At 34.3% G+C, this 57,671-nt stretch carries 44 protein-coding genes and 1 tRNA gene (1 of these 45 running past the window's edge); 25 read left to right on the plus strand and 20 right to left on the minus strand.

Going from position 1 to position 57,671, the window contains the following annotated elements; translation table 11 throughout:
- Positions 1-270: 270 nt before the first annotated feature.
- From HOO91_05110 to HOO91_05125, 4 genes are all read left to right on the plus strand, one after another.
- Positions 271-1,437: a hypothetical protein gene (locus HOO91_05110; GenBank protein NOU16920.1), complete on the plus strand. Its 1,167-nt coding sequence runs from the start codon at positions 271-273 to the stop codon at positions 1,435-1,437.
- Positions 1,438-1,448: 11 nt separating this feature from the next.
- On the plus strand, positions 1,449-1,868 hold the full coding sequence (locus HOO91_05115; GenBank protein ID NOU16921.1) for a phosphate ABC transporter substrate-binding protein: 420 nt from the start codon (positions 1,449-1,451) through the stop codon (positions 1,866-1,868).
- Positions 1,869-2,075: 207 nt separating this feature from the next.
- Positions 2,076-3,572 carry a hypothetical protein gene (locus HOO91_05120; protein ID NOU16922.1) on the plus strand — a complete coding sequence of 499 codons (1,497 nt, stop codon included), beginning with the start codon at positions 2,076-2,078 and terminating at the stop codon, positions 3,570-3,572.
- A 129-nt stretch (positions 3,573-3,701) separates the two neighbouring features.
- Positions 3,702-4,280 carry a DUF2179 domain-containing protein gene (locus HOO91_05125; GenBank protein ID NOU16923.1) on the plus strand — a complete coding sequence of 193 codons (579 nt, stop codon included), beginning with the start codon at positions 3,702-3,704 and terminating at the stop codon, positions 4,278-4,280.
- On the opposite strand, the gene HOO91_05130 is transcribed toward HOO91_05125, so the two are convergent.
- Entirely contained in the window at positions 4,281-4,616 is a 336-nt protein-coding gene (locus HOO91_05130; protein ID NOU16924.1) for a PAS sensor protein, read from the minus strand. It lies immediately after the preceding gene.
- 1,012 nt (positions 4,617-5,628) lie between these two features.
- Entirely contained in the window at positions 5,629-6,825 is a 1,197-nt protein-coding gene (locus tag HOO91_05135; GenBank protein NOU16925.1) for a phosphatidylserine decarboxylase, read from the minus strand.
- Positions 6,826-7,321: 496 nt separating this feature from the next.
- Between HOO91_05135 and HOO91_05140 the strand changes: the two genes are divergently transcribed.
- Positions 7,322-7,561 (plus strand): hypothetical protein, encoded by a 240-nt coding sequence (locus HOO91_05140; GenBank protein ID NOU16926.1) that lies wholly within the window; start codon positions 7,322-7,324, stop codon positions 7,559-7,561.
- A 174-nt stretch (positions 7,562-7,735) separates the two neighbouring features.
- Here HOO91_05140 and rocD read toward each other — a convergent pair whose 3' ends face one another.
- The 3 genes from rocD to HOO91_05155 all read right to left on the minus strand — a co-directional run bounded on the left by rocD (position 7,736) and on the right by HOO91_05155 (position 11,159).
- A complete protein-coding gene (gene rocD / locus HOO91_05145; protein NOU16927.1) occupies positions 7,736-8,947 on the minus strand; it encodes an ornithine--oxo-acid transaminase in 1,212 nt (403 codons plus the stop codon).
- Positions 8,948-9,152: 205 nt separating this feature from the next.
- Entirely contained in the window at positions 9,153-10,232 is a 1,080-nt protein-coding gene (locus tag HOO91_05150; GenBank protein ID NOU16928.1) for a VOC family protein, read from the minus strand.
- A 129-nt stretch (positions 10,233-10,361) separates the two neighbouring features.
- Positions 10,362-11,159 carry an SDR family NAD(P)-dependent oxidoreductase gene (locus HOO91_05155; protein ID NOU16929.1) on the minus strand — a complete coding sequence of 266 codons (798 nt, stop codon included), beginning with the start codon at positions 11,157-11,159 and terminating at the stop codon, positions 10,362-10,364.
- Between the two features lie 491 nt (positions 11,160-11,650).
- Between HOO91_05155 and HOO91_05160 the strand changes: the two genes are divergently transcribed.
- Together HOO91_05160 and HOO91_05165 are read left to right on the plus strand one after the other, a co-directional pair.
- The gene (locus HOO91_05160) at positions 11,651-12,343 is read left to right on the plus strand and encodes a response regulator transcription factor (protein ID NOU16930.1); all 693 of its coding nucleotides are present in this window, start codon (positions 11,651-11,653) and stop codon (positions 12,341-12,343) included.
- A 36-nt stretch (positions 12,344-12,379) separates the two neighbouring features.
- Positions 12,380-12,787, plus strand: coding sequence for a hemerythrin family protein (locus HOO91_05165; protein NOU16931.1), 408 nt, complete (start codon positions 12,380-12,382; stop codon positions 12,785-12,787).
- 13 nt (positions 12,788-12,800) lie between these two features.
- Here HOO91_05165 and HOO91_05170 read toward each other — a convergent pair whose 3' ends face one another.
- From HOO91_05170 to HOO91_05190, 5 genes are all read right to left on the minus strand, one after another.
- Complete coding sequence (locus HOO91_05170; protein ID NOU16932.1) at positions 12,801-13,553, minus strand: response regulator transcription factor; 753 nt, start codon at positions 13,551-13,553, stop codon at positions 12,801-12,803.
- Positions 13,554-13,557: 4 nt separating this feature from the next.
- Positions 13,558-14,379 (minus strand): histidine kinase, encoded by an 822-nt coding sequence (locus HOO91_05175; protein NOU16933.1) that lies wholly within the window; start codon positions 14,377-14,379, stop codon positions 13,558-13,560.
- Positions 14,380-14,702: 323 nt separating this feature from the next.
- On the minus strand, positions 14,703-15,284 hold the full coding sequence (locus HOO91_05180) for an indolepyruvate oxidoreductase subunit beta (GenBank protein ID NOU16934.1): 582 nt from the start codon (positions 15,282-15,284) through the stop codon (positions 14,703-14,705).
- A 23-nt stretch (positions 15,285-15,307) separates the two neighbouring features.
- A complete protein-coding gene (locus HOO91_05185; GenBank protein ID NOU16935.1) occupies positions 15,308-16,915 on the minus strand; it encodes an indolepyruvate ferredoxin oxidoreductase in 1,608 nt (535 codons plus the stop codon).
- Between the two features lie 284 nt (positions 16,916-17,199).
- Positions 17,200-17,607: a YjbQ family protein gene (locus HOO91_05190; protein NOU16936.1), complete on the minus strand. Its 408-nt coding sequence runs from the start codon at positions 17,605-17,607 to the stop codon at positions 17,200-17,202.
- Between the two features lie 334 nt (positions 17,608-17,941).
- Here HOO91_05190 and HOO91_05195 point away from each other — a divergent pair, with 334 nt between their 5' ends.
- On the plus strand, positions 17,942-20,419 hold the full coding sequence (locus HOO91_05195) for a TonB-dependent receptor (protein ID NOU16937.1): 2,478 nt from the start codon (positions 17,942-17,944) through the stop codon (positions 20,417-20,419).
- A 12-nt stretch (positions 20,420-20,431) separates the two neighbouring features.
- Here HOO91_05195 and HOO91_05200 read toward each other — a convergent pair whose 3' ends face one another.
- Entirely contained in the window at positions 20,432-20,632 is a 201-nt protein-coding gene (locus HOO91_05200; protein NOU16938.1) for a hypothetical protein, read from the minus strand.
- Between the two features lie 434 nt (positions 20,633-21,066).
- Here HOO91_05200 and HOO91_05205 point away from each other — a divergent pair, with 434 nt between their 5' ends.
- The 11 genes from HOO91_05205 to HOO91_05255 all read left to right on the plus strand — a co-directional run bounded on the left by HOO91_05205 (position 21,067) and on the right by HOO91_05255 (position 38,432).
- Entirely contained in the window at positions 21,067-21,375 is a 309-nt protein-coding gene (locus tag HOO91_05205; protein ID NOU16939.1) for a glycoside hydrolase, read from the plus strand.
- 113 nt (positions 21,376-21,488) lie between these two features.
- A complete protein-coding gene (locus tag HOO91_05210; GenBank protein NOU16940.1) occupies positions 21,489-21,797 on the plus strand; it encodes a glycoside hydrolase in 309 nt (102 codons plus the stop codon).
- Positions 21,798-22,385: 588 nt separating this feature from the next.
- On the plus strand, positions 22,386-22,847 hold the full coding sequence (locus HOO91_05215; protein NOU16941.1) for a purine-binding chemotaxis protein CheW: 462 nt from the start codon (positions 22,386-22,388) through the stop codon (positions 22,845-22,847).
- Positions 22,844-24,337, plus strand: a complete 1,494-nt coding sequence (locus tag HOO91_05220) for a chemotaxis protein CheR (GenBank protein ID NOU16942.1) — start codon at positions 22,844-22,846, stop codon at positions 24,335-24,337. Before HOO91_05215 ends, HOO91_05220 begins: the two co-directional genes overlap by 4 nt.
- Before the next feature lie 134 nt (positions 24,338-24,471).
- On the plus strand, positions 24,472-25,077 hold the full coding sequence (locus HOO91_05225; protein ID NOU16943.1) for a purine-binding chemotaxis protein CheW: 606 nt from the start codon (positions 24,472-24,474) through the stop codon (positions 25,075-25,077).
- 173 nt (positions 25,078-25,250) lie between these two features.
- Positions 25,251-26,999 (plus strand): methyl-accepting chemotaxis protein, encoded by a 1,749-nt coding sequence (locus tag HOO91_05230; GenBank protein NOU16944.1) that lies wholly within the window; start codon positions 25,251-25,253, stop codon positions 26,997-26,999.
- Positions 27,000-27,229: 230 nt separating this feature from the next.
- The gene (locus tag HOO91_05235; protein ID NOU16945.1) at positions 27,230-29,506 is read left to right on the plus strand and encodes a response regulator; all 2,277 of its coding nucleotides are present in this window, start codon (positions 27,230-27,232) and stop codon (positions 29,504-29,506) included.
- Between the two features lie 181 nt (positions 29,507-29,687).
- Positions 29,688-30,731: a chemotaxis-specific protein-glutamate methyltransferase CheB gene (gene cheB, locus HOO91_05240; protein NOU16946.1), complete on the plus strand. Its 1,044-nt coding sequence runs from the start codon at positions 29,688-29,690 to the stop codon at positions 30,729-30,731.
- Between the two features lie 10 nt (positions 30,732-30,741).
- The gene (locus tag HOO91_05245) at positions 30,742-33,135 is read left to right on the plus strand and encodes a response regulator (GenBank protein NOU16947.1); all 2,394 of its coding nucleotides are present in this window, start codon (positions 30,742-30,744) and stop codon (positions 33,133-33,135) included.
- 908 nt (positions 33,136-34,043) lie between these two features.
- Complete coding sequence (locus tag HOO91_05250; GenBank protein ID NOU16948.1) at positions 34,044-35,183, plus strand: cysteine desulfurase; 1,140 nt, start codon at positions 34,044-34,046, stop codon at positions 35,181-35,183.
- A gap of 354 nt (positions 35,184-35,537) precedes the next feature.
- Positions 35,538-38,432 (plus strand): PAS domain-containing protein, encoded by a 2,895-nt coding sequence (locus HOO91_05255; GenBank protein NOU16949.1) that lies wholly within the window; start codon positions 35,538-35,540, stop codon positions 38,430-38,432.
- Positions 38,433-38,550: 118 nt separating this feature from the next.
- Here HOO91_05255 and HOO91_05260 read toward each other — a convergent pair whose 3' ends face one another.
- A complete protein-coding gene (locus HOO91_05260; GenBank protein NOU16950.1) occupies positions 38,551-40,635 on the minus strand; it encodes a GAF domain-containing protein in 2,085 nt (694 codons plus the stop codon).
- Positions 40,636-40,777: 142 nt separating this feature from the next.
- Here HOO91_05260 and HOO91_05265 point away from each other — a divergent pair, with 142 nt between their 5' ends.
- The 5 genes from HOO91_05265 (at position 40,778) to HOO91_05285 (ending at position 49,484) form a co-directional block, all read left to right on the plus strand.
- Positions 40,778-41,914, plus strand: coding sequence for an NAD(P)H-binding protein (locus tag HOO91_05265; GenBank protein ID NOU16951.1), 1,137 nt, complete (start codon positions 40,778-40,780; stop codon positions 41,912-41,914).
- 434 nt (positions 41,915-42,348) lie between these two features.
- Positions 42,349-44,313, plus strand: a complete 1,965-nt coding sequence (locus HOO91_05270; GenBank protein NOU16952.1) for a DUF4154 domain-containing protein — start codon at positions 42,349-42,351, stop codon at positions 44,311-44,313.
- 324 nt (positions 44,314-44,637) lie between these two features.
- The gene (locus HOO91_05275) at positions 44,638-47,046 is read left to right on the plus strand and encodes a TonB-dependent receptor (protein ID NOU16953.1); all 2,409 of its coding nucleotides are present in this window, start codon (positions 44,638-44,640) and stop codon (positions 47,044-47,046) included.
- Positions 47,047-47,414: 368 nt separating this feature from the next.
- Positions 47,415-47,924, plus strand: a complete 510-nt coding sequence (locus HOO91_05280; protein NOU16954.1) for a YfiR family protein — start codon at positions 47,415-47,417, stop codon at positions 47,922-47,924.
- 27 nt (positions 47,925-47,951) lie between these two features.
- Entirely contained in the window at positions 47,952-49,484 is a 1,533-nt protein-coding gene (locus HOO91_05285; GenBank protein ID NOU16955.1) for a methyl-accepting chemotaxis protein, read from the plus strand.
- A 164-nt stretch (positions 49,485-49,648) separates the two neighbouring features.
- Here the strand turns inward: HOO91_05285 and HOO91_05290 are convergent.
- Positions 49,649-49,725: transfer RNA gene (locus HOO91_05290), tRNA-Arg, on the minus strand.
- A 335-nt stretch (positions 49,726-50,060) separates the two neighbouring features.
- Between HOO91_05290 and HOO91_05295 the strand changes: the two genes are divergently transcribed.
- Positions 50,061-52,448 carry an FtsX-like permease family protein gene (locus tag HOO91_05295; protein NOU16956.1) on the plus strand — a complete coding sequence of 796 codons (2,388 nt, stop codon included), beginning with the start codon at positions 50,061-50,063 and terminating at the stop codon, positions 52,446-52,448.
- A gap of 68 nt (positions 52,449-52,516) precedes the next feature.
- Here HOO91_05295 and HOO91_05300 read toward each other — a convergent pair whose 3' ends face one another.
- The 7 genes from HOO91_05300 to HOO91_05330 form a co-directional block, all read right to left on the minus strand.
- The gene (locus HOO91_05300; GenBank protein NOU16957.1) at positions 52,517-54,001 is read right to left on the minus strand and encodes a cobyric acid synthase; all 1,485 of its coding nucleotides are present in this window, start codon (positions 53,999-54,001) and stop codon (positions 52,517-52,519) included.
- Positions 53,998-54,549, minus strand: a complete 552-nt coding sequence (gene cobC, locus HOO91_05305; GenBank protein NOU16958.1) for an alpha-ribazole phosphatase — start codon at positions 54,547-54,549, stop codon at positions 53,998-54,000. The genes HOO91_05300 and cobC overlap by 4 nt, the downstream gene beginning before the upstream one ends.
- Entirely contained in the window at positions 54,546-55,307 is a 762-nt protein-coding gene (locus tag HOO91_05310; protein NOU16959.1) for an adenosylcobinamide-GDP ribazoletransferase, read from the minus strand. Before HOO91_05310 ends, cobC begins: the two co-directional genes overlap by 4 nt.
- 4 nt (positions 55,308-55,311) lie before the next feature.
- Positions 55,312-56,316: a nicotinate-nucleotide--dimethylbenzimidazole phosphoribosyltransferase gene (gene cobT / locus HOO91_05315; protein NOU16960.1), complete on the minus strand. Its 1,005-nt coding sequence runs from the start codon at positions 56,314-56,316 to the stop codon at positions 55,312-55,314.
- Between the two features lies 1 nt (position 56,317).
- On the minus strand, positions 56,318-56,827 hold the full coding sequence (gene cobU / locus HOO91_05320; protein NOU16961.1) for a bifunctional adenosylcobinamide kinase/adenosylcobinamide-phosphate guanylyltransferase: 510 nt from the start codon (positions 56,825-56,827) through the stop codon (positions 56,318-56,320).
- Between the two features lie 63 nt (positions 56,828-56,890).
- Positions 56,891-57,283 carry a DUF4430 domain-containing protein gene (locus HOO91_05325; protein NOU16962.1) on the minus strand — a complete coding sequence of 131 codons (393 nt, stop codon included), beginning with the start codon at positions 57,281-57,283 and terminating at the stop codon, positions 56,891-56,893.
- A 5-nt stretch (positions 57,284-57,288) separates the two neighbouring features.
- Positions 57,289-57,671 carry the 3' portion of a hypothetical protein gene (locus tag HOO91_05330; protein ID NOU16963.1) on the minus strand. Its footprint extends 709 nt past the window's final position, so the window shows 383 of its 1,092 coding nt (coding positions 710-1,092); the start codon falls outside the window, past its right edge — the gene reads right to left on this strand; its stop codon occupies positions 57,289-57,291.

The raw sequence follows: 57,671 nt of genomic DNA on the forward strand, positions 1-57,671 counted from the left end.
CTGTCCGACAAATTTTATTTCCTTATTTTTGTCCATGTTGTTGTTTATTTCGCAAAAACAAACTTACAACATGGGGTGAAACCTTTGGGGAGTAACCCCTTAATTATTTTTTAGTCGTTCAGTAGTGAATCTATATAATTAAAAACAGAAATCTTTAAACAGAACCCTGATGATTTTTAAAATAAAATACTAAATTTGAAACAAACTAAAAACTAGGTTTTCATAAACAATCTAGTAAAATTTGATATCTTAACTAAACAAACAATGATTATGAAAAAGAAAATTGGCTTTTTTTTATTGTTTTTGATGTTGCATTATGTGAACTCTTTTGCACAGGATGAATGGAAACCTCAAACCCATTTTACAGGGTATATAAATTCAATTGTTGAATATTCAGACCATTCTAGTGTAAGTGTAATAGGTGTGCCAACAGTAAAACATAGAGGTATTGGATTAGCACAAGCGGGTTTTTTGGCTACTTATAAGCCTTTGGAAAAACTCGAGATTAAATCAACTCTAGTATATAGCCCATGGGTGAGAAGTATGCACGATGTTGTAGTAGAAACATTTGGACAATATGCTTTTAATCAGGGTTTTAAACTTGGTGCAGGAAAATTTCTTACCCCATTAAGCCCTTCAAACTTATATTATTATGCCCCACTAAACCCAAGTGGTGTACTTCCTATGGTTGTTTCTCACCATATGTTTTTTCCCCAAAGCATTAGTGGAATTCAAATTGCAGGTTCCTTTGGTGAAAATCTAAGGATGAACTACAATGCCACTTATGGTAATTATTATATTACGGATCATCTCGAGGGTGGAATTATTGGCATTCAGGGTCAAGAAGAAATTGCTCAGTATGCAGGGCATTATGAAGTGTATGAAGGAAATATACCTAAATCATACTTAGGTGGATCTGGAAGATTATCTTTCGATTTTAAAGAGATAGGAACCTTGGGATTAAACATATTTGAAGGTACAGAATCGAACTTGGTGATATTAGATGCAGCCACAGGTAACGTATCAAGCCTTGAAGAGGCTAAACAAAGATCACTAGGGGTTGATTTGCATCTTAATATCCAAAAATTCAAGTTAAATGCTGAATATTGGAATGCCGATTTAAAAACCACAGAAAGTACTCCAATTTATTCTCTAACATACAAAGGATACTATGCTGAGTTAACCTATGATGGTGGAGCTTTTAAGCCTTGGGTGAGATATGAATATATTGAGGATGCAAAAGCACTTTTTACGGATGGTTCTCTAGTTGATTTGCCAATGACTACATATTCGGGTGGTATAGCCTATCGTCCTTTCTACGAAACTATTTTTAAGTTGGAATATAGAAGAATTTTGGTTGAGGATCACCAAAAAACCCCTTTACCCAATTTTAAAGACTACAATTATTACTTGTTTTCATTTGTATTTTCATTTTAAAAAAAAAGACTATGCGAAAATATATTTTTTTATTAATGATATTGGCTATAGGAATTACAGCTAATGCCCAAGGCTATAAAGTAATTGTAAACCAATCCAATTCAACTAGTACCCTAAGTGAGGATGAGATTTCAAAGCTCTTCTTAAAAAAGAATACAAAATGGGCTGATGGAAAAACTGTTGATCCGATTGATCAGGTAGCTAGTTCGGGGGTAAGAAAAATATTTACTGATGGAGTGCATAAAAAATCGGTAAGTGCTATTAAGAGTTATTGGCAGCAAGCCATTTTTGCAGGAATCGGCACACCACCCTTAGAAAAATCAGATGACGAGGAGGTTATAAAATATGTCAGCCAAAATGCAGGAGCTATAGGGTATGTTTCTGCCGGTGCTAATATATCTGGCGTAAAAGAACTTAAAGTATCAAGATAATGTTAATTTTATCTAACAATAAACTAATAGGCTGTTTGTCAGTATGATTATAGTATTGCTATGTCTTTTAAACATGGTATTTTCTTTTGGTTTTCAGTATTGTTGAACATTGTTGCTATGTTACTTAAAGTCCCACAATATTTAACTAGCATTATATTGAAATTCTTAATATTTAACGTATATCTAATTAATCTTAAATAGATAAAAATGATTGAAAATTTAAAAATTAGGCAGAAATTGATGCTGTTCCCAGTGTTATTTATTTTGCTAATAATAGCTGTTTTTTTCATTTTTCAAACTTCAAATTCCAACTCAAAATTATTGCTGAATAACATTCAAAATGGCTACATGCCGTATTTGGAAACAGCAAATAAACTAAATTATGAGCTAATTAATTTGCAACGTGAATTTCAAGATGCTGTATCATCAACTGATAATGAAAAATTATTGGCTACCAAAGAAAAATATAATGCAATATTAAACATGCTTACCAGCGCAAAAAGCAATATAATAGGACGCGATGGAGCGATTAGCAAAATTGAAATTCAGATTAAAGATTATTACAATCTTGCGTATAATACTTCTAGTTCTATGATTCGAGGTGAAATCACCGAAGAGCTTAGTAAAAGTATTAGCAAAATGGTTGAGGATTTTAATGCAGTTAAAAATGCATTAAATGAACTCGAATTGTCTAGTAAAAAGGAGAATGATAATGCATTTACTTCAACAGGTGAGAATTTTAAAAGTTCTTTCAGGAATATTATTTCCTTGCTAGTAATCAGCTTAACTATTTTTTTGATAATATCATTTCTAATCACTAAGTCACTAAGTCAATCTATTCAATATATTAGTAAGCGACTTATTCATCTTTCCGAAGGAAAATTATATTTTGACGAAGAATCAACTTTTAAAATAAGACGTGATGAGATTGGAGAAATGGTTTTGGTCACAAATCAATTAATTGATAAGCTAAGATCTGTTTTGGCTGATGTGCAGGTTGGTATTGAGGCCATGAATAATTCCAGTATTGAAACAAGCGAAACATCTGAAAAGTTGTCCGAAAGTGCAAACGAACAAGCGTCATCTGTTGAAGAAATAGCTTCAACGGTAGAGCAAATTTCTGCTAATATTTCACAGAATAGTGAAAATGCGCAAATTACTGGAAAAATATCCGAAGAGGCCAGTAAGGGAATAAAATTAGTGTCAAATCAATCGCTAAAGGTAGTAGACGCAAATAAGGCAATTCTAGACAAAATTGGAATTATCAACGATATCGCATTTCAAACTAATATACTTGCTTTAAATGCAGCAGTTGAAGCCGCTAGAGCGGGTGAGCATGGCAGAGGGTTTGCCGTAGTTGCTAGTGAAGTTCGAAAATTGGCTGAAAAAAGCAGAACTGCAGCTGAGGAAATTGTAAATCTAAGTAAAGAAAGCTTTAGATTATCATCCGAAGCGGGGAGAATTATGATGGAAACGATTCCTGTTGTTGAGAAAACAACCTCGCTTGTTCAAGAGATTGTTGCGGCAAGTATTGAACAAAACAATGGAACAAATCAGGTCAATAATGCTATACAGCAACTTAATAGTTTGACGCAACAAAATGCCGCAGCATCCGAAGAGTTATCTTCAAATGCATCACAGTTGGATTTACAGGCGAAAAGTTTAAAAGAGTTAATCTTATTTTTTAAATTTCGCAGGGAATGAAATAATAATGTTCGTTCTTAGAGTTGAGATTATTATTCGAGTAAATTTCTTTTAAAAAGTTCTAGCTTTGCTAGAACTTTTTAAATTAGAATTAACCCTAATTGAATACACATTTCACATTTTAAAATTATGGGAAATATCCTGCTAGATTCTAACGTTTACGCCTATCTTATACTTCCTTTGCTAATTTTCTTTGCTCGAATATGCGATGTGACAATTGGTACAATAAGAATAGTATTTGTATCGAAGGGACATAAGCGAGTAGCTCCCATTTTGGGATTTTTTGAGGTGTTTATTTGGATTATAGCCATAAGCCAGATTATGAGTAATTTGAATAATTTCATTTGCTATTTTGCCTATGCTGCTGGGTTTGCCACAGGCAATTACGTTGGTTTGCTTGTTGAAGAGAGAATAGCAGTTGGAAATCTGATGATTAGAGTTATAACAAGTAAAGATGGTGACGTACTTGCTAAAATTCTTAATTCACATGGCTTTGGAGCTACAATTGTTGATGCAGAGGGTAGTAGCGGGAAGGTGAATATTATCTACTCTTTGGTTCATCGAACTAATATTACTTCGGCATTAAAACTAATAAAAGATTTTAATTCCGAAATATTCTACTCAATAGAGGATATAAGAGATGTAAATTCTGGAATTTTCCCAGAGAAAATGCCTTTAAATTTCAGATTTTGGCGGGTGGGGAAGTAATTAATCTCTTATAAAATTAGGTAGATTAAAAGGAATTTCAATTGAGAGTTCAACTAATCCAGCTACTTTACCTTCTTTAAACCAAGGTGCTTGGTATATTATCTTCTTAATTCCTGCTTTTTCAATTGTGTAAACATTTGTTTCCCCTTTATCCATTAACTTTGTAATAGTTTCTTGTGATTTAGGAGAATGACAGTTATTCAGGCTTTTACCAACCAAATCAAGCCCACCCCATTTTTCAAAGGTTTTACCTGATTTTTCGTTCATGTAGATAATGGTACCATTAATATTGCTAACCGTTATTGCACAGTTAATAGTTTTAGCCCAAGCCAGTATATCATCCATTGGAGTCATTTTTAAAGTACAAAAGTAGTATAATAATGATATTGATAATTTTTAAAAGTCAATGAAAATCGAATATTTAGAATCTTTTTAGGGGGAAAAAAAGGATGTTTCGAATTTTTGAGACACTCCTTTGTGTGCTAGGCATGGCACTGAACTAAGGCGAGTAAGTCTCCGATACATCGTATTTGACCGGAAATATTAAAGATGGACAAGGGTGTTTCCCGTGAGGAGAAATCAGAAGGAAGTCCTTAGCAAAATCGAAGTTCTGACGTACAAAAACCAGATACAAAGCCTTAAGTTATTTGGTCAACCGAGCGATAGCTTGAGAAAAACCTATAGTTAAACGGTAAAACAAGGCAGATCAGGCAGGATGCGAAGAAAGTACAGCGTCTTACCTCAGGAGATCTTACAGTCTGTTGCAAGAGCGACTATCTGTTTGGCGACAAACAGAGAATAAACAGTAAGAAGTCAGTAGAGGTCATAGTATCCGACAAGCCGTTGGAGAAGGACTGAATCGTTAAACGTAAGGGACAGACAAGAGGTTCTCTTGTATCAACAGAATGACAGCTGGACAAACTGATTATAATGAGCCTTAACAATGGAATTTTCTTCATTGTTAAAACCGTTTAAGGAAACCGCGGTGTGTTAGAGTACGCAGGATGGTGTGAGAGGACGAGGGAGTAATCCTCATACTTATTCGATTTTGTACTCTACCTGAGAAGTTTTCCAAATATTCAATTCTCAGAGGCTTAAAAAAACTTTTGAGACAGCTTCCGAACTTCTGTTAGTTTTTAGTAATAACTACTTTTCAAGGAGTACTAATCTTCGTTTGTTATCTTCTCAATTTATTCTGAACTATTCTCACAAATATATCATTATTTAGGAGTAACCTTGAATAAAAGGAATAGATATGAAATCAATAAAACGTTTGCTCTAGGAGTAAAGAGGTTCGTTTATTATAGTGGGTTCTGCCCCACTTTTTTCTTTTTGTCACAATAAAAGGTCAGTTCATATTATTGACTATAACAGGATTCAATTTTGCAACTTTCTTCCCCTGAAGTATATCTATACTAATTTTAGTGTCAATGGGTAATACATTTCTTTGAAACAAAAGGATAATCATTGATCCACCATAAGCAAAATGTCCCATTAATTCTCCTTTTTTTACGACACTACCATTGTCTTCCGAAATGTCTTTAAATTTTGGTTCGAAATTAATGGAGCTGACATCATCTAAACCTACTGTAATCATTGCAACATACCCGTAGCTTATTGTTTTGAAAATATAATATCCACGTCGGTAAACCTCGAAAACAGAAAAGTCAGAATTGTATCCCAAGTTTTTATTTTTAAAAAAATCAGGAAAATTTGGATTGCCAAAATAGTTACCCAATACATTTTCTCTTGATTCTACAACAATTCCGCTTAAAGGAGCATGCCAGTGATGATAATTGTTAGGCATCAAGACAAAAGACAAAGCGGAACCATCAATAAACATTGAATGAAATATGGAATTATCTAGAAGTTGTTTAATGGATAGTTTTTGTCGTACCTTAGTAGTTATACAGTCGTATTCTGACAATTTGTTTTCAACTTTATTGAGACGAGAGTCGCTCGGCGAAACCAGAATGGAAAGATCATGCGGTTCATCAATAGGCCTTAATCCTGATTTAATTTTTCTAGTAAAAAGTTCATTGAAAGATTTAAAACCACCTTCAGGAATAATATAATCATTCCAACTGGGGTCTATTTTCCAATCATCTATTGTCCACAAAGATTGAGGACTGTCCATGAATTTTTTTCGCCAATCTAAAAAGTACTTTGTCCATTCGTATCCAGGGGATTGTGTAACAATTCGAATGGCTGGTTCATTATTATAGTAAAACTCATAAAAAGGCTCAATAAATGCGAATAACCCGTCCTCTGTAGTGGGGGCAAACAAACTCCATTTATAAAAGAACATAAATAAAGAATCAAAATTCGCTCGATTACTTAGTTTCCAATAGTTGTTATTTGGCCTATGGGTATAATCGGCAGGCATATTTTGTAGATTCTTAAATGCTTCATCAATATCATTTCTAAATTGTAGGTTAGACTTGTAAAGTTCTTTCAGTTTGATTACTGGTGAAGTACTTAATTTCTCCAGAGTTACCGGCGAAGAGTTTAATATTTCCTGAGTTTCCTGTGCTAAAAGTGTCATAACTTGTTAATATTTAATATATTATTTGTTAAAATCTAGTTCATTAGTATGTTTCAAACATAGAGTTTTATTTTTAAAATCATCGGGACTTTTTTTAAAGTTTTCTAGTTTTAAATCAAATCACTTTTCAATTGCTTTAAAAGATGTTTTTTAACATGTAGTTCTTTTCTTAGTCCGCTGTGGTTTTTTATGACATATATGCATCGGAAAAATGGTAAATTCATATCTATTTCTTCTATATTATAGTATATTTCTTTCAAGATAGGCCCATTTTTGTTGGCAACTCCTTGGGTTTATCTTCTCAACCATATAGCTTGTTTTTGGCGTGTTGGGTTTTGTGAGCCTATGTTGTTTTCTTTGCAAAGGTCATCAAGCTTTGAAGGCTTCCGACGAAATTCCTCTTTTGTGTGCTGGTCGTAGCACAATATTGAGGGGAGTGAATCCCCGATACACCTAATTTAACTGGAAATACTAGTGACGGACAAGAATACTCCCTATGAGGAGGAATCAAAAGGAAGCCCTACGCAAAATCACAGTTCTGTCGTACAGAAACCAGATACAAGGCCTAGCAGGATACGAAGAAAGTACTGCGTATTACCTCGAGAGATCTTACAGACCGATTGCTAGAGCGATTATCTGTTTGGTGACAGAGAATAGGCAAGAGAAGTCAACTGAGGTTATAGTATCCAATAAGCCCGTTGGAGCAGCCAAGAAAAGTATTCCTATCACCTATTGATAAGGTGGCATGGAACTAAATTAGATAGGTGTCTCCTGATTATAACGAACCTTAACATGTAATTTTATCATTGTTTAAACCGTTTAAGGAAATCGCTGTATAAGAGAGTAGGTACGATGGTGTAAAAGGTAGGGGGGTAATCCCCCTACCTGCTCTATTTTATTTATAAAATGATTATTCGAATAATTTAAATGCTTCTTTTATTTTGCTGATAGCATCCTTAAGTTGAGCCTCATTAATTACAAGAGGGGGAGCAAAGCGAATAATATTACCATGAGTAGGTTTTGCAAGAAGACCTTTCTCTGCCATTGCTAAGCAAACATCCCAAGCAGTTTTACCATTTTTGTTGCGAATAACAACAGCATTAAGCAAACCTTTTCCACGTACTAATTCAATCATATCGCTTTTAATATTCCTGATTTCATCGCGGAAAATTTTGCCCATCTTCTCAGCATTTTCAACTAACTTTTCATTTTTAATAACATCTAACGCCGCAATGGCTACACGACAAGCAATTGGATTTCCACCAAAAGTTGAACCATGCTCACCAGGTTTAATGCAAAGCATAATATCATTATCTGCAAGTACTGCAGAAACGGGAAATACTCCACCTGAAATAGCTTTACCTAGTATAATAATATCAGGGCGAACACCTTCGTGATCGCATGCAAGCATTTTACCTGTACGAGCAATACCAGTTTGAACCTCATCAGCAATGAAGAGAACATTATTCTTTTTACAAAGGTCAAATGCTTTTTTAAGATATCCTTCATCTGGAACAAATACCCCAGCCTCACCTTGAATAGGTTCAACTAGAAAACCAGCAACGTTAGGATCTTTAAGCTCTTTTTCGAGAGCAGCTAAATCGTTATATGGAATTTTTATAAAACCTGGAGTGAAAGGGCCAAAACCACCATAAGAATCTGGATCGGTTGACATTGAAACCACTGTAATTGTGCGGCCATGGAAGTTGTTTTCACAAACAATAATTTTCGCTTGATCTTCTTTAACACCTTTTTTCATATAGGCCCATTTACGGCAAAGTTTTAAAGCAGTTTCATCTGCTTCAGCACCAGTATTCATTGGTAAAACCTTATCGTAACCAAAGTATTTCGTAATATACTCTTCGTATTCACCTAAAACATCATTATAAAAAGCTCTTGAAGTTAAGGTAAGCGTTTGAGCCTGATCGCAAAGAGCCTTAACAATCTTTGGATGGCAATGCCCTTGGTTAACAGCCGAATATGCGGATAAAAAATCGTAGTAACGTTTCCCATCTACACCATATAGAAATATACCTTCACCTTTTTCAAGAACTACAGGAAGTGGATGATAGTTGTGTGCACCGAATTTATCTTCCCTATCCATGTACTCTTTTGATGTCATTTTGCTCATAATATTTAAGTTTTAAATTGATATTCAATGTTTAAGTGAATCCTAAATTTGTATTTATAGCCCTACAAGGTTAAGGCTAGTTTTCCAAATTTCAAATATTTGCGTAATCACTAGCGGTATGTTAAGAAACATGTTTTTTAAACTTAACCAGTATTCATGAGTATTGTGAAGGGTGTATATCAAAAAAAAGGGACTCTTAAAGTCCCTTTACTTTTTTAAGTCCCATCAAATTTATAATCCAGTGTGGTAAAGATCGTTCTGGATCACGTTTATTTAAATTCAAACAAATACCCAATGATTTCAATAGCGGAAGTCTATGTGCTTCAACGAATTCTATTAAAGTTCCATCTGGATCCTCAATATAAGTAAAATGACCTGCTGCTTCACCCATATCAAAGCTTCCCTTGTCGTTATGCTTAATATTTGAATTTACAGTAAATGGGAAACCAAGGTCATTGCATTCTTTTTCAAGGCCATCCATGTTTTTGATATCAAAACAAAGATGAATAAACCCTAAATCACCCCAAAGACGATCTTTAAAGATTTTATTCGGAGTCCTATCCAATGCTTGAACTAACTCAATTTGTGTATCACCGAAAAGAGCGCTAAATGCTCCTTTACGTGGTTTTGAATGGGCTAGAAGAATTCTGCGAAATGTACCAGTTCCTCCAGGAAGTCCATTTAAATCATTAAAATTTCCAGTTAAATCGGATAAAACCTTATCGTAGCCTAAGAGTTTTGTGTAAATCTTTAATGAATTATCAATGTTACTAACACCAACTATTGCACCAGAAACTCCTCCTGTAGGTTTACCATTATTTTTAAACCATGATGTGCTTTCGTATATTTCAAATGTATTGTTAAAGGGATCTTTTACAAAAAAATGATTAATCCCAGCAGGATTTTTTTGAGGTCTAGTAAGTGGTTCAACACCCTTACTTGTGAAGGAGTTGTATGCAACATTTATATCACGGCACTTGAATTTAATGGCATAAATTCCATAATCTCCTATTTGAACATTAAAAGAAGGAGCTAGTGGAGTTCTACCTTTGTATTGCCAAATCTCTAATCCACCTCCTCCTTGAAGGTTTACAGTCAAAACTGCATGTCTTTCACGTGGTTGCCCTCCTGTATAAGGAAGCATAAGTTCTGCCACAGTACTATCTTCAAAAATTCTAATGTCAGTACCAAGAAATTCCTTATACCATTTCCATACTTCGTAAACATTGGTAACTCCAATGCCAATTTGTTGTATTCCGCAAATAATTTTCTCCATGTGTGCTTTTTTATATTAAATAGATTAATAACAAGTTAGAACTTAAAGTGAGCTAAAGTATAGAGTGCTTAAAGTAAAGGAGAGACCAAAACTCTAGGCATTTTAGGCACTCCAAATTCAAGGCAATATCTATGTTGATTTAATTTTTCCAATGATTTTAAAAAACAGCCTTGGAAAGAAACGTCTTAAGTGAAACATAATAATCTCTTTTCCCCCTATAAGAACTTCTGCGCGACCTTTTTTAATTGCTTTTATATAGTGTTTTGCACATTCTTCGGTAGACATTCCATTACTTTGTGCAGGATCCATTATTCCATGAGGCCTTCCATCCTTTTCGATTGCATTAACTGAAATGCTTGTGTTAATTGAACCGGGGTAGGCAACCGTTACAGAAATACCATGCACCTTAAGTTCCATTCGTAGAGTTTCAAAGTATCCTTGAATAGCGTGTTTTGCTGCTGAGTAGGATGAGCGAAGATGAAAACCAAATTTTCCGGATAAGCTACTTGTTGCGGCAATATAACCTTCTTTTTGCTCAATCATTGAAGGAATAAAAGCCTTGGTTAGAATTATATAAGAGAAAAAATCAATTTCCATGATTTTTCTATCAATCTCAATTGGGGTTTCAATGGCTAATGATCTCTGGCTAATACCTCCATTATTAATTAGTAGGTGGATAGGACCATATTTAGAAAGTATTTCAGTAGCGGCTGCACTAACTTCTGAGGGGTTTAGTAAATCAAAACAGATTGATTCGCAAAAGGGAGTATGCTTTAAGCACTCATTTTTTACAATATCTAGATTTTCTAAATTTTTATCGGCAATAAGAAGTTTAGCACCTTCCTTAGCAAGTTGTAATGATATTGCTTTACCAATTCCAGAAGAAGCTCCTGTAATTAAAACTAATTTATTTTTAAAAGTAATCATAGATTTTTTTTAGGTTAGCAAATATCATAAAAAAATATTAGTCGCCATAATTAGGAGTAATTGATTATTAATTATTATTGATCATAAAACACTTTTTATTTTAGGATGCTTTTTTACAGATAGTATATTAGTCAAGAGAACTTGAATCAAATTCTATAGTTTTGGGCAAACAGGACTAATTCATGTTTGGTATTATTTTTACTTTGACAGATTAGATTTTTATTTGATTTTTGACTTTGTCGAGCTCGTTTCACTTCGATTCTGCTTTTTTACCCCTTGCCCTAAAGGGAGAAAGCAGAAAAATCAACCTACACCCTTTAGAGGCAGGGGTAAATTAGGTTGATTTTTTGTGTATTTTTCGAATCTGTCAAAGTAGAATTATTAACAATTTAATAATGGGATCTTAATATTAACTTAATTATCAAATCATTGTTTAATGTGTAATTTTGTATATTAGACGAATGTTTCTTTCTTAAATCAAATAATGCACCATGGATGCCAAAAAGTATGATTTACTGTTAGTGGATGATGAACTAGATGTCCTAGAGTTTATAGGCTATAATTTACGAAAGGAAGGCTTCAATGTTCACACGGCAAATAATGGTAAGGATGCTATTAAAATCGCTCAGGATGTTCACCCTCAATTAATTTTACTTGATGTTATGATGCCTGAGATGGATGGAATTGAAACATGCGAGGAGATTAGAAAGATACCTGCCTTAAAAAACACATTAGTGGCTTTTCTTACCGCTAGGGGAGAGGATTACAGCCAAATTGCTGGTTTTGAAGCTGGTGGTGATGATTATGTTACAAAACCAATAAAACCTAAAGTATTAGTAAGTAGAATTAAAGCATTGCTTAAAAGGATTAATACGAACGAAATAGAGATAACCCCTCCAATTGAAAATGCAAAAAAGAATTTAGTAATAGATAAAGAGCGATTTATAATTATCAATAATGGCACTGAAATAGTGTTACCCAAAAAAGAATTTGAACTCTTAACTTTGCTCCATAGCCGCCCTCAAAAAGTATTTACACGAGATGAAATTTTTTCAATAATATGGGGAGATGATATTATTGTTGGGGATAGAACAATTGATGTTCATATCCGAAAACTTCGCGAAAAGATAGGAGATAGTCACATAGTTACTATTAAAGGTGTAGGATATAAGTATATTGAATAATAGCGAATTTGAAAACCAAAAACTAATACTTGAGCCATGGTACTTTACGAATGGAAAGAGGTATATAATATTGGTATTGATAGTATTGATGCGGAGCATCAAGGAATGTTAAATCTTATTAATAAACTTTTCGATGCGATGAGCCATGGTAAAGCAAAGGAGATTATGACAGAAACTTTATCTGAATTAATAAACTATATAAAGTTACATTTTCAACGTGAAGAGACCTATTTTGCGGATACAAATTTTCCAGAATACCTAGAGCATAAACTTCAGCATGATCTTTTTATAGAAAAAATTAACGCTTTAAAAGTTCAGTTTGATGATGGTAAGCAGAATATAACAGTTGAACTTATAAATTTTCTTACGGATTGGTTAATAAACCATATTTTTATACTGGATAGAAAGTATTTAACCCATTTTAAAGAGCATGGAGTGAACTAAAAAATTCTAGTTATCAATACTTTTTCTTAAAAAGATCTTCAATTACCTCTTTTTTTCTAACTGAAACAGGAACGATTATCCCATCAGACATTAATAGAGAAGTATTTGGATGTTTCATGTATCTCACAATATGCGATGAGTTTACCAAATGCGTTTGATGGCATCGAATAAATGATAAAGGGGAAAGCATTTCATCGAATTCTTTAAGAGTTTTAGAAACAACAATATTTGACCTATCTGCTAAATAAAAAAGGGTATAATTATTGTGAGATTCACACCTAATAATATTACCAATATCTACTACAAAAACACTATCGTTAGTTTTAAGAACAATCTTTTTAATATCGTAATTATTGTCGTTAATATTTGATAATAACGATTCAAACTTCAAATAGGATTCATCGCTATTAATAACTTTTGTAATTTTACCAACCGCATTCACTATATCTGATGGATCTATTGGTTTAAGGATGTAATCAAGAGCACTAAATTTAAATGCTTGAATAGCAAATTCTTCATGTGCTGTAATAATAATAAAGTAAAAATTGTGTCTCTTAAATTTCTTTAATAGGTCAAATCCTGTACCATCAGGCATTTTAATATCAAGAAAAACAATTTCAGGTTTAAGCTGATCTATTAGAGTATAGCCCTTTTCAACACAATCGGCTTGTCCTATTACATTAACATTTGGACAATAAACAGATAATACATGTTGAATTGTTTCTCTAACCCTTGCTTCATCATCAATAATGACTGCTGAAAACATAATTCTAATCTTTAAAAGGTATGGTGAATATTACAATTGTTCCTTGTGTAGATGTGTTATCACTTTTTAAATCAACAATTTCTATCTTTATATCTATATTTCTAAGTTGCTTAATTTTTTTAAGTCTCTGAGATGTAATTTCTGCTGCTAATGCTTGATGACTTTTACCTGATCTTAAATGAACGAATTTTGATTCTTCAACACCAATTCCGTTGTCTTCCACTTCAATTACAATTGACTTTTCTCTCTTTTTAAATCTAACTGTAATTACCCCTTTCTCTGAAAGTTGAATAAAACCATGTTCTATTGAATTTTCGATAAAAGGTTGGGGCAGCATTGGAGGAATGGTCATTTCATCAATGTCTAATGTTTCATCGATTTCAATTTTGTAATCGAACCTTCCCTCAAACCTTAACGTTTGTAAATCAAAATAAAGCCCAAGAATTTTTGTTTCCCTTTCTATTGTTGTTGTTTCTAGCTTTGAACTTTCTAAAATAAATCGAATAAGTTTTGCAAAGTTTGAAAGGTATTTCCCTGCTTGATGCGATTCATTACGAAATATAAAACTTTGAATTGCAGTTAATGAATTGAATATAAAATGAGGATTTATTTGCGTAAGCAAAAGTTGTTGTTCAATCCTATTAAAACTCATTTTAAGATCTCTCTTTGATTTTAAGAGGTAAATTACAAATCCTATAAGGATTATTATTACTACGCATAGTAATAGAACGATAAAATTGGTATTAATGATATTTAAAAGGAAAGCGTTAATAGTTGTTAGGGTAAAATCAATTTTAAAACCAAGTAATTCGGAGTGTAGACTCATTAAATTGATAATTAAAGGATCAGAAAATTGATAAACCATTTTACTAATTAATTTAAGTTGCTAGTTATGGCTAATATAGAAGATTTAAGAACAAGGGTTACCTTCGGTGAACTCGCAAAAACCACTCGGTTAACGAATTTTGATTTTAGAAGTAAAATTAGATCAAGTATCATTATTCTAAATATCAATGATTTGTGTATTTTGATTTCATAAATCTTAAATCGTTAATCAGTATTCGTTATTCAATTCTTTAAAAGGTTATTATAGTAACAAATAAAAAACCCCTCAATAATAAGGGGTTTTTTTAATATATAAGAGTATTTCTACCTGTTTTTTTCAGTAAAATCTCTACCAGCCTTTAATGCCTTAAGGTTTGTGTTTACAAGTTCCTCTCCCTTTTTGCCGAAAAGTTGACGAATACCATCTTCTAAGCGTTCAAAAGGAATATCAATAAAGGGTGAAGCGGCACCTAGCATAACAATATTTGATGATCGTGAAGAACCTGCTTGTTTTGCGATAGCATCTGCATCAATGGCAATGTGGTTTGGTAACAATTTAATCTGTTTTAGAATATCATCTAACCCCGGATAATCAGGTATGTTATTAAAAGGCGTGATGTTGGTTACCAACCAACCATCCTTAGAAAGGAATGGTAAATATCGTAAACCTTCCATAGGCTCAACGGAGAGAATTAAATCTGTTTTGCCCTTAGGAATAAGATCCGAAGCAATAGGTTTATCAGATATGCGTAAGTGCGATTGAACATCTCCACCACGTTGGCTCATTCCATGAACTTCAGATTGCTTAATATGTAAGTTGTTTTTAACTGCGGCTAGGCCAATGGCTGCGGCAATTGATAGAATGCCTTGTCCACCAACTCCTGCAAGAATTATGTCATTTTTCATTTTAGTTCGATTTGATTGATTTACTAATTTGATTCATTCTTATCAGCCTTTTTACGGCGTGCAAAAGTTTGAATACACTCCCTTTGTGGAATTAAAACGGATAATCCTTTGTATTCTAATTCCTCTCTAATAATCCTTACATTCTCTTCATGGTTTTTCTTTAAAGGAGTAATTATTTTTAAATGGTCAGGATGTACCCCAATACCTTGGCAAATTTCAAAAAGTCTTCCTGTAGCTGCTGATGTTTGACCGCCAGTCATTCCAGTTGTTGAGTTATCGGATATAATTACTGTAATTGGAGAATTTTTATTAACGGCATCAAGCAGACCTGTCATTCCGCTATGGGTGAACGTTGAATCACCAATTACAGAAACGGCGGGAATTAAACCTGCATCAGCTGCTCCAATTGCCATTGTAATGGAAGCACCCATATCAACGCAAGAGTTAACTGAATTGAAAGGTGGAAGTGCCGCTAAAGTGTAGCAGCCTATATCGGAGAATACTCGGCCTGTTCCATACGCTTTAAGAACTTCATTCAAATCTTCGAATACATCGCGATGCCCGCATCCCTGACATAATGAAGGTGGACGATTTTTAACAATATCAGGAATATCTTGGCCTTCCTGAATGGTCATTCCTAGAGCTTTTGCAACAATGTTAGGATTTAACTCACCATCACGAGGCAGTGTGCCATCGAGTCTTCCATGGATTGGCTTACCTAGATTTAGGAAACCTTTTAGCATTTCTTCTATAACTGGTGCACCATCCTCAAGGATGAGTAGTGAGTCGCATAGGTTGTAAAGGTCTGCTACTTGCTTATGAGGAAGCGGGTATTGGCATAGTTTCAGGGTTGGATGAGGATTCTTGCCATTTACATAGTTTTCCATTAAATAGTTATAAGCCAATCCTGCAGCAATTACTCCTAATTTCTTGTCAGTTCCATCGACAAAGGTATTGAATGTTGATTTTTCAGATTCAACATCCATAGCGGGTTGCATACCCAACAGTTTCTTATAGTTTTTTCTAGCAATAGAAGGTAGTAGAACGAATTGGCGTGGATCCGATGGTAGATGCAATTGATTTTGCTTTTTTACCTGTGAGCGTTGAACACCGGCACGAGAGTGCGCCAAACGGGTTGTGATACGAAGCATCACAGGAACATTTAATTTCTCGGATAATTCGAATCCGTAATATGCCATTTCATAGGCCTCTTGTTGATTGGATGGCTCAAGGATTGGTATTAATGAGAATTTAGCGTAAAATCTTGAGTCCTGCTCATTCTGCGATGAGTGCATCGATGGATCATCTGCTGAAACAACTATCAAACCTCCATTTACACCAGTAATTGAGGCATTTACAAAGGCATCGGCAGCAACATTTAAACCAACATGCTTAAAGCATACCATTGAACGCTTTCCTGCGTATGACATGCCAAGTGCCGCTTCCATTGCTGTTTTTTCATTTGCCGACCATGTTCTGTGAATATTTAGCTCTTCGGCTTGCTTCGATCCTTGTACAAACTCCATAATCTCGGTTGAAGGAGTGCCAGGGTAAGCGTATATCCCCGATAAACCGCCATCAATTGCACCTTGGGCAATTGCTTCATCACCAAGTAAAAGTAATTTTTCCATATTATGTATGCTTTTATTATCTGAGTTAATAATTGAGTAAAAAATAAATGAGGGAAGGAAAGGCGATCTTACAGACCACCAAAACGTTTCAGGAATCCAACGTTTAAGGCAACATTGTGCAGATAGTAAATGAAAAGTGTTCTCATTTTTTAATCACTTATAGTAGCAACCTTGAAACTATCAATTTGTTACCAAAATTGAGATTTTTCATTAATTTTGATAGCAAAAGTATCAAACTTTTTTAATCTCTTATAATTTCTTGTGTATCTAAAGGCTGTTTTTTATTAATTTATAATTGTTATAACAATCTTCCTGCTTCCCCCATAATTCCTGAACTCACATAGATAAATACCCTGCCATGTTCCAAGATTTAGCTTATGGTTGGTAATTGGGATTGATATTGATTGACCAATTATTGATGCTTTAAGGTGTGCTGGCATATCATCTGAACCTTCGGAATTATGGGCATAGTTGAAATTTTCAGGAATTAATTTTGATAAAAAACTCTCAAAATCCATACGAACGGTATAGTCGGCATTTTCATTAATTGTAATTGCAGCCGAGGTATGTTTGATAAAAAGATTTAATATGCCCTTGTCAGGTAGATTCGAAAAATTTTTAGAAATTTCTTCTGTTATTAAGTGAAACCCTCTACTGTAGGGGCGTAGCTGTATTTCAAATTGATCAACCATATTTTATGATTTTTTGATTATTAAAAAAACGTGAACTCGATGTAAGCATAACATATTGATCCTAAATATAGTGTTAGATTGTTGCTTTGTCATGCTGAACGAAGTGAAGTATCTAGTCTTTATATAATTAGATCCTTCGCTTCGCTCAGGATGACACCTTACATCGAGCTGACGTTAAAATAAAGTACAATAATTGCAATGATGCTAAAAAACTATTTCTAAATTAAACACAATTTTTTTACCATTAATATGTTAAAATAAATTGTTTTCTTCGCCAATAAATTATCTATTTAAAATTTTTTACAAAAATTGTAATAAATAATTAAGTAAACTAATGAAACACAGCTACTACAATAGAGTTAAATTATGTTTAGTTCTTACCCTTTCAATTATAGGAATTTCTATATATGGGCAAGGAAAAGGCTTTGTAGTAGGTGTTATTACTGATACGCTTAATCGGCCTATAGAGTTTGCAAATATTGCTATACAAAATACAAATATGGGTTCATCGAGCGATGAAAATGGGAGATATAGGCTAAAAGTAGTTTCAAATCAAAGATTAGCTTTTATAGTTTCATGTGTTGGATACATACCAAATAGTTTTGAGCTAAAAATTGAGAACGATGAAAGAAGGGAAGTAAATATTAAACTTATACCAATATATAATAGAATCGAAGAGGTTTCAGTTATTAGCACTAGGCGTAAGTTTGGAAATATTGAGAAGATAAATACAAAAAGTCTTGAATTTATTCCTGATGCATCGGGTAATTTCGAATCGATTTTAAAATCGCTACCCGGCGTTAGCTCCTCAAACGAATTAAGCTCGCAGTATTCCGTTAGGGGCGGTAATTTTGATGAAAATCTTGTGTATGTAAATGGTGTTGAAATTTACAGACCTTCCTTGGTTCGTTCGGGTCAGCAAGAGGGATTAAGTTTTGTTAACTCTGATATGGTATCGGGAGTTGAATTCTCCTCTGGTGGATTTAATGCTGAATACGGGGATAAAATGTCATCTGTTCTGAATATAAAATACCGTAAACCCGAGAAAAATGCTGCGAATGTTAACATTAGTATGCTTGGGACAAATTTTACTTTAGAGGGCTTATCCAAAAACAAAAAGTTTACTCACATCACTGGTTTTCGGTACAAAACATCAAAATACCTACTTAATACATTAGATACTAAAGGTGATTATCGTCCAGTATATCTTGATATTCAATCGTATTTGAACTACGATATTTCTCCAAGATTTAGCATGAGTTTTTTAGGAAGTTATTCAACAAATAAATATCAATTTGTACCTGGCGATAGAGAAACCCGGTTTGGTACATTCAATAATGCACTACAGCTAAAGGTATACTACGAAGGACAGGAGATTAATACCTTTGAAACTGCTCTTGGAGCATTCAGCACTGAGCTAAAGCCCAATGATAATCTTCTATTTAGACTTACCACTAGCGGTTTCATCACCTACGAGCGCGAAACCTATGATCTTCTTGGTGAATATCTATTAAATGAGTTAGATAACTCTTTGGGTTCATCAACGTATGGCGATAGCTTAATAAATGTAGGTATTGGCGGTTCATTGGATCATGCTAGAAATTTTTTAAATACAAGAGTGCTTTCCGTTGATAATTCAAATATTTGGGTATCAGGAGTCAATAAACTCAAATGGGGGGTAAAATATCAGCATGAAATAGTGGACGATCAAATTAGTGAATGGAAGTTGATAGATTCATCGGGCTATTCAATACCCATTTCAACAGATCAACTTAAACTATCCTATGCGTTGAAAGCTTCGAATAAACTTAACTCGAATCGAATCAATGGTTATGTGCAGGATGAATTAAATATCTCAGGTGGTATCTTCAATTATATAATTACAGCAGGAGCAAGAATATCGTACTGGGACTATAACGATGAGTATATTATCAGCCCAAGGGCATCAATTACCGCTGAACCTTCGTGGCGAAAGGATATTTCGTTTCATCTATCGGGAGGATACTACTATCAACCACCCTTTTATAAAGAGTTACGGTTTACCAATGGGATTCTAAACCCTAGCATTAAATCTCAAAAATCCATTCAATTTGTTTTAGGTTCTGAGTATAGATTTATGGCGTGGGATAGGCCATTTAGGTTTACATCGGAGCTATACTATAAAAATCTATCAAATTTAATTCCCTATAAGGTAGATAATGTAAGCATTCGCTATTCTGGCGTAAATATGGCGAAGGGCTATGCCTATGGGTTGGATTTAAAGATTAATGGTGAACTTGTTTCTGGTGCCGAATCGTGGGCAAGTTTATCGATAATGCGAACCTATGAGAGTATAACAAACGATACTTATATAGATCAGAATATATCCATTTTACGTACAGGGTATTATCCACGACCTACAGATCAGCGAGTTAACTTTGGAGTCTTTTTTCAGGATTATCTTCCCGGAAATCCAACATTTAGGGTGCATTTAAGCGCTCACTTTAGCACAGGTCTGCCAGTAAGTGCTCCGCAGAATGTAGTCATGTACAATCCAATTACCCGAATGCCATCCTACAAACGCATTGATATTGGATTCTCCAAGATTTTTAAAGATGATGTTGGAAAAGGCGGAGCTAAGTTGAATGGAGTAAAATGGTTAAAGGGATTGTGGGTTAGCGCAGAGGTATTTAATCTCCTTAATATCAACAATACTGTTTCGTACCTTTGGGTTCAAACCGTAAATAATCAGGAAAATGAATCGGGAACGTATGCAGTTCCTAACTACCTAACATCACGTAGGCTCAACATAAAACTTACTGCCAAGTTTTAGTTGAGAGATTAGCTAGAAAAGTTTAGGATGATCGGTTTCAAAAGTATGCAGAACACGTGAAATTATGGCTTCGCGTAAGAATTTGGATTGATTCCTTACCTTATACCGCTTACAGTAAACCTTAATAACCTCCATTTCGGACGTGTTAAAGAGTAATTCCTTACGATGAACACGTTTTAACTTATCAGCATTGAACCCTGGGCGCTTATTCATCTTATATTAAATTCAGTATTTTATGACAAATAAACTAAATACAAACCTATTGCTGAAAGCCTATTTAATAAAATACTTAACAATTTCACGAAAGTTTTTAACAATTCGTTAAAAAACACACCTCGAATGGGTATCATAAATGAGTTTTTTTGTTCGCTACCCTTTGAATAAGAAACTGTTTAAGTTTTAATCTCCTTGAAATGTTGCTATTCTCTTTCAAACCATTAGAAAGTTCTCTGATTTAAGGTTAATCTTTAAGTGATAGGCAAGTTCCTATTAACGATGATTTAAATCATTATCAGGTATTTAACAATGCATTGACTTGACATTGCCCCCCAATATTCATAAATTTGTTCTCCCTTTGATTTTGCATGAAAGAAAAGAATAATTAAGACACTTTTATATAATTAGTATTAACCTTTAAATATATTGTTATGAGCATTCAGAAACGTTTTTTAACCGACAAGGGTGTTTGCCAGGTTACCTTTGTTTTGCCAGAATCGATTACTAATGCTTCAAAAAAGGTTGCTGTGGTCGGCGATTTTAATGCTTGGAATTCCGAAAAACATCCTATGAAAAAAACCAAAGATGGAAAATACAAGTGTACCGTTGATCTTCCACTAGGGAAAGAGTATCAGTTCCGTTATTTGCTCGATGAAAATCGCTGGGAAAACGATTGGGAAGATGATGGATTGGTTGCAACGCCTTACAAGGAAACATTCAATTCGTTAATAAAACTGTAACCGAATCTGTTTATTTAGATCCGTTGAGCCCGAATATTTTTACTGCCTTCGGATCTATTTTTCGCTAATACTAATTTATCATTGCCCTTATATTAAACACTAAACTAAGTGCTATGTGCATTCGAAAAAAATTTTTACCCAACAAGGGAATCTGCCAAATAACCTTCATTTTACCTGCTTCTGTTGCAAACAACTCAAAAAAAATTGCTTTAGCAGGTGATTTTAATGCTTGGAGTACTGAAAAGAATCCCATGAAAAAACAGAAAGACGGAAAGTTTACCTGTACGCTTAAACTTCCGATGTGGAAAAAATATCAGTTTCGGTATTTGCTCGATGATACCCGTTGGGAAAACGACTGGGATGGAGATGGATTGATCGAAACACCCTACAAGAACAGGTTTAATTCGTTGTTGAAATTGTGACTATTCTGATCTTCAAAAGCAGGGTTTGTCAGTGCATCTTCGCAACCCTTCCCGTTGCAATACACTGCTTTTATTTTCACTACACCCAATATCCTTGAAAATGTTGTTATTCCTTCTTAAAATCATTAGAAGATACTCTGGTTTTGTATTAGCCCAAAAGTGACTGGCAAACTCTTATTTAATGAAGAACTTAAAGATTCAATTTTTAACTCACTAGAATATTATTTTCAGCTAGTTCTATTTTAACCGATTCGAAAAACACGCAAAAAAGCAGAACCGACGTGAAACGAGCTTGACAAAGTCAAAAATCGGATACAAACCTAATCTGCCAAAGTAGAATTAGTTGAAAATAATTTGCATTGCAAATAAATATATGTTGATATGTAGGAAATGATGATATAAATCAATGCATTTATTACTGAATTATCTCATTAAATACTTTAATTTTATTAAAATATAAATTTTTGGTCAATCTCTTTACTAGTATTCTACCATTTTGGTAATAGTATTGATTTTTGGGCATTAAAAAATTAATAATACGACTTGCGCAGAGATGAGCAAGAGAAAACCATGAGTGATACAAATGGTATCGAAAACCAAATAATTGTTCTCTTCAGGCTTGATGAGCAATTGTATGCGTTGTATTTATCAGCCGTTGAGCGTGTTATACCAACTGTTGAAATAACTCAATTGCCCAAAGCCCCTGACATTGTAATGGGTGTTGTAAATTTTCATGGTGCGATAATACCCGTTATTAATATCCGAAAGCGTTTTAATCTGCCTGTTCGTGAAATTGGATTGGATGATCATCTCATTATTGCACATATTCCGAATCGACTTGTTGCACTTGTAGTAGATTCGGTAACAAGCGTGCATGAACTTAAACATGGTCAATTAGTAGATACTAAAGAAGTGTTTTCTTACACGGATTACCTGTCAGGTATTGCCAAGGTTGAAAATAGCATTGTTTTGATACATGACCTTGAGAAGTTTCTTTCTCTTGACGAACAGCAAATTATAGATGAAGCTCTTTTAACAAATGAAAAATGAAACATACTCTTCCAGATAATGTTTTATCGCAACTAAGTAAGTTTATTGATTCTAACCTTGCATTGTATTTCCCCAAAGAAAGGTGGGGTGATTTAGAACGTAATATTATAAATGCCTCCAAAGAGTTCGGATATAAGGACATTGAAAAATTTATACATCACATTACTTCTTCCTCCTTAACCCGCGAGCATTTGGAAATTCTTGCTGCTAATCTTACAATTAACGAAACCTATTTTTGGCGAGAACCTCACACTTTTGAAGCACTAGAGCAAATAATTATTCCCGAGTTGACCAGTCATCGCCAAAAAGAAGGAAAGAGGATAAGAATTTGGAGCGCAGGATGTTCAACAGGTGAAGAACCGTATTCTATTGCAATCGCACTAAACAGAACAATCCCCAATATTGAAGATTGGAATATTTCTATTCTTGCTACCGATATTAATCCTCAGGTTTTACGAAAAGCTACAACAGGTGAATTTGGTCAATGGTCATTTCGTAGTACTCCCCAATGGCTAAAAGAAAGATATTTTTTTCAAAAATCAAATAATAGATTTGAGATTATTCCAGAGATTAAGCGTATGGTGAAATATGAATATCTGAATTTGGCTGAAGATATTTATCCGTCATCTCTTAGTAATACGAATGCAATGGATATAATCTATTGCCGTAACGTTCTTATGTATTTTACTCAGGATCGTTTTAGGCAAGTTGCGCAAGGACTGTATAACTCTCTAGTACAAGGAGGTTATCTTGTAGTTTCTGCAAGTGAACTCTCCTTGCAGAATTTTCCCCAGTTTACCCCAATTAATATTCCGGGTATGGTGCTATATCAAAAGAGTTATAAGAAGATTAAAAATCAGCACAAACTTACTATAGAGGAAACTCCTTATGAACAGGCCTTATTTCAAATACAACCGAAAACTGATTATAATACAGAAAGCATAAAATCTCAACCCCAAGAAATCGAAAAGGAGATTCTTACAATAGAAGAAACCCCTAAACAGATCGGTTCGATTTATGAAGAATCCTTAAAATCATATTCGCAAGGTAACTATTCGGAGGTAATTGATAAACTTGAAAAAAATATTCAAACATCAGAGGAACAGCTGCTTTTAATTCGAGCTTTTGCTAACCAGGGAAAACTAATCGAAGCAATAAAAACATGTGAAAAAGCTATTGCAGCCAATAAACTCGATCCTCGCCTACACTATTTATACGCAACAATTCAGCAGGAAAATAATCAGCTGGGAGAAGCAGTAATATCACTTAAACGTGCTATATACTTGGATTCTGACTTTGTGCTCTCCTATTATTCTTTAGGGAATATTTATCGGCAGCTTGGTAATACTAAATATGCAAAAAAGTATTATGAGATTGTTGTGTCGATTTTAAATAAATGTAACCAGGAAGATAATCTTTTTGAATCGGAAGGATTAACCACTGGTAGATTCAGAGAAATTATCAATGCCTTTTTACAAACTAGTGCATGAAAAGAATGCTCAGCACGACCCCTAACCCCTAAAGGGGCAATCCTGCCGTACAGACTGAGGGTGAGTGAAGAGAGGAAATATTGACACAACACCAATGAATAGGGGTGAAGAAAATTCAAATTAATCTTGAACAGATGCAAAAGGCAAAAATTGATTGGGATGAAATTAGAAGCAAAGTAAATTCTCTGCAAGAATTGAAAAATCAGAAGATTTTTATTACGATGGAAGAAAAGCATTCCATATTAAAAGCAAGAGCGCAAGTTTTATCTGTTGAAACGAAAGGTAGAACTGATCACAACGAATTTATCGAAATTGTTGTGTTCAGGTTAGCCTCAGAGATTTATGGGATCGAGAGTACATTTATTCGCGAGGTTTATCCGCTGAAAGATTTTACAATTCTACCTAGTATCCCATCCTTTGTACTTGGCATTATAAACGTGCGTGGACAAATTGTTTCAGTGATTGACCTAAAAAAATTCTTCAATCTACCCGAAAAGGGTTTAGGAGAGTTGAACAAAGTAATTATCGTCCGTAATGAAAGGATGGAGTTTGGTATTCTGGCAGACACTATACACGACACGCGCTCAATATCAATTGAGGAGATCCAATCACCACCCGATTCAACAAGCGGAATCGGTGTAGGGTATTTAAGAGGAATTTCTAACGATCGTATTATCATCCTTGATGTAGAAAAGATTTTAGAGGATGAAAAAATTGTGGTACATCAAGAATCAGAATAAAAAAGTACTTAAAGTGCCTAAAGTTTACCTTCGGTGAACTCGCAAAAAGCACTCGGTTGGAGTACTTAAAGTAAAAAGAAAGTACGGATTGTTTTAAGCAAAAACTTTAGACCCCTTTAACTCTAGGCACTTCTTAAAACTCTAGGCACTAATTAAACAAAGGAGGCATAAACATGAAATATTTTATTAACCTTTCTACTCGTGCTAAGCTACTGTTTAGCTTTGGCTTAATCTGGTTGATGTTTTTAGTGGTGATTGTTATTGCTTACATTGGTTTACAGAATATCACACAATCAGAAAAAAATCTGTACGAGGTAAATTTCCAAATAGCACTTGAGTTGAGAGAATTAAGATCTCATCAGAATTTCAATAGAGCAGCTATTCTGGATATGATGTTGACCCAGAATAAATCAGAACAATTGGCCCTAGAAGGGATCATCAATGAAAGGGGGCAAGCAATTAATGATATTATCGAAGCGCTATTCAAACTCGATGCAGATCTCCAGTTCCAAAGCCATTTAAAAGAATTAAAAACTGAAATCGATGTGTATCGTCAAGCAAGAAAGGAAGAGATTTCATTAATTCAAAATGGGAAATTAGAGGAAGCCAAAAAATTGGGAACAACCACTCAAAAGGATCGATTTGAAAAAATCCGATCAATTTCAACCGAAATGGGTAATAAGGCAGCGAAAGACGCAGATGACCAGTTGACACTTGATCAGCAACAGGCAGATTCAAGAATATTTCTCTTTGTGATAATTGGAGTTGTTGCACTTTTTTTCAGCATAGCTATGGTGATGTTGATGAACAGGGCAATAGCCCAACCGCTCATTGAGATTACAAAAATAGCTGCACGTATAGGCGAAGGAGATTTAAATGTTGAACTGTTGGTGGCTGAGCGAAAAGATGAGGTTGGAATCCTTTTACAAAATTTTAGCAGAATGGTAAATACCCTTAAGGATATGGCTGCTGTTGCTAAAAGAATTGCTTCTGGAGATCTTACTGGTTCCGTTGTTCCGCAATCAGAGAAAGATCTTCTGGGAAATGCTTTTTTGCAGATGTTAAACAATCTGCGTAGTATCATGAAGGATATCTCTGAAAGTGTTAACCTTCTTGCCTCATCATCGAGTGAAATATTAGCCGCAACCACTCAGGTAGCATCGGGTTCGTCGGAGACAGCCTCTGCAATCAGTGAAACAACAACAACAGTTGAAGAAGTCCGTCAGGCAGCTCAGCTGTCCAGTCAAAAAGCAAGTCGGGTTTCAGAGAGTGCTCAACAAGTGGTTCAGGTAACACAAGTTGGTCAAAAAGCAGTTGATGAAACTGTAAGCGGGATGCACGAAATTCAAAATCAAATGGAAGCGGTGGCAAATACAATTGTTCGGTTAAGTGAGCAAAGTCAACAAATTGGTGGAATAATTGCATCGGTCAACGATGTGGCCGATCAATCTAATTTACTGGCAGTAAATGCCGCCATAGAAGCCGCCAAAGCAGGGGAGCAAGGAAAAGGATTTGCAGTTGTTGCGCAAGAAATAAAGAGTCTAGCATTGCAGTCAAAACAGGCCACAGTACAGGTGCGCAATATCTTAAGCGATATACAGAAAGCCACAAGCGCAGCAGTAATGGCAACTGAACAGACCAGCAAAGCCGTTGAAAATGGCGTTAAGCAATCAACTCAGACCGGTGAATCAATTAAAAAATTAGCAGAAAGCAGTAGTAAGGCAGTAGAAGCGGCAACACAAATTGTTGCTTCGAGCCAACAACAAGTTGTTGGGATGGACCAAATTGGGTTAGCCATGAGTAACATCAACCAGGCAGGAACTGAGAATGCAGCAAGTATGGTACAAGCTGAAAAGGCTGCGATGAGTTTAAATGAGCTGAGTCAGAAACTGAAACTTTTGGTAGAACAGTATAAAGTATAAAGTGCCTAGAGTACTTCGAGTGCCTAAAGTACTTGGAGTAAAAAAAGAAAGTAGAGCAGTGATTTTTAAAAAGTTCAACTCTGTTATAGCCCCTTTTTTAAGGGGTTGGGGTTATTTAAAAAGTACTTCGAGTACTTAAAGTTAAAAGAAAACAGAGCAGTGGTCATTGAAAAGTTCAACTCTGTTATAGCCCATTTTTAAGGGGTTGGGGTTAATTTAAAAATAAACGGATGGATAAGAAAGATGAGGAGTTTTTAAAACGACTTCAGGCAACTTTTCGCATTGAAGCGGAGGAGCATATTCGTGGGCTTACGTCAGATCTAATTGAATTAGAGAAAACACCTAAAACTGAAAAGACCTCTAAATTAATAGAGGTTATTTTCCGCGAAGCACATAGCTTAAAGGGAGCTGCACGTTCAGTTGGTATGAAAGAGGTTGAATCTACCTGTCAGGTATTGGAGAGCATATTCGGGAAAATAAAAAATGAACAAACTTTCTTGACTGCAGAACAATTCGACCTTATTTATAAAGCTATTGATAGCATTTCGAAAATGGTATCTAATGGTGGAGCAAAAATTCCCAAGAACAACCAAGAATTAATAAAACAGCTACAATCTATCACAGAAGTAGATCAACCTAAGAAAATAGATGAAGAGCAAACAACAACTATCAAGAATACTTTTGAAGAAATCACAAAATCTGCTTTATCTCCAAACGGAGTATCTAAACTATTAGTAGAAGAAAAACCCGTGCAAGCAGAAACTGTAAGAATATCAACTGAAAAGTTAGATCCGCTTTTTTTGCAGGCTGAACAGATGATTCAATATAAAATTGCTGCAACACAAAGAACCTTCGAAATGAGGGCTATTAACGATTTAATCGGATCTTGGAAAACGGAATTAAGAAAATTGAATGCCCCCGGTTCCAATGAAAACCTACTTCAATTAAAACTAATAAATGATTGGAGTACTGAAAAATTAAATGAACTTGAAACCAATATAACTGCTATTACTCATGCTCTAGAAAACGATCAGCGTTCACTCGGACGATTGATTGACGACCATCTGGAAGCAATGAAAAGCGTATTGATGCTTCCTGTGTTTACAATAATAGAAGGATTTCCCAAATTTATTCGAGATCTCGCACGTAGCCAAGGTAAAGAAACAGAGCTAATTGTGCAGGGAAAAGAGATTGAAGTTGACAAGCGAATTCTTGAAGAATTAAAAGACCCTTTAATTCATCTGATACGAAACTGCATTGACCATGGAGTTAAAAAACCTTTGGAGCGAGAACGCTTAAACAAACCACCGCAAGCAAAAATAACACTAAACTTTAATGTAACAGAAAGTCGCCATCTAGAGATTACCATTTTCGATGATGGTATAGGTATTGAACTCGATAACGTTCGCAGAGCAGCTATCAAGGCAGGCGTTCTAGACAAAGATTCTCTGGAAAATCTAAACCCTCAGGAAACTTTGATGTTAATATTTCAGTCGGGCGTGTCAACAAGCCAAATAATTACAGATATATCAGGACGTGGATTAGGTTTAGCGATAGTTCTCGAGAAGGTGGAAAAACTTGGTGGATCAGTCTCGGTTGAGAGCCAACCGAATATTGGTACAACATTTCATCTTTTACTTCCATTGACATTAGCAACATTCAGAGGCATTCTTGTGCGCATCGGAGAGCAGTTGGTTGCTATACCCACTATTAATGTTGAGCACGTAGTAAGAATAACTCAGGAAGAAATCAAAACAGTAGAAAATAGGGAAACGATAATGATTGATGGGAGAATCATTAAAACAGTTAATCTCGGGAATGTATTAGGGTTAACAAACGGAAATGGTAGTACATCAAGTAAAAAGAATAACTCCGAGGATAATCATCATTTTATTCAATTATTGATTCTTTTACATGCGGATAAACGAATTGCTTTTACTGTTGATGAGATTATAGAGGAGTGCCAGATTCTTGTTAAAGACTTGGGCAAGCAATTATATCGAGTCCGTAATATAAGCGGAGCTACGGTTCTTGGTTCGGGTAAAGTTGTACCTGTAATCAATGTTTCAGATTTAATGAAATCGGCAATTCGAACAGGCATGTCCATAAAAGAATCGAAAGAAAAGGATATTGAGGCTACAAGGAGATACAAAATTTTAGTGATAGATGATTCGATTACATCGCGAAGCTTAATAAAGAATATTGTAGAATCAGCAGGTTATCTGGTTGAGACTGCTGTTGACGGTGTAGATGCATTAACGAAAGTGTTAATTGGAGAATTCGATTTGATTGTATCTGACATTGATATGCCGAGGATGAACGGTTTTGAACTTACCACGAAAATTCGCAAAAACAAAAAATTAAGTGAATTACCTATCGTACTGGTAACCGCTCTCGAATCGCGTGAAGATCGTGAACACGGTATTGATGTTGGAGCCAACGCTTACATTGTAAAGAGTAGTTTCGATCAAAGTAATTTGTTGGAGGTGATTAAAAAACTTTTGTAATAGTACACAAGTACTTAGAGAGTAAAAAGTACTTAAAGTGTCTAAAGTACTTCGAGTATTTAAAGTTAAAAGAAGATAAGGATTATTTTAAAGCACAAACTTTTGGCTCTTTTAAATTCTAGGCACTTGAAGTACTCTAGGCACTTCTTCAAACTACTAGGCACTTAAAAAACTTATTACCATGATTAAAGTTCTTATAGTGGAAGATTCACCGGTAATGCAGCAATTGCTTTCCTATACAATTAGCGCCGATCCAGATATACAGGTTGTTGGAATTGTTGAAAATGGTGAAGAAGCCATTGAAGCAGTTAAAAAATTGCATCCTGATATAATAGCAATGGATATGCATATGCCAAAATTAGATGGACGGCAGACAACACGTATAATAATGGAAACCAACCCTACACCAATTGTAATTGTTACTGGTAGTTCAACAGGGAAAGAAGCTACTTTTTCATTTGATATGATTGCAGAAGGGGCTTTGGCCGTAATTAAAAAACCGCCAAGTGTAGATCACCCCGAATTTAAAAAAGAGGCACAAGGGTTAATACAAACATTAAAACTAATGTCTGAAGTGAAATTGGTCAGACGTATTGCACATAGTACGAGAGAAAATGGGCTAGTCAAACCCATAATTGAAAAAGAAATTAGTAAAGAATCGGAAATTCAGATTGTTGCTATCGGTGCTTCCACGGGTGGTCCACTTGTTTTACAAAAAATTCTTTCAGGACTCCCTAAAAATATTCCAGTTCCACTTTTAATTGTTCAGCACATCTCACAAGGATTCACTGAGGGTTTTGTTGAATGGCTTAATAATACAACAAATTTTCCAGTTCATATAGCATCTCATGGTGAATTCCCGCTTGCGGGACATGGTTATGTGGCTCCGGATAATTTTCACATGGGAGTTGAAAGAGGTCCTAGAATTGTACTTAGTAACCACGGATTAGAAAATGGTCTGCGGCCATCAGTTGCTTATCTCTTTCGTACTGTGGCACAAGTCTTCGGATCTGGTGCTGTAGGTATTTTGCTAACCGGGATGGGACGTGATGGTGCTGAGGAGCTAAAAATGATGAAAAAAAACGGGGCCATTACTTTCGCTCAAGATAAAGAAAGTTCTGTGGTGCATGGTATGCCCGGAGAAGCAATAAAATTCAATGCGGCAATGCATATTCTTCCTCCTGAAGATATAATAACAACATTAACTGCTTTATTTAAAAAGTGAAGGGGAAATTATGAAAAACATTAAGAATTCAGAGGATGATGTTGTGCAAATTTTAATAGCTGAGGACAGCTCAACTCAAGCAGAACAATTAAAATACCTTCTTGAGAAGTACAACTACAAGGTAATAGTGGCTAAGGATGGCAAGGAAGCACTCAATCTTTTAAACGAATTCAAACCAGCTATAATTATCACCGATATTGTTATGCCGGAGATGAACGGTTATGAGCTATGTAAAGAAATAAAATCAAATGAAAGTACTATAGACATTCCCGTTATATTGCTTACATCTCTCTCTCGTTCGGAGGATATACTTGAAGGCATTTCTTGCGGAGCCGATAATTTTATCACTAAACCTTATCACGACGATTATCTCATCTCACATATTGAACAAATTATAGCAAATAGGAAGTTCAACAAAAGTGAGAGGGTTAGGGTTGGTGTGGAAATAATATTTGGTGGTAAACGACGTTTTATCTCGGCCACCCAGCAGCAAATGCTTACATTACTCATTTCAACGTATGAAGCAGCGGTCCAAAGAAATAATGAGTTAATTCAGGCACAAGAAGAATTAAAAGCAATTAATGAAAACCTAGAAGAGTTAGTGCTAGAAAGAACTAATGAACTTTTGGCGGAAATTGATATTCGCAAAAACGCTGAAAAACGGATTATCAAATTAAATCGCATTTACGCCGTACTCAGTAATATCAATAAAGCAATTGTAAGAGTTCGTGATATCGATCAGCTATTCCAAGATACTTGTAACATCGCTATCGATGAAGGAAAATTTCAAAGTGCGTGGATTGGAATCGTAAATAATGAGACAAATAAAATTGAAACCTTTGCAGCTGCTGGCTTAGCAAATGAGTTAATAGAGGTGAGTCCTTATCAAAATCCTGTTACAGGGGTAATAAGTTCTGGGAAACACTTTATATCCAATAGTATAAATACCGATAAAAGTATTCCTGAAATTTGGAAGCGGAATTCTTTGTCTTTGGGATTTAGATCATTTGCCGCATTTCCTCTTATTGTTTTTGGAAAAGTAACGGGAGGTTTTTGTATCTATTCCAATGAGGTTGATTTTTTCGATGAAATAGAAATTTCTCTACTTGATGAAATGGCCACTGATGTTTCATTTGCACTTGAATACATTCAGAATGAAATTGAACGCAAAAAAGCAGACCTCCTTATTCAAGAGAATACTGAGCAGCTCAAAGTTCAAAACATTGAATTGCATGAATTAATAAAAGAACTTAGTCAGACCAATACTGAATTAGTTATTGCCAAGGAAAAAGCCGAAGAGAGCGATCGCTTAAAAACAGCCTTCCTACACAACATCTCTCACGAAATTCGTACCCCCATGAATGCAATTATTGGGTTTTCCGAATTCCTTAACGACCTTGAGTTTCTTCCCGAAAAGCGTAAACATTTTACCGATATCATTGTACAAAATTGCTACCAACTACTTTCTATTATCTCTGACATAATAAGCATTGCTACCATCGAGGCGGGTCAGGCAAAAATTACAGAAAATGAGGTCGATCTTAATTCAACCTTAAGACTTCTACACGAACAATTCCTGCTAAAAGACCAAAAGAAAAATGTTATCCTTATCCTAAAAAATACGTTACTCAATGGCGAGGTAAACATTACATCCGATGAAACAAAACTCGTCCAGATACTAACTAATCTTATTGGCAATGCGCTAAAATTCACACAACAGGGGTATGTAAATTTTGGTTACAAATTAAAAAGTAACGAACTCGAATTTTTTGTTGAGGATACAGGCATCGGCATCCCACCTGAAATGCACCAAGTAATATTTAATCGCTTTCGTCAGGTCGATGATACCGCACAACAATTCGGTGGTTCGGGTTTAGGCTTGTCTATCTCAAAGGCGTATGTAGAACTTATGGGTGGTAAAATGTGGTTAAAGTCTGAATTAGGCAAAGGATCAACTTTCTATTTTACTATCCCCTACAAAAAAGTTCAAAGAACTACTTTATTAGGAAAGCAGTCCATTAACGCTATAAAATTTGAAAACAAAACAACTATAACCCTTTTGATTGCCGAGGACGAAGAATCTAATTTCATGCTACTGGAAGAATTTTTGACAGGATTAAATATCGAAATAGTTTGGGCGAAAAATGGTTTAGAAGCAATTGAAATTTGCAAAACACAGGGTATCGATTTGATATTAATGGATTTAAAAATGCCAGTGATGGATGGCTATGAAGCTACAATGAGAATAAAAAATTTTAAACCAAATATGCCAGTTATTGCCCAAACAGCATACACAACAGATTTAGATAGGAATAAAGCCCTTGCATGTGGATGCTCTGATTTTATTACTAAACCTTTAAAACGAGAACTCTTAATTTCTAAAATAAAAAAACATTTGAAATAAAATAGTTTTATCAAACAAAGAAGCCCCATTTCCAACTGTGTCTTGTCCTAAAATAGGTTGACAAAAAAATCGAACAAAAAGTCAACTTAAAACAGGATTAGCATGAGTGAGTAAAGTAAAAACAGGAATAAGAATTAATGTGTAAACTACAAAAAGAAATACCATATCTTCGTGTAAACTTAAAGTAGGTTTTAGTTAAAAACCTGTCAAGTTATTTTAGGAAGATACACAAAATTACCATTGCATTGGAATAAAACCCAATTGCAGACCATCAAAATGCCTTTGCAGATAATCAAAACCTCTTTGCAGACAAACAAAATGCCTTTGCAGACCATCAAACCCTCTTTGCACGTAATCAATCGTGAATTGCGACAACACAAAACCCTATCGCAAAACAACAATCGTCAATTGCGTCAAAACAAAACCCCATTGCATCTCAATAATCGCATTTTGCGATAGCCTTATCATACATCGTAAGCCCGCAATCACCAAAAGCGAAAATTAGCTATTTATAACGTGAGTTCGATGTAAGTATAATATATTGATTCTCAGTTCACCATTAGATTGTTGCTTTGTCATGCTGAACGAAGTGAAATCCGAAGGATTCGCTGAAAGCAAACATCTGAATTTTAGATAATTAGATCCATCGCTTCGTTCAGGATGACACCTTGCATTGAGCTGACGTTATTTATAAAGAACTCCAATTTATTTGTGTGATGATGGTTTTGGGAAGTTCATCGCTTTTTGATAGTTTTACTAGCTGTGGATGGAAACGTAGTTTTCAACCCACAAGCAGAGACAACAAGCGGAAAACCGTTATGCGGATACAAAAACCTAGCGTAACAAATAGAACTGTTTTGTAAAACTAATTGCAGTAAAAAGAATACGAATTATTTATTAACTACCCAATGAAAATATATCTTGACTATAATGCTACAACTCCTATCGACAAAGAAGTAGCGCAAACAATGCAACCCTATCTTTATGGCTATTTTGGTAACCCATCAAGTGCTCATAGTTTTGGAAAAGAAACAAAACGAGCTGTAGAAAACGCTCGGGTACAGGTTGCCACAGCAATTAATTGCAAACCTAATGAGATTATTTTTACCAGTGGAGGAACAGAATCGAATAATTATTCCATAAAAGGATTTGCATTCGCCAATGAGCATAAAGGAAATCATATTATAACATCTACCATTGAGCACCCTGCCGTAATTGAAGTATGCAAATACCTAGGGAAAAGAGGATTTCAAATCTCATATATTCCAGTTGATGAATTCGGATTGCTTCAGCTGGATGAGTTGGAAAAGGCGATTACTCCAAAAACTATTCTTATCTCCGTAATGCACGCCAACAACGAAATAGGAACTATTCAGCCAATCTCAAAAATTGCCGAAATTGCCCGTAAATTCAATATAGTATTCCATACCGATGCTGCACAATCGTTGGGAAAATGCGCTGTTGATGTAAAAGAAATGGGAGTTGACTTATTGTCCATTGCAGGTCATAAATTGCATGCACCTAAAGGCATTGGGGCTTTGTATATTAGGAATGGTTTGGTTTTAGAGAAACTTATCCATGGGGCTGATCATGAACAGAATAAGCGTGCAGGAACCGAGAATGTGCTTGAAATCGTAGGATTAGGCAAAGCTTGTGAAATTGCCCATTGCGATTTGAGCAAAAATATGGAGCATTTAAAGAAAATGAGGGATTTGCTCCATAACCAATTACTCAATAAACTCACAGAAATCAAGTTAAATGGTCATTCACAATTACGACTCCCCAACACATTAAACCTTAGCTTTAAAGGATTGGAGGCTAATATCCTTTTAAACGAATTGGAGCTAAAGGGAATTGCCGCTTCAGCGGGAGCCGCTTGCCATACCGACTCAATTAAACTTTCATCAGTATTAACAGCCATTAAGCTAGATACTGATTTTGCAATGGGAACCATTCGATTTTCCGTAGGACGACAAACTACGGTAGCCGAAATAAACCAAGCATCTGAAATAATTGTGGATATTGTAAAGCGATTAAGATCATCTTAAACTATTTACGTACAAGAATACAACATGCCAAATATTTAACCCCGTTAAATCGGATGTAGGAAAGCCAAACATTGAATTGGATTGAAGATATGGCTCAACTATTAGGATTTTGCAGATTTTTCCTTTTCCTACCACTGATCATTCCCTGAGGCATCTATGATTGCTTCTGAGATAGTTCTAATCATCTCCCAAATAGCTTCGAATGCCCCTAAGATGACTTTGAATACCTCCATAAATAGTGCTTTTTTGAAAAAAAATCTTCAGATAGCTGGTAATTTTTTGCAAACGGCTTAAATTGTCTATAAATTTAAAAATTTTGTATTTAACTCTTTCAATATTGATGTTGTTTTAGATATGGCTTTAGAGAAACATAATAAACGGGACGAGAATTTGTCGATACTTGAGTTTCTGGAAGAAGCTCAGATGCTTATTCGAGGTGGTTTTTGGTATTGGGATATTTCAAAACCTGCTATAGAATATAGCAATCAAGTATTTAACCACCTTGGCTTTAAACTAAAAAACTCTTACACATCAATCGCTAAAGTATTCCAACTTATTCATCCTAATGATAGGAACTTAGTTGAAATTGCAGTAAAAGATCTTATTGATGGCAAGGCCGAAAGCAAAGAAATTGAATTTAGAGCAAAGATTGAGGATGGTAGTTGGAAAGCGTTTTTAGTAAGAGCCGCAATAGCATCCAAGGATAATAATGGGAAGCCAAAAGTAATTGTTGGATCTATAATAGATATAAGCCACCAGAAAGAACTATTACAAAAAATAGAGTTAAGCGAAAGAAGGTTAAAAAAAACACAACGAATCGCTCATATAGGCAGTTGGGAAAGTAAACCATTGGAGGGTTCAGATTACTGGTCAAAGGAAACATATAAAATCTTCGGTTTTAAAAAAGGTTCAGTAAAACCTAGTATCCAATTAATTGCTCCATATATTAATTCGGATGATTTATTAGCCTTAAATAAAAAATTTGATGATATAAAAAGGTCAACTGACAGGAATCTTTTCAACTCCATTTTTAGGTATATAGGACCCGATCAGGTTGAGAAAAATTTGCAAATTACAGTTGAAGTTGATCGGGATATAGCAAATAATCTAGTTAAATGGCATGGGGTTGTATATGATATTACAACTAATATAAAATACGAAAGGAAGCTAAAAGAGGATAAAGAAAACTTAATGTCGTTGGTAAAGAACTTACCAGCAATGGTTTATGCTATTGATCATAATAACAGCATCGTATTTTGGAACAAAGCGTGTGAGAATATTACAGGCTATAAATCGAAAGAAATTATTGGAAATGAAAATGCACTCAAATTATTATACCCTGATACTGAGTTAAGAAAAAAGGTGAAGAAGCAGCTAGGAAACACTTCATCATCACTCTCAACTTGGGAATACCGTTTAACAACAAAGACTGGAGAGCAAAAAGATATTGCATGGACAGCTTTTAACGATTACGTTAAAGTTGAAGGTTGGAATGCTGTAGCAATAGGTTATGATTTAACCCCCCAGAAAATAAACGAGAGAATTCAGCAGGATTATCAGTATAAGTTAGAAGCATTAGCCCAAACTGCAACCGACCTAATTGGACTCCCAATTTCCGAAAGCATATATCATTATGTTGGAACTCAATTAGAAAAATTCTGCCCAACAGTAATTCATGTTGTGGTCTCCTTTGAATCCGAGAAAAATGTAATAAATATAGAAGGAATCTATGGGTTAGATATGAAAGCATGGTCTAACCTTCTTGAAATATTGGGTTGGAACCCTATTGGGCGAAGATTTCATATTTCAGAATATGCTTTGGAGTTTTTAACAAAACATGAACCATCAAGAATTAATAAGCCCCTTTACGAATTGTCTGATGGACAAATATCTTCTGCAGCAGCTCGAAGTATTGAAAAGTTCTTAAGGATTAGAGATATTTTTATTAATGGTTTTCTTAAGGAAAATATCTGTTATGGGGGAGTTATAAGTATAATATTAGAAAATTCAATAGCTATAGATCTATCCATAATAGAGGGAATTGTGAATCAGGCTTCAGCAGCTTTGAATCGTAAAGATCTAGAAAACAAGCTAATGTTAGCAAAAGAAAAAGCAGAAGTTTCTGATAAACAAAAATCTGCTTTCTTAGCAAATATGAGCCACGAGATCCGAACACCAATGAATGCAATAATCGGATTTTCTCAGCTTTTAGCCCTTCCAAACCTCTCCGATGAAAAGAAAAATCAGTTTATTGAGATTATTAATAATAAAGGGAACAATCTTGTTAAGTTAATCAACGATATTATTGATACCTCTAAAGTTGAATCAGGTCATCTAACTATTGTTTTTGCACCCTGCAATTTGAACAATCTATTAAAATATCTTCAGAAATTTTATAATAAAGAGAAGATATTTCAAAAGCGTGAGGAAATTGATATTAAAATAGTTGTACCTGATGGTTGCGATTCTCTTGACTTAGTTACCGATGAGGGTCGACTTGAGCAGATACTTACAAACTTAATTGGGAACGCATTAAAATATACCGAAAGGGGAGTTATAGAGTTTGGATATTCCTTAGATAACAACCAGATTACTTTTTTTGTAAAAGATACAGGCGTTGGAATCGATCCACAAATGCAAACCATGATATTTGAGCGTTTCCGTCAAGTTGAAGATGTAACTGATAAAAGATTTGGAGGAACTGGTTTAGGCTTATCAATATCAAAAGGGATTGTAAATTTACTAGGTGGTTCTATTTGGGTTGAATCAAAATTGGGTGTTGGAACAACATTTTACTTTACGTTACCACTTCAAATTTATCAAAATGTTGATATTAATAAGGAACTTCGAGTAATTGAAGGAAAAGAGCATCGCCCTGATTGGAGAAACAAAGTAATACTAATTGCGGAGGATGAAGAGGTTAATTACATTTTTATTAAGGAAATACTGAGCCTTACAGGAGCAATAATCCTTTGGGCAAAAGATGGCTCTCAAGCGGTTGATCTTGTAAATAAAATTAAAAAAATTGATCTAGTACTAATGGATATTAAAATGCCAGTCATGAATGGTTATGCGGCATCTATGGAAATTCGACAAATAAATCCAAAGTTGCCAATTATCGCCCAAACTGCTTACGCTTTTATTGAGGATCGTCAAAAGGCAGAAGCTGCGGGATGTAATGATTATCTAACAAAACCAATAAATAAAAATGAGCTTTACACAATTCTTGAAAAATATTTAGGCTCTTAAGTTTATGATATCTAGTGGTTTATATTAATCACCAATTAGATCGTTGACAGATTCTTCATGATTGTTACTAGAAACTCCACTATTTGTAATAGAAATTTTTCTATTAATCCTCGTAAATCTAGGAATTTGATTTACCCGACATTTGTTTATACTCTTCAAATTCCTTATTTTTTTTATTTAATTCGGCATTAATTTTCTCAATTTCAATATTTCGAGCATTTAAAGTTTCTTCTATTGTTTTTAGCTCTTCGAGTTGCTGACGAGTTTCTTCCTCATTTTGTTGCATGTTTCCTGTATGCTCCTTTAGCTGCTGTATGAGTAAAACATTGTGCTCATTCATCTTAACAGTATTCAGGTTATTGGCAACTATATATGCAACTTTAGTAACATACTCAAGTTCTACAGGTTTAATTTCTTTAAACGAGGCCAATTCAATTACCCCAAGAACACTCTTTTCAAAACACATTGGAGCAATAAGGAGGGACTTAGGAGCAGCACTTCCCAATCCTGAGTTAATAGCAAGATAATTATCAGGGATATTAGAAATTAGTTGCACCTCATTGTTCGTAAATGTTGCACCAATAAGACCGCTATTTGTTGGTATTATCGAACTCATGCTTTTTTGTTCCTTGCTTAATCCATAATCTGATATAATCTCAAGGTAAGGTTCTTCAGATGTATCAGTATTTAAAACGTATAGAGCTCCAATTTTTGCATCTAAATACTGAATCAATGTAATAAGCACATTCTTACATAATTCCTTGTAGTTATCTTTATCTTTTGATACTACTTCATTTATTTGTGCGATACCCACATTAATCCAATTAAGAGATTGCTCTTTTTCCTGATGTTTCATGAGTTCGTTGTGCTGCAATTGCAGTTCACTTGTTCTTTCCTCAATTCTACTTTCAAGACTTCCTTTTTCAAGAGTCAATTGAGCACTTAGTTCCTCATTTTCATTTATAGCATTCGCTGATTTATTATTAATTGTAATAGATTGTATTAGCATAAATGTTACTAAACCATAAGGAGCCACATAGGCAGTGCTTATAATTCCCATACTACTCAATACATCATTCATTGCAGTTGAGTACAGAATTAACATTCCTAGAAAAGTTGGGAGTGCGTATTTTCTTTTTCGAATTGAAGCTACTAGTAAAACGCGAAGAATTATGTATAGACCAAAAACAAGAACATAAAGTTCAAAGAAAATTCGAATTTTGCCATAAACAATTGCAGGTGTTGTAATTACTAGAAGCGTTATTATTAAGCCTATGTATAAAAATATATCTCTAGCGATTTTAGGAAAATCGTCTTTAAATAATAGGTAAGCAAATAGACCAAAAAGAGGGATAGTACCAAAACCTGAAAAATTATCAAGTTTCATTAAAAGTTCCCAATTGATATTTGGGAAGACATAAGTGATAATCCTATCACCAGTTGATATGTTTCTTAGAAACATAACTAGACAGGTAATCCCAAAGTATAAATTTGAGCGATCGTCTTTTCTGAAGAAATATAGGGTTAGGTAGTTAATCCCAATAATAATAATAATCCCGATTATGACTAGATTTAGAATGTCCATCCACCGACTTTCGGTTAGAATATTATTATAAGTGCTAAAATAGATTGGAGAATGTAACCCTGCTCTTTGATGGGAGAAGTTCGAAACCTGAATAATAATTTCAATAGTATCGGTTGGACCATCGGCAGGGTCCATTATAAATGGTATATTTTGATATTTAAATGCAGGTTCACTGCTTTCTTTTGTTTTTCCAACCTTTCCAACATTAGTTAATAGTTTACCATTTACCCAAAGGTTATAACTTGTAAAAATTGTTGAAATATTTAAACCATATATTTTTTTATCCTTATCGGGCTTCTTATGAATAATTAATCGGTATGTAGCATAACCAGCGCAAGGAAGTTTTTGGCCGTTTATTTTATATGTAGCCCATGATTTAGGGACTTTTACAAACTCAGGTTTAGAAATCTGACTTATGTCTTTAAAGTCTTTAGGTTCATAAAGTTGATTCCAATAAAATTCCCAGTTACCTTGAAGTTTAATGGTGTTGCTTTCTAAAACATTGTTTAATCCAAGTTCAAGAATACCGTTTGCTACAACAAAATTATTGTTGGTTTTTGCAAATGCACTGGTACCTAAAGAAATAATGAGGAGTATTCCTAAGAATTTTTTATACATAACTCACCTTTTGAAAATTTATCTAAAACTACTTTTTTTATTTTAATTGTAGAAATACTGAAAGCAATTTTTGAAAATTTAGTATAATTCTGTTCATATTTATAATTTAGCACAATCATAAATTTAAAATTAATTATACGATATGAACAAAATTATTATTCTAGGTGCCGGAATGGTAGGTAAAGCCATGGCAATTGATTTATCAAAAAAACATAATGTTACCTCTGCCGATATTGATAAATCTTCGCTTGAATTTCTTTCCAAAAATTATAATATCAAAACTGTTGTACTTGATGTAAATAATGACGAAGATGTAAAATCAGCTATTAAAGATTTTGACTTAGTAATTTCTGCGGTTCCAGGTTTTCTAGGCTTAAAAACCATGACTAATGTTATAAAGTGTAACAAAAATCTTGTTGATATATCCTTTTTACCCGAAGATGTAATGCACTTGAATAGCTTAGCAAAGGAGCATAATGTTTCGGTTGTAATGGATTGCGGTGTAGCACCGGGTATGCCTAATTTTATTGTGGGTTATCATAATGAATCGATGAAAGTTGAGAGTATGGAATATATGGTTGGGGGATTACCGAAAACTAGAACATTTCCCTTCGAATATAAAGCACCATTTTCACCTTGTGATGTAATAGAAGAATATACTAGGCCTGCTAGATATATGGAGAATGGGCATGTGGTGGTTAAACCCGCAATGAGCGATACTGAGTTTATTGATTTTCCTACTGTTGGAACACTAGAGGCCTTTAACTCTGATGGCCTTAGATCCCTTGTATATACGCTAAATAATATTCCAAATATGAAGGAGAAGACTTTACGTTATCCTGGACATATTAAACTGATTCAAGCATTTAAGGCAGCAGGTTTTTTTAGTAAGCAGCCAGTTAGTTTTAATGGACAATCGATTGTACCATTTGATTTTACAACCAAACTTATATTTGATGCATGGAAACTAGGGCCTGAAGAACCTGAATTCACTGTTATGAGGGTAATTATTCAGGGAATTGAAAATGGATTGCGAAAAGAGATAATTTATGATCTTTTTGATGAATATGATCCTAAGGAAAAGCTCTCTTCAATGGCACGGACAACTGGCTTTACAGCAACTGCCACTGCCGAGATGATACTCGAAGGAAAATTCTCTGATAAAGGGGTTTTTCCACCTGAACTAGTTGGTAAGAAGCCGGAATGTTTTAACTATATATTAAAGTATTTGAGTGAAAGGAATATTCAATACAATAAAAAGGAAAGAGTTATTCAATAATTGCTTCATAAAGTGCTAATGAGATAATTTTTCAGATTTCTTCTGAAATCATAACCATATTTTTCATTAGCACTTTACTATTTTTTATAAAACATCTCCTGATGCAGTACAAAAAGGCGCATTTAGTGATATAAAACTATTGCTATCTATAGCAGTTGCTTAAAACACCTTCAATTTTAATAGTTTAAAGAAAAACCCACAAAAGGGTGATTAAAATCATCGAAGTTGTGCAAATCTTGACTAGACCCTTGTGATACCTTAGAGCATTTTACTTTACTTTTATAATATCTTTCTGGTTCTAATTTTCATTTTAAGGTTAATTTTTTTAATATTAAATTTAATAGGTTGATATTTAATTAAATAGATTAATGTATCAACAAAATAATTGACTATCTACCTGTCGCTCGGAGTATGTAGTATTATAATTATTCTAAATGATAATTAAATGTAAAATACTAGTTACTATAATTTTAACATCGAAAGCATTTTTGTTGGCTGTCATTCTACAATTATTAAACCCTACCGAATTATTCGCTCAATTATCAGATTCAAAAATAAAAACAGTTTACGCCTATCAGTTTGTTCAAAATATAGAATGGCCTGATGAGCAGGCGATTGATAGTTTTAGCATCGTAGTTTTTGCTAATAATCCTGCATTGATTCAGGACTTTAAGGAAATTTCGAGAACAAAAACCCTTAAGAGTAAACCAATAAGTATTAAGGTAATAAATGATATATCGCAGATTATCAAACCTTTTCCCAAAGTAATTTACGTTGAGAAAAACTTTAACCAAAATCTCATAAAATTACTCAGAATAATTGAAAATTCTCCAGTGCTTGTAATAACTGAAGAATATGATATTAAAGACTTAGTAATGATTAATTTATTCTATGTAGACAAGAATGCTAGATTAGAATTTGAAGTGAATAAAAACTCAATTGAAGCGCAACATAGCCTAAGAATTCTTCCCAAACTACTTCTCCTTGGTGGCTCAAAAGTAGATGTTGCTCTACTATATAAAAAGCAGGAAGAATTATTAGAAAATGCGTATGAGAAAGTTAAAAAATTTCAACTTGAAATTGATAGCCAACAAAAATTGATTGATTTTCAGCATAAAGAGATCGATGAGCAAAAGAAGGCAATAGAGGTTCAGAAAATCGAAATAGAGAACCAACAATTTAGAATCAATTCACAGAAAAATAGTCTTGATACTCTGATAAATGAGGTTGAGAATCAAAGGCAAATGATATCAGTGAATCTTATTATTTTAAAAGAACATCAAAAAGAGATTGAACAGCAGCAAAAGCAGAAAATAATTGAGAATGAGGAGATGGTTAAAAGAAATGAAGTTCTGGGAAAACAAAAAATAGAAATACAAAACCAACAACAGAAAATTGATAGTCAGGGTAATATATTAGATTTACAACAGAAAAGAATTCAAACTCAAAAATGGTTTTTATTTCTTTCATTTGCTGTTGTATTCCTCACCTTTTTTCTAATTTATTTTATTTATAGAGGGTATAAGAGTAAACAAAATGCAAATAAACTTCTTGAAGAGAGTAATATCTCCATTCAGCATAAAAATGAAGAAATTGAAGCATACAATGAGGAATTAAAGGTTACAAATGATGAGTTGAATTTTCAAAAAGAAGAAATATTTGCTCAAAAGGAAGAAATCCTTGCTCAAAAAGATAAATTACAACTGGCTAATGCAACCAAGGATAAATTTTTTGGCATCATAGCACACGATCTACGTAATCCCTTCAACCTTCTTTTAGGACTTTCTGAAATACTTGTTGACCAGATTAACGCATCCAATCATGATAAAAGCATTGAAATTTCTGAAAAAATTAACCAAACATCTTCTGTAGCCTTTGATTTGCTTGAAAATCTGTTGACTTGGAGTAGATCTCAAACTGGGCAGACCTTATTTTACCCAAGTAATTTGAATGTAAAGGATGCAATTGACACGAATATTCTACTTTTAAAAAGTTCCGCAGAAAGCAAAGGAATTCACCTTAGTTCAGTTTTAACTGATAATCTTTATGTTCGTGCTGATAAAAATATGTTACTTACAATACTAAGGAATCTCTTGACCAACGCTATTAAATTCTCTAGGAATAGCGACAAAATCTTTGTAAAGGCTGAAGAAAATGATGATTGTATTACCATTCATGTTTCGGATACGGGTGTTGGTTTAGATAAACATGTAATTGAGAAATTGTTTAAAGTCAATGAGAATGTTAAAACAGATGGAACTGCCAATGAGCGAGGCACTGGCCTGGGATTAATTCTTTGTAAGGAGTTTATTGATTGGCATCAAGGAAAAATTTGGGTAGAAAGTAAAAAAGGGATTGGTAGTCGATTTTCTTTTACACTACCAAAAGTAAAGGAATGAAAGAAAGAATTTGACATCTAGTTTATTAAATCATATTTTGGTTTAAAACCATAAATTAATTACGGTAACTAGTTGAAAACATTATTAATACATATCAAAATCTAATGAAAATAAGACTTGCCTTTGGTTCAGGTGAAAAAAATAATAAATATTGTCAGAAATATATTTTAGAATCACAAATATTTTGCATTATTTTAGGTAATAGTTTTGAAAACTTTCGTCTTTTAGGTGACTAAAGGGAGATAGAATGGTTGGTTTTTTGTACGAATGAAAATGCGTGAGACTAAAATTTACTATTAAATAAAAAAACTAAAACCAGAACGTATGAAAAATACTTTACTTATTATTTTGGTTCTTGTGGCCAATTTAGTAGATGCTCAGAGAACGGTATCGGGTCTTATTACTGATAAAAGCAACAATCCCATGGAGGGAGTAACAGTTAGCGTGAAAAACGCTAACGTAAAAACCCAAAGCGATGCTAATGGTAAATATTTCATTGAAGTGCCGTTAGAATTTAAAACTCTTGAGTTTGCTATGAGAAAATTCAAGTTACAAGAAGTAGATATAACCGGCGATGTAATAAACATTACCATGAGAGCTCTTGATGATGAGGTTAATTTATTTGAACTCAATTTAGAAGAGTTGATGAATATTGAAGTAGTAACAGCAACAAAAAAAGGAGAGAAAATTTCTGATGCCCCGGCTACCGTAAGAGTTATTACTGAAGAACAAATAAAATTATTTGGTTGGCGCGATTTGAAAGACGTTTTTAGGGCTATCCCTGGAATTGATGTTTCTTACGATGTACAAGGCGAAATCCGTACCCTCGTTACTATGCGCGGTGTATTGGGAAATCAGAAATTGCTTATTTTGCAGGATGGACAGATGCAGAACCCAATTACGGGAGAACGATTTATTTTTGGCAACAATATCCCATTGAATTTGTATAAACGAATCGAAATTGTTTATGGCCCTTCCTCTGCATTATATGGAGCTGATGCATATGCCGGCGTTATCAACATGATTACCAAAGATGGAGGCGATTTTGACGGTATTGAAACCAATGAAGGCTACGTGTCCACAAATGCATATGTTGCTGATATTACTTTTGGTAACAAAATATCAGAGAACACCGATTTGGTTATGGGTGGTCGTATTTATAATGGTGAAGATTTTAAATTGCATGAACATTACAAGGATATGCTTGATTACGGGAGTGTAGGAAATTATTCGGGTAATTTGGCTAAACAAGACAAATCATTTCCCATTAAAAATTGGAATTTATTTACAAAATTAAAATACAAAAAGTTAACAATTGGAGGCGATTGGCAACATGAATATGAATCACAAGCAATGTCTACCATACCAAGCAATTATGCCTATACTGCAGAAGATGTATGGAGTCAGGATTTACGACACATGTATGTTAAATATGATATTATTTCCAACGAAAAAATTGATTTTAATGCTACGGTTACAGTTGGCGATTATACCGTTAACCCAACTAGTAATTTTACAATTATCAATGGAACTTTAACCGATGCTGATCGACAATTCAAATATGCTTATTCTTCGTATATTCAAGGATTAATTCAGAATTCGTGGAATATAAGTGATAATCTATCAGTAATTATGGGAATCTCGTATGCCGATGTAAAATCGTTCCCTAAAACTCAAAACCTTGCAAATCCATTTACTCCTGGAGGTAAATTAGAAGATAATTTGTCTTATTTTGTTGATAATTCGGGTTATGTATTTGGGAAAATTGGATTAACCGATTCAATCTTTGGTGAAAGGAACTATAGTAATTTCGGGTCGTTTATACAGTCACAATATAAAATGACAAAATATCTTTCTTTAACCGTTGGTGCTCGTTACGATTACAATACAATTTACGGTTCTACTTTCAACCCCAGAGCAGGGTTGGTTTTTACTCCTGCGAAGAGAATTTCGATTAAAGGATTGTTTGGAACAGCTTACATTCAACCCTCAAATTATTATAGATGGGAGAACTGGGCAAATCCTTTTGCTATGCATATTCCAAACGAAAACATAAAGCCGGAGAAAATTCAAACTATGGAGATAAGTGGTAGCTATTTCATCAATGACTATGCTTCTATTTCGATGAGTATTTTTAGAAACGATATGACTGATGTAATTCGACCTATTCCAGCAGCATCACAAACAGGTAATTACCCTTATTACAACCCTTACCGCACTTTGATTGGCGAAAGTGTGAATACAGGATTTGTTGAAATTAATTCTAATTCAGGATCAATGTATAGTCAGGGAGCCGAAATTGAATTTAATTTCCGATTGAGAAGTTTTGGTGCAAACCTAGCGTATTCATATGTTGCAGGGAAAGATAATGATGACGATTCAAACATTCCTAAGGTATCGCAAAATAAATTGAATGCGAATTTATTTTATAAAGGTCAAAAGTTTTACGCATCTTTATCTGCACGTTATTATAGTGATATTCAGGCTGCAACGACCAATTCCCTATATGGAACTGGTGGAACTCAAGAAGGTGGTAAACTTCCAGGATCCACCATTTTTTATGCCAATGCAGGGTGTAATTTTACAAAATCATTCTCAATATCTGTAAACGCTGAGAATTTATTCAACACAAAACATTATGGAGCAGCACCTTATGCCGAAAGTATTTGGATTCAACCGAGAGCCCCACAGCCTTTAAGGGTATTATTTGTAGGTATTCATTATCGATTCTAAGATTATGCATAGGCCTAAAATAGATTGACTAAATTATGGTGTAGTGAATATTATTGATGTTCTAAAGATCTTCAGAACAGATAAAAGATTCAATTTTACTGTAAAATTTGGCTATATTTTGAGTAAATGCTATTATAATTAAGGCATAATATACAGCGGATAGATATAAATATCAAGAATTTATCAACTGGTTTTAATTTTATAATTGAGTTAATGTAGGTGTTTTAATTTGATATTTGTTTAGGTTAACTAACACAATTGCTTTAATTCAACTAGAAGGGAAGTAATTTAATTGCTAGGTTTGATAATACTTGGTATGGTATGATTATGAAAAGGGAAACATAATAATACTTTAAGGAGGGTCAGTTATGAAAAGAAGATTTTTTATTATTTGCCTACTAGTGATTGCTTTTGCATTCAATGCCGAAGCTCAAGTAGAAAAATTACAAGCATTTTTTATTTATAATTTTACAAAATACATTGAATGGCCACCTGATTATCAATCTGGTAATTTTGAAATTCTAGTACTTGGTAATTCAACAATAGATAGTTATCTTAAAGAAATTGCTTTGAGCAAAAAGGTTGGTAACCAATCTATTGAAATTAAAAAAATCAGTTCTGCAGGTGAGATATCAAAATGCCATATATTATTTATATCAAAAGAAAAAAGCGGTGAATTGCAAAATGTGATTTCAAAGATTGGATCAAATAGTACTCTAATAATTACAGAAAAAGACGGTCTTGCCAGCATGGGGGCGGCAATAAACTTTGTTATTATTAGTGATAAGCAAAAATTTGAACTTAACAAAAGAAATGTGACAAAATATGGTTTGAAAATTAACAATCAATTGGATGGATTGGCAATTATAGTTAATTAATTTATCTCAATAACTAATAATAAGAGTATGAAATTAAACTTAACCATCGCGCAAAGATTAATAGTTGGATTTGGAATTTTAATTGTGGCCATCTTAATCAATGGAGTGCTAATTTATACAACTCTATATAATAATAGAAAAATTAATCAAGAAATTTCGAATGTTTATGCCCCGTCAGTTACATATTTAAACGATCTTAATAATATAGTTACTAACTCTAAGATGTTAATTAAGAACTGGGTTTTTATTGAGAAAAAGAATAATACTCCGGATAAATTAAAACTAAAAGATTTACAAAGTACAGATTTCCCAAAGGTTAGAGATGCACTTAGCAGAATTAGTAAGAATTGGAATGAAAACGATCAGATCATACTGAATGATATTTTAAATATAATAGGAAATGATCTTTTTGTACAACATAAAAAAATAATGGATCAACTTTCTACTTTCGATAGCTATAATGATCCTGCTGTTCTTTTTGAAGTAAATCCTTTGGTTGATGAGGGGGGGAGTGTGATATTAGTTACGGATAAAGTATTAGAGAAACTAAGCGCACTAAAGAAAAAATATGAGATGGAATCAGAGCGTAAAAGTGATTCCATGGAGGTGTCATTTATTGGGTTTCAGAGATTTGTAGTTGTAATGGGTTTAGTTTCAATGATAATTGCTTTTTTTGTGTCAATTATAGTTATTAATACAATAAAGACTAGTTTAAATGATGCATCATATGTAGTTACAAAACTGTCTCAAGGTGATCTATCTGTTGAATTTGATATCAAGAATAGAGATGAAATAGGTTTACTGCTCGAAAGATTAAGAGAGATGGTGGTTAACTTACGTAATATAATTGGTAAAATTTCAACCAGTTCCGATAATATTGCTAATTTGAGTGAAGAGATAAGTTATAGTTCCCAAATTATTTCCAAAGGTGTTTACGAACAGGCGTCTTCTACAGAGGAAGTTTCCTCCTCTATGGAGGAGATGGCTGCTAATATTCAGCAAAACTCTGAGAATGCTCAGCAAACGGAAAAAATAGCATTGAACGCTGTTACAGGAATTTCCCAAGGGAATAAATCAGCAGCCGTTGCAGTTGAATCAATGCGAAATGTTGTAAGTAAGATTTCGATAATCAGCGAAATAGCTTTTCAGACTAATATTCTTGCTCTTAATGCAGCTGTTGAAGCTGCTCGAGCTGGTGAATATGGGAGAGGATTCGCTGTTGTTGCAGCTGAGGTTAGGAGATTGGCGGAAAGGAGTAAAATCGCTGCTGATGAAATTAATAAAGTATCGCTGGATGGAGTTAATATATCAGAAAGAGCGGGTAAACAATTGAACGAAATTGTACCTGAAATTGAAAAAACAGCACGATTGGTTCAAGAGATATCCGCTTCAAGTCTAGAACAAAATTCTGGAGCATTTCAGATAAATAATGCAGTACAACAGCTTAACTCAATTACTCAGCAGAATGCTTCAGCGGCTGAAGTTCTTGCTTCGAAATCAATGGATCTTTCAACTATGTCTGTTGAACTTAAGGAGGTTATTAAATTTTTTAATCTATAGTTGATTTTTAAAAGTGTTGCATCAAAGAATTTGATGAACTTGGACTAGAGATTTTGAGCAGAATGAGGAAAATATTCGAGGCCTTTTTGTTTCGGATTGCAGGAAAAGAGAAAGGATAAATAAAAAACCACTTACTTGAACGAATCTTGTAAGTGGTTTTTTTCTGGTGATCCGGACAGGAGTCGAACCTGTGACCCACAGCTTAGAAGGCTGTTGCTCTATCCAACTGAGCTACCGGACCCCTTTATATAAATACCTATCGGGGCGCAAAAATAGGAAAAATCTTACTTTTCACCTAACACTATTAAAAGAAATATTGAAAACTTATATAAACAATTTAAAATCAACGAAGATTGAAGTGGTAAATAAAAGAGTGGTAGGATATTATTCGTTTACGCTTGACTAAATGGTATGTGAGTATTTATAATGTATCATTTTAGTTAAAGTTGTTTCACATTGAAACAATTTCAGACATTAAGCAGTTTTAAGTTATGAGTTATTTCATTGATAATATGTGATTTAAAAAGAATGGTCGATGTATTGTAATAATTGAAATCAAATAAATTTGATACCATTATGCTTAAAAACTATTTAACGATCTCTCTAAGAAATATCCTAAAAAATAGGTTTTTCACTTTCGTCAATATCTTTGGTTTATCTATAGGTATTGCTACTTCAATTCTAATATACCTTTATATAATGCATGAGTTGAGTTACGACAAGGAGCAACCAAAATATGAAAGAATTTACCGAGTTGTTTCCGATAATACTCATGAAAATAAAGTGGAACACGAAGCAATAACTCCAAACCCATTAATACCCACTTTGCGGAATGAGATGACAATTCCTGAAGGAATGACTCGAATTATTTTCTGGGAGAATGGCGTATTTTCATGTGACAATAAAAAGTATAAACTCAATAATTTACTTTTTATTGAGCCTCAGTTTTTCGATGTTTTTAGCGTTGAATGGCTTGTTGGCTCTCCTTCTGTTTTTAAAAGTCCGAACGTAGCTGTTATTACTGAATCGACTGCTAGAAAGTTATTTGGAACCCTTGATGTAATAAATAAACCCATAAAATTGAATGGAAAGTCAGCCCTAACAATCATGGGCTTGATAAAAGATAGTAGGCTAACAAATATTCCATTTACTATTCTAATCTCTTATGAAAGCTACCCTAAACTCGAAATGCCTTTTGCAATTGATAGTTGGAGTACAACAATATCAGGTTTTCAATCATTTCTGGTGCTGAAAGATATTAATGACTCTAATGATGTTGAAAGGCAAATAAATAGGATTGTTAAGAAGAGTACTTCTGAGCGTGATTCAAGCGATGTTTTTAGTTTACAACCACTTTCAAAAGTTCGTACAGATATTACTTATGGGCGTTCAAACTTAAATGGATTTACAGATCCTACATACTTAGTCATTTCGGCTATTGTGGGTTTCTTTGTACTTTTGTTAGGCTGCATTAATTATATCAATTTATCTCTTTCTATTCTGATCAAGCGCCATAAAGAGATTGGCATTAGAAAAGTAAATGGAGCGTTAAGCACAAGCATCATAAAACAGTTTACTCTCGAATCTATATTAACTATAATAATATCTTTCTTAATTGCCATTCTGCTTGCTGAGATTGTTCTTCCTTATCTAAGCAACCTTCTCGATGGTCAGATATATAAAAATGTGTATCAGTTACCTTCCGTTTTCTTGTTTATGACAGTGCTTATTGTAATTCTTATTACAATCACAGGTATATTACCATCCCTTAAAGTGTCTTCGATAAAGGCAATTGAAATCTTCCGTAAGAGTGATGGAGTTAAAGGTATGTCATCATATTCGTTCAGAAATATATTAATTGTTATTCAGTTTTTAGTTTCAGTTGTACTTATTGCATCAACATTCATAATTGCAGAGCAAATAAAGTTTTTACGCACAAAGGAACTTGGATATTCTACAAAGAATATCATTAATTGCCCTATCACATCTAATAAGAGGGCTTTAATCGATGATTTAAAGGGACAACTATTGGCTATGCCAGATGTTGAAAAGGTGAGTTTTTCTTTGGGAGCCCCTACATCTGGGTCAAATGCAAATACTGGATTCCAATCGCCATATAAGAAAGATGGAGAAAGAAGTTTGGTTAGTTTTAAATGTGTAGATTATGATTATGCTGAGACTTTTGACATCAAGTTAATTGCAGGTAGATGGTGGAATGCAGAGGTTAGAAACGATTCTGTTAATGAGTTTCTCGTTAACGAAACATTTATTAAAAGGCTTGGATTTCCTAGAGATAATGAATCATTGGGAACAGTTATAAGCATTGCAGGAAATAAGGGGCCTATAATTGGCGTGATAAAGGATTTTCACTCTTCTTCGCTACGCAATAGTATTGAACCATTGTTGTTTGCACAAATTAGACAACTATACTATAATCTGAGCATAAAGTTGAAACCAAACTATAGTCCCAATACTATTAAGCAAATTCAGGACAAATGGCAAACTGCTTTTCCCGATGATATATGGGAGTATCAATACTTCGATGATTCTATAAAGGAACAATATAAGGGTGATGAACGAACTTTCAAGTTGGCAGTAACCGCATCATGGATTGCAATTTGCATTGCTCTGCTTGGATTATTTGGTATCTCAGGCTATACCATTCAACAGAAAACAAAAACAATTTGTTTGCGAAAATTTTTAGGAGCCGAGGTTCCAGGGTTAATCATCTACCTATCAAAACGATTCGTGTATATGGTTCTGATTGCGAACATTATTGGTTTGCCAATTGCCTATTATGCAATAAACAAGTGGTTAAGCCAGTTTGCCTATCATGTTAATATCAATTTGATTTACTTTGCTGCAACCTTATTGCTTTCGGTATTAATTAGTATTTTAATAATCAGCTACTATGCTGTTCGCACAGCAAATCAAAATCCAGCGGTGGTGTTAAGGAATGAGTAAATAAAGAGGGAAATTAGTGACCAGAATAGAGTTTCTAGCAGAACCTATTCTGGTTTTTTATACCTATTTCATTCATTTTCTAAAATTTGCATTGTACTATAAATGTATTCTAAATTAACATTTTGTCGAATTAGGTCAGCCAGTTTATTGTACTGTTCATCCTTAAATGCTGAATAATCGAATTTTGTATTGATATCATTAAACCCACTTTCGTTTAGAATAGAATTTACTACAGTCTGATTGTCAAATATCCCATGAATATAGGTGCCCCATGTTTTGGAGTTTAAAAAGTAGCCATCTTTTCTATTGTCATTAATAATGCAAAGAGGACTTTCATTTGTTGATATGGTTTCTCCCATGTGAATTTCATACCCTTTACAATCTTCTCCGCCTCTAAGAAAAGAAAAAGAGCATTGTTCCGTTACCTTTTCATTAGTGAGGGTTGTTATAACAGGTAATATTCCAAGGCCTTGAATGGTCTCAATATCACCTTCGATATGGAGTGGATCATGAATTTCCTCACCCATAATCTGAAAACCTCCACAAATCCCATAAACGGCCTTGCCGTTTTCGTGTGCATTGATAATCGCTTTTGCCATGCCCGATTTTTGGAGATAAATGATATCCGAAATAGTATTTTTCGAACCTGGAATTATAACTATATCAGCATTCGATAAATCGTTTACATTCTCTGCATAATAAGTATGAACATCAGGTATTCGCTCTAGTTGGTTGAAATCGGTAAAATTTGACATGTGCCTTAAAAGGACGATTGCAATATTGATTTTACCTTTTGATATATCCTTCGATCTACTATCTAAAATAACGGAATCTTCCTGTTCAATATGTATATCACGGAAATAAGGAATAATTCCAACTACAGGTACCCCTGTAATTTCTTCGAGAATTTTTTTTCCCTCTCTGAATAGTTCAATATCTCCGCGGAATTTATTTATTATTATACCCTTAATAAGTTCTCGTTCTTCTTTTGGAAGTAGTTGGATAGTGCCATAAACGCTTGCAAAAATGCCTCCTTTATCAATATCAGCAATTAGGTAAGTGGAGGCATTAACATCAAGTGCAACACGCATGTTTGTTATATCATATTTCCATAAATTAATTTCAGAGATACTCCCTGCGCCCTCTATTACTATTGGATTATAGATTTTTTCTAAATTGCGGTATGAATCCATTGCTTCATGGAAAAGTTTATCCCGATCAGTATGAACAAAGAATTCCGAGGCTGACTTGTTACCAATTGGTTTTCCTTTCAATACTACCTGTGAATTTAAGTATCCTGTAGGTTTTAAAAGTATTGGATTCATGTCTACTGAGCATTCAATGCCACAAGCTTCTGCCTGAACTGCTTGTGCTCTGCCAATTTCGAGTCCATCGGGGGTTGCATAGCTATTCAATGACATGTTCTGAGCTTTGAATGGGGCAGGGTGGTAGCCATCTTGCAGGAATATCCTGCAAAATGCAGCATTTATTACACTTTTGCCTACATCCGAACCTGTTCCAACGAACATTATGGGTCGTAAATTCTTGTTCATTTTTCTTGGTTTAGCTCAATCTCGAGAATTTGTCCAAAATCGAGTTGAAGTTTGAATGATTCTTTAGGCTCTAAATTATTTATTATTGAGTAAAATGCCCTAATTGTCCCTGAATGACAAATAATTAATGAATTATTTACAGTCTTATCTTTTTTCAAATCATCTAAAAAATTCTTTGCTCTACCAAGTAAATCTTGGTATGATTCGCCTCCTGGACATGTAACGTTTGTGAAATCTTCAAACCATTTTTTCGCATAATCGGTTTTTTCGATTTCATCCCAAGTTTTATACTCCCAATCACCAAAATTCAGTTCCATTAATCGTTTATCGTAACGTATTTCTAATTGATTATTTGATAAGGAATCTGCAAGTAATACGCAACGTTTCAATGGGCTGGAGTATACTCTATCAAACTTTAATCCTTTAAGTTTATGAATTATTGTGTTTTTTTCATCTTCGAAACTATCAGCAAGTCCAACATCTGATTGCCCGTAGCAAACTCCTGATGGGAGGTTAACTTTTGTATGTCGGACTAGGTATAGTTTCATAGGAGTTTATCGACAATAATAAAAGTAATGTAGAATCCAACCTCTGAGAGTTGTTGCAATGCTCCAAGAACATCACCGGTATAACCTCCTAATTTTTTGTGGATATAGTATCTGAAGTAGAGAAAAATTAGCAGCATTGCTGCTAGCAGAAAAGGTATAGTTTGGTATGGAATCAGAATCAAAGGCAGTAAGCCTAAAACAATGGCAATTACTAAAGTGGTATTCGATTTGGTTTCGCCAACAGGTTTTGATTTGCTTGTATTATCTTCTCTTACATATTGCGATGAAAACATCAATATTACTGGATTTATACGACTCAAAGCGTGCGCAGCAATAAGTATGATAGGGATTTTTAAAGGATCTATTTCTGCCAGTAAAAATATCTTTATTAGAATTAATAGGATAATCCCAATTGCACCGTAAGTGCCAATTCGGCTATCCTTCATTATTTCAAGAATTTTCTCTTTCGAATATCCACCACCAAATCCATCGCAAAAGTCCGATAGAGCATCCTCATGAAAGGCTCCAGTTATCAGAATCATCGATAGAATAGAGAATAGGACTGAAGGATAAATTGAGAATAGCATGCTCGTAGCATAGAACACCAAAGCTCCGGCACCACCTACAATGATTCCTACCAAAGGGAAATATCTTGTGGCTTTATTTAAATTCTCACTCGAATACCCAGTACTCTTAGGCACTGGTATTCGGGTGTAGAACATAATGGCAGTAAAGAATATTCGTAGTTCTTTCTTCAATTTGTTATTCTTTATTTGATACCCCAGCGCTTTCAAAGCTAGCCATTTCATTTAAAAATAGAACAGCTGATTTAATGAGCGGGTAGGTAACAACGGCACCAGTTCCTTCGCCAAGCCTCATATTTAGGTCAACTAATGCGTCTACACCTAAATAATCGAGCATAATTTTATGACCTTTTTCCTGCGAGACGTGGCAGAAAATACAATTATCTATAATTGACTTGTTAAAATGATATGCGGATAGTAGGGCAGAGGTTGTTATAAATCCATCAACCAAAATGACCATTCCGTTTTTCTTTGCCTGAAGCATGGCTCCGCACATCATAGCAATCTCAAAACCTCCATACGTTGCAAGGATTTCGAGGGGTTCGGTTACATTGTGTTTTAGTGATGCCTCTTTAAGAATGGATATTTTCTTCTTCATCCCTTCATCATCATGTCCTGCACCTCTTCCAGTGCAATCCTCAATAGAATTACCTGTGTATTTGTGTAATAGTAATGATGCTGCCGAGGTGTTACCAATACCCATTTCTCCAAAACTTACAATATTACAACCAGCCTCGAACTCTTTGTTGATGATTTCTTTCCCTTTTTCGATTGCCTTCTTGCATAGTTCAAGTGACATGGCAGGTTCTCTCAAGATGCTTTTTGTTCCATTGGCAATTTTTGCATGAATTAAATTGCTACTCAAAGGAAATTCATAATCAACACCAGCATCTACAACTTTTAGATTTATGCCATTCTGACGACAAAAAACGTTAATTGCAGCACCTCCTGCCAAGAAGTTCATAACCATTTGGTAGGTAACTTCTTTAGGGTAGGGACTAACGCCTTCATCGGCTAGACCGTGATCGCCCGCAAAGACTAAATGGGTTGGATTTTTTAGTTCAGGCGAAAGAGTATTCTGAATTTTTCCAATTTTCAGAGCAATTTGCTCCAATTTGCCTAAAGAGCCTAGAGGCTTTGTTTTAAAATCGATTTTATGTTGTAATTCTTTTGCAATATCCATTCTATTTGATTTTTACTGAAATTCCTGAAACCATTAAATATACTGAATTTGACAGCGAAGCAATATGCTGATTAACCCAACCTTGTAAATCGGTAAACTGTCGAGTTCCTAAGTCAGCAGGTATAACTCCCATTCCAATTTCGTTACTAATGACTATTAGCGTAAAATCCTGATCGATAAATAGATTCCATTCGTTTTTAACTTCCTGTAAGGTTTTTTCCAAGTCATAGTTATTATCGAAGAAGAAATTATTTAGCCAAAGCGTTATACAGTCGAGTACAACCACTTTCCCGTCAAGTTTTAGTTGGCTAATGCTTTTGTCCTTTTCAATCGTTTGCCAGTTTGAACCCCTTTCGCTTTGGTGACGTTTAATTCTATCAGCGAATTCCTCGTCCCAAATACGGGAAGTTGCAAGAAAAACAGGACTTGCCGATTTTTCTTCGGCAAGTCTTTTTGCAAAATTGCTTTTCCCTGAGCGTTGTCCTCCTGTAATAAAGATTATTTTCGCCATTGGTTGTTTGTTTATCTATTTAGGCTTATCAAAACCTTGTATAAACCCAAGTTCAGACGGGGTTTATTTATTGTTAACTGTTCTTGAGCAAACATCATCTTTGTAAACCCAAGTAATGGTATCGCCAGGGTAAACTACTTGATTAATTGAAAGCTTGTTAGAGGGTTTTCGGTTAACTTTATAGTACCATCCTTTAATACCCGGTACCCCCTTTAAACTATCGATGGTTGTTACAAAAACGTACTCATTTACAGGATGAGTTTCCACTATTGCCACATGTTGCAGGGCTTCTAGACATGTTAACCCTACTTCACAAGGAGTGTTGACCGTACGCATTTTTTCACCATAATTTATTTCGATAGTTACAGGAGCATTTACATTATCAGTTTTTTTTGAATTGCACGTTGAAAAAATAAGCATAATAAAAATGCCCCCAAGGAAACCTTTAATTTTCATGGTTTTTATTTAATTATATTATAAAAAACTACACACTGGGGGCTGATGCCAGTGGTTTCTTCATCAAGGAGAATTCCTAATTTATCATACACTTTTAGAGTACCATTAGTTGTTGCGTTAGGTGAAATAAGGACGTAAATATTGTCATTTTCGGGATTAACGTTGAATCCATAAAAGTTTTCGCCGCTGATTAGTGCGGTACTACTAAGCGTTTTATCCACAGTGTTTACGGTGTAAATAGTTGTCGTAGTTCCAGGCCAAGGCTCACTACCCATAACATAAATTGTTTTCTTATCAGATGATTGATGTATATACCCAGAGCTTCCAATGCCGGTAAAATCAATTTTATTTGTAACCGTGTTAGTTTGAGGATTAATAACTGCTAAAC

The sequence above is a fragment of the Bacteroidales bacterium genome (genome assembly GCA_013141385.1).
In the GTDB taxonomy this organism is placed as follows: domain Bacteria; phylum Bacteroidota; class Bacteroidia; order Bacteroidales; family Tenuifilaceae; genus UBA8529.

Excerpts from the sequence above, each read along its gene's own strand:
- HOO91_05110 (NOU16920.1), top strand. The coding sequence starts at position 271 with ATGAAAAAGAAAATTGGCTTTTTTTTATTGTTTTTGATGTTGCATTAT.
- HOO91_05115 (NOU16921.1), top strand. The coding sequence starts at position 1,449 with ATGCGAAAATATATTTTTTTATTAATGATATTGGCTATAGGAATTACA.
- HOO91_05120 (NOU16922.1), top strand. The coding sequence starts at position 2,076 with ATGATTGAAAATTTAAAAATTAGGCAGAAATTGATGCTGTTCCCAGTG.
- HOO91_05125 (NOU16923.1), top strand. The coding sequence starts at position 3,702 with ATGGGAAATATCCTGCTAGATTCTAACGTTTACGCCTATCTTATACTT.
- HOO91_05135 (NOU16925.1), bottom strand. The coding sequence starts at position 6,825 with ATGACACTTTTAGCACAGGAAACTCAGGAAATATTAAACTCTTCGCCG.
- HOO91_05140 (NOU16926.1), top strand. The coding sequence starts at position 7,322 with ATGAGGAGGAATCAAAAGGAAGCCCTACGCAAAATCACAGTTCTGTCG.
- rocD (NOU16927.1), bottom strand. The coding sequence starts at position 8,947 with ATGACATCAAAAGAGTACATGGATAGGGAAGATAAATTCGGTGCACAC.
- HOO91_05150 (NOU16928.1), bottom strand. The coding sequence starts at position 10,232 with ATGGAGAAAATTATTTGCGGAATACAACAAATTGGCATTGGAGTTACC.
- HOO91_05155 (NOU16929.1), bottom strand. The coding sequence starts at position 11,159 with ATGATTACTTTTAAAAATAAATTAGTTTTAATTACAGGAGCTTCTTCT.
- HOO91_05160 (NOU16930.1), top strand. The coding sequence starts at position 11,651 with ATGGATGCCAAAAAGTATGATTTACTGTTAGTGGATGATGAACTAGAT.
- HOO91_05165 (NOU16931.1), top strand. The coding sequence starts at position 12,380 with ATGGTACTTTACGAATGGAAAGAGGTATATAATATTGGTATTGATAGT.
- HOO91_05170 (NOU16932.1), bottom strand. The coding sequence starts at position 13,553 with ATGTTTTCAGCAGTCATTATTGATGATGAAGCAAGGGTTAGAGAAACA.
- HOO91_05175 (NOU16933.1), bottom strand. The coding sequence starts at position 14,379 with ATGAGTCTACACTCCGAATTACTTGGTTTTAAAATTGATTTTACCCTA.
- HOO91_05180 (NOU16934.1), bottom strand. The coding sequence starts at position 15,284 with ATGAAAAATGACATAATTCTTGCAGGAGTTGGTGGACAAGGCATTCTA.
- HOO91_05185 (NOU16935.1), bottom strand. The coding sequence starts at position 16,915 with ATGGAAAAATTACTTTTACTTGGTGATGAAGCAATTGCCCAAGGTGCA.
- HOO91_05190 (NOU16936.1), bottom strand. The coding sequence starts at position 17,607 with ATGGTTGATCAATTTGAAATACAGCTACGCCCCTACAGTAGAGGGTTT.
- HOO91_05195 (NOU16937.1), top strand. The coding sequence starts at position 17,942 with ATGAAACACAGCTACTACAATAGAGTTAAATTATGTTTAGTTCTTACC.
- HOO91_05200 (NOU16938.1), bottom strand. The coding sequence starts at position 20,632 with ATGAATAAGCGCCCAGGGTTCAATGCTGATAAGTTAAAACGTGTTCAT.
- HOO91_05205 (NOU16939.1), top strand. The coding sequence starts at position 21,067 with ATGAGCATTCAGAAACGTTTTTTAACCGACAAGGGTGTTTGCCAGGTT.
- HOO91_05210 (NOU16940.1), top strand. The coding sequence starts at position 21,489 with ATGTGCATTCGAAAAAAATTTTTACCCAACAAGGGAATCTGCCAAATA.
- HOO91_05220 (NOU16942.1), top strand. The coding sequence starts at position 22,844 with ATGAAACATACTCTTCCAGATAATGTTTTATCGCAACTAAGTAAGTTT.
- HOO91_05225 (NOU16943.1), top strand. The coding sequence starts at position 24,472 with ATGCAAAAGGCAAAAATTGATTGGGATGAAATTAGAAGCAAAGTAAAT.
- HOO91_05230 (NOU16944.1), top strand. The coding sequence starts at position 25,251 with ATGAAATATTTTATTAACCTTTCTACTCGTGCTAAGCTACTGTTTAGC.
- HOO91_05235 (NOU16945.1), top strand. The coding sequence starts at position 27,230 with ATGGATAAGAAAGATGAGGAGTTTTTAAAACGACTTCAGGCAACTTTT.
- cheB (NOU16946.1), top strand. The coding sequence starts at position 29,688 with ATGATTAAAGTTCTTATAGTGGAAGATTCACCGGTAATGCAGCAATTG.
- HOO91_05245 (NOU16947.1), top strand. The coding sequence starts at position 30,742 with ATGAAAAACATTAAGAATTCAGAGGATGATGTTGTGCAAATTTTAATA.
- HOO91_05250 (NOU16948.1), top strand. The coding sequence starts at position 34,044 with ATGAAAATATATCTTGACTATAATGCTACAACTCCTATCGACAAAGAA.
- HOO91_05255 (NOU16949.1), top strand. The coding sequence starts at position 35,538 with ATGGCTTTAGAGAAACATAATAAACGGGACGAGAATTTGTCGATACTT.
- HOO91_05260 (NOU16950.1), bottom strand. The coding sequence starts at position 40,635 with ATGTATAAAAAATTCTTAGGAATACTCCTCATTATTTCTTTAGGTACC.
- HOO91_05265 (NOU16951.1), top strand. The coding sequence starts at position 40,778 with ATGAACAAAATTATTATTCTAGGTGCCGGAATGGTAGGTAAAGCCATG.
- HOO91_05270 (NOU16952.1), top strand. The coding sequence starts at position 42,349 with ATGATAATTAAATGTAAAATACTAGTTACTATAATTTTAACATCGAAA.
- HOO91_05275 (NOU16953.1), top strand. The coding sequence starts at position 44,638 with ATGAAAAATACTTTACTTATTATTTTGGTTCTTGTGGCCAATTTAGTA.
- HOO91_05280 (NOU16954.1), top strand. The coding sequence starts at position 47,415 with ATGAAAAGAAGATTTTTTATTATTTGCCTACTAGTGATTGCTTTTGCA.
- HOO91_05285 (NOU16955.1), top strand. The coding sequence starts at position 47,952 with ATGAAATTAAACTTAACCATCGCGCAAAGATTAATAGTTGGATTTGGA.
- HOO91_05295 (NOU16956.1), top strand. The coding sequence starts at position 50,061 with ATGCTTAAAAACTATTTAACGATCTCTCTAAGAAATATCCTAAAAAAT.
- HOO91_05300 (NOU16957.1), bottom strand. The coding sequence starts at position 54,001 with ATGAACAAGAATTTACGACCCATAATGTTCGTTGGAACAGGTTCGGAT.
- cobC (NOU16958.1), bottom strand. The coding sequence starts at position 54,549 with ATGAAACTATACCTAGTCCGACATACAAAAGTTAACCTCCCATCAGGA.
- cobT (NOU16960.1), bottom strand. The coding sequence starts at position 56,316 with ATGGATATTGCAAAAGAATTACAACATAAAATCGATTTTAAAACAAAG.
- cobU (NOU16961.1), bottom strand. The coding sequence starts at position 56,827 with ATGGCGAAAATAATCTTTATTACAGGAGGACAACGCTCAGGGAAAAGC.
- HOO91_05325 (NOU16962.1), bottom strand. The coding sequence starts at position 57,283 with ATGAAAATTAAAGGTTTCCTTGGGGGCATTTTTATTATGCTTATTTTT.